44 protein-coding genes and 1 tRNA gene (1 of these 45 cut by a window edge) are annotated in these 57406 nt (G+C 70.8%); 25 read left to right on the top strand and 20 right to left on the bottom strand.

What is annotated here, in order from left to right:
• From G3A44_RS10800 to G3A44_RS10785, 4 genes are all read left to right on the top strand, one after another.
• Positions 1-676, top strand: partial view of an efflux transporter outer membrane subunit gene (locus tag G3A44_RS10800; protein WP_163457532.1) — the final stretch only. Its footprint begins 866 nt before the window's first position; the window shows 676 of its 1542 coding nt (coding positions 867-1542); its start codon lies beyond the left edge, outside the window; its stop codon occupies positions 674-676.
• 101 nt (positions 677-777) lie between these two features.
• A complete protein-coding gene (locus tag G3A44_RS10795) occupies positions 778-2109 on the top strand; it encodes an efflux RND transporter periplasmic adaptor subunit (protein ID WP_163457531.1) in 1332 nt (443 codons plus the stop codon).
• On the top strand, positions 2106-2864 hold the full coding sequence (locus tag G3A44_RS10790) for an ABC transporter ATP-binding protein (protein ID WP_163457530.1): 759 nt from the start codon (positions 2106-2108) through the stop codon (positions 2862-2864). The genes G3A44_RS10795 and G3A44_RS10790 overlap by 4 nt, the downstream gene beginning before the upstream one ends.
• A gap of 3 nt (positions 2865-2867) precedes the next feature.
• Entirely contained in the window at positions 2868-4079 is a 1212-nt protein-coding gene (locus G3A44_RS10785) for an ABC transporter permease (protein WP_163457529.1), read from the top strand.
• A 121-nt stretch (positions 4080-4200) separates the two neighbouring features.
• Here the strand turns inward: G3A44_RS10785 and G3A44_RS10780 are convergent, their stop codons facing one another.
• From G3A44_RS10780 to G3A44_RS10770, 3 genes are all read right to left on the bottom strand, one after another.
• Entirely contained in the window at positions 4201-4971 is a 771-nt protein-coding gene (locus G3A44_RS10780) for a ferredoxin--NADP reductase (protein ID WP_163457528.1), read from the bottom strand.
• A 165-nt stretch (positions 4972-5136) separates the two neighbouring features.
• The gene (locus G3A44_RS10775; RefSeq protein ID WP_163457527.1) at positions 5137-6339 is read right to left on the bottom strand and encodes a CaiB/BaiF CoA transferase family protein; all 1203 of its coding nucleotides are present in this window, start codon (positions 6337-6339) and stop codon (positions 5137-5139) included.
• A 2-nt stretch (positions 6340-6341) separates the two neighbouring features.
• Positions 6342-7526 (bottom strand): acyl-CoA dehydrogenase, encoded by a 1185-nt coding sequence (locus tag G3A44_RS10770; RefSeq protein ID WP_163457526.1) that lies wholly within the window; start codon positions 7524-7526, stop codon positions 6342-6344.
• Between the two features lie 184 nt (positions 7527-7710).
• Here G3A44_RS10770 and G3A44_RS10765 point away from each other — a divergent pair, with 184 nt between their 5' ends.
• Positions 7711-8625 (top strand): LysR substrate-binding domain-containing protein, encoded by a 915-nt coding sequence (locus G3A44_RS10765; protein WP_163457525.1) that lies wholly within the window; start codon positions 7711-7713, stop codon positions 8623-8625.
• 44 nt (positions 8626-8669) lie between these two features.
• On the opposite strand, the gene G3A44_RS10760 is transcribed toward G3A44_RS10765, so the two are convergent.
• Positions 8670-9698, bottom strand: a complete 1029-nt coding sequence (locus G3A44_RS10760; protein WP_163457524.1) for a CDP-6-deoxy-delta-3,4-glucoseen reductase — start codon at positions 9696-9698, stop codon at positions 8670-8672.
• A 199-nt stretch (positions 9699-9897) separates the two neighbouring features.
• Between G3A44_RS10760 and G3A44_RS10755 the strand changes: the two genes are divergently transcribed.
• Positions 9898-10794, top strand: a complete 897-nt coding sequence (locus tag G3A44_RS10755; RefSeq protein WP_239061806.1) for an SDR family oxidoreductase — start codon at positions 9898-9900, stop codon at positions 10792-10794.
• 13 nt (positions 10795-10807) lie between these two features.
• Here the strand turns inward: G3A44_RS10755 and G3A44_RS10750 are convergent, their stop codons facing one another.
• The 3 genes from G3A44_RS10750 to G3A44_RS10740 form a co-directional block, all read right to left on the bottom strand.
• Positions 10808-11476 (bottom strand): rhomboid family intramembrane serine protease, encoded by a 669-nt coding sequence (locus tag G3A44_RS10750; RefSeq protein ID WP_163457522.1) that lies wholly within the window; start codon positions 11474-11476, stop codon positions 10808-10810.
• A gap of 46 nt (positions 11477-11522) precedes the next feature.
• Positions 11523-12101, bottom strand: coding sequence for a rhomboid family intramembrane serine protease (locus tag G3A44_RS10745; RefSeq protein ID WP_163457521.1), 579 nt, complete (start codon positions 12099-12101; stop codon positions 11523-11525).
• Between the two features lie 220 nt (positions 12102-12321).
• A tRNA-Leu gene (locus G3A44_RS10740) sits at positions 12322-12406 on the bottom strand.
• A 255-nt stretch (positions 12407-12661) separates the two neighbouring features.
• Here G3A44_RS10740 and cysM point away from each other — a divergent pair.
• Genes cysM through G3A44_RS10725 form a run of 3 tightly spaced genes read left to right on the top strand, consistent with a single transcriptional unit; the run spans position 12662 to position 14437 of the window.
• A complete protein-coding gene (gene cysM / locus G3A44_RS10735) occupies positions 12662-13570 on the top strand; it encodes a cysteine synthase CysM (protein ID WP_163457520.1) in 909 nt (302 codons plus the stop codon).
• Between the two features lie 13 nt (positions 13571-13583).
• Positions 13584-14162 (top strand): NUDIX domain-containing protein, encoded by a 579-nt coding sequence (locus G3A44_RS10730; RefSeq protein ID WP_163457519.1) that lies wholly within the window; start codon positions 13584-13586, stop codon positions 14160-14162.
• Positions 14163-14203: 41 nt separating this feature from the next.
• Positions 14204-14437 carry a sulfurtransferase TusA family protein gene (locus tag G3A44_RS10725; RefSeq protein WP_163457518.1) on the top strand — a complete coding sequence of 78 codons (234 nt, stop codon included), beginning with the start codon at positions 14204-14206 and terminating at the stop codon, positions 14435-14437.
• A 69-nt stretch (positions 14438-14506) separates the two neighbouring features.
• Here the strand turns inward: G3A44_RS10725 and galU are convergent, their stop codons facing one another.
• Both galU and G3A44_RS10715 read right to left on the bottom strand, forming a co-directional pair.
• Positions 14507-15373: a UTP--glucose-1-phosphate uridylyltransferase GalU gene (gene galU / locus G3A44_RS10720; RefSeq protein WP_163457517.1), complete on the bottom strand. Its 867-nt coding sequence runs from the start codon at positions 15371-15373 to the stop codon at positions 14507-14509.
• A 156-nt stretch (positions 15374-15529) separates the two neighbouring features.
• Positions 15530-18370: a valine--tRNA ligase gene (locus tag G3A44_RS10715; protein ID WP_163457516.1), complete on the bottom strand. Its 2841-nt coding sequence runs from the start codon at positions 18368-18370 to the stop codon at positions 15530-15532.
• A 231-nt stretch (positions 18371-18601) separates the two neighbouring features.
• Here G3A44_RS10715 and G3A44_RS10710 point away from each other — a divergent pair, with 231 nt between their 5' ends.
• Positions 18602-19936, top strand: a complete 1335-nt coding sequence (locus G3A44_RS10710) for a S41 family peptidase (protein WP_163457515.1) — start codon at positions 18602-18604, stop codon at positions 19934-19936.
• A 36-nt stretch (positions 19937-19972) separates the two neighbouring features.
• Here G3A44_RS10710 and G3A44_RS10705 read toward each other — a convergent pair whose 3' ends face one another.
• Complete coding sequence (locus tag G3A44_RS10705) at positions 19973-20950, bottom strand: GMP reductase (RefSeq protein WP_163457514.1); 978 nt, start codon at positions 20948-20950, stop codon at positions 19973-19975.
• Positions 20951-21171: 221 nt separating this feature from the next.
• On the opposite strand from G3A44_RS10705, the gene G3A44_RS10700 reads away from it, so the two are divergent.
• From G3A44_RS10700 to G3A44_RS10690, 3 genes are read left to right on the top strand one after another with little or no spacing between them, the layout of a single operon-like run.
• On the top strand, positions 21172-23574 hold the full coding sequence (locus G3A44_RS10700; RefSeq protein ID WP_163457513.1) for a UvrD-helicase domain-containing protein: 2403 nt from the start codon (positions 21172-21174) through the stop codon (positions 23572-23574).
• 38 nt (positions 23575-23612) lie between these two features.
• The gene (locus G3A44_RS10695) at positions 23613-25787 is read left to right on the top strand and encodes a GGDEF domain-containing protein (protein ID WP_163457512.1); all 2175 of its coding nucleotides are present in this window, start codon (positions 23613-23615) and stop codon (positions 25785-25787) included.
• Positions 25784-28015 (top strand): GGDEF domain-containing protein, encoded by a 2232-nt coding sequence (locus G3A44_RS10690; RefSeq protein WP_163457511.1) that lies wholly within the window; start codon positions 25784-25786, stop codon positions 28013-28015. The genes G3A44_RS10695 and G3A44_RS10690 overlap by 4 nt, the downstream gene beginning before the upstream one ends.
• A 58-nt stretch (positions 28016-28073) precedes the next feature.
• Here the strand turns inward: G3A44_RS10690 and G3A44_RS10685 are convergent, their stop codons facing one another.
• Both G3A44_RS10685 and G3A44_RS10680 read right to left on the bottom strand, forming a co-directional pair.
• The gene (locus G3A44_RS10685; protein WP_163457510.1) at positions 28074-28874 is read right to left on the bottom strand and encodes a BPSS1780 family membrane protein; all 801 of its coding nucleotides are present in this window, start codon (positions 28872-28874) and stop codon (positions 28074-28076) included.
• Positions 28875-28879: 5 nt separating this feature from the next.
• On the bottom strand, positions 28880-29842 hold the full coding sequence (locus tag G3A44_RS10680; protein ID WP_163457509.1) for a homoserine kinase: 963 nt from the start codon (positions 29840-29842) through the stop codon (positions 28880-28882).
• 78 nt (positions 29843-29920) lie between these two features.
• Between G3A44_RS10680 and polA the strand changes: the two genes are divergently transcribed.
• Positions 29921-32782 carry a DNA polymerase I gene (polA, locus tag G3A44_RS10675; RefSeq protein ID WP_163457508.1) on the top strand — a complete coding sequence of 954 codons (2862 nt, stop codon included), beginning with the start codon at positions 29921-29923 and terminating at the stop codon, positions 32780-32782.
• A 68-nt stretch (positions 32783-32850) separates the two neighbouring features.
• Here the strand turns inward: polA and ubiM are convergent, their stop codons facing one another.
• The 3 genes from ubiM to G3A44_RS10660 form a co-directional block, all read right to left on the bottom strand.
• On the bottom strand, positions 32851-34212 hold the full coding sequence (ubiM, locus tag G3A44_RS10670; protein WP_310734359.1) for a 5-demethoxyubiquinol-8 5-hydroxylase UbiM: 1362 nt from the start codon (positions 34210-34212) through the stop codon (positions 32851-32853).
• Positions 34213-34358: 146 nt separating this feature from the next.
• A complete protein-coding gene (locus tag G3A44_RS10665) occupies positions 34359-34850 on the bottom strand; it encodes a disulfide bond formation protein B (RefSeq protein WP_163457506.1) in 492 nt (163 codons plus the stop codon).
• Between the two features lie 5 nt (positions 34851-34855).
• Positions 34856-35320, bottom strand: coding sequence for a RidA family protein (locus G3A44_RS10660; protein ID WP_163457505.1), 465 nt, complete (start codon positions 35318-35320; stop codon positions 34856-34858).
• 107 nt (positions 35321-35427) lie between these two features.
• Here G3A44_RS10660 and G3A44_RS10655 point away from each other — a divergent pair, with 107 nt between their 5' ends.
• The 6 genes from G3A44_RS10655 (at position 35428) to G3A44_RS10630 (ending at position 48341) form a co-directional block, all read left to right on the top strand.
• Positions 35428-38025 (top strand): DNA internalization-related competence protein ComEC/Rec2, encoded by a 2598-nt coding sequence (locus G3A44_RS10655; protein WP_163457504.1) that lies wholly within the window; start codon positions 35428-35430, stop codon positions 38023-38025.
• Between the two features lie 311 nt (positions 38026-38336).
• Positions 38337-39773, top strand: a complete 1437-nt coding sequence (locus G3A44_RS10650) for a circularly permuted type 2 ATP-grasp protein (protein ID WP_163457503.1) — start codon at positions 38337-38339, stop codon at positions 39771-39773.
• 26 nt (positions 39774-39799) lie between these two features.
• A complete protein-coding gene (locus G3A44_RS10645; protein WP_163457502.1) occupies positions 39800-40753 on the top strand; it encodes an alpha-E domain-containing protein in 954 nt (317 codons plus the stop codon).
• Between the two features lie 104 nt (positions 40754-40857).
• On the top strand, positions 40858-44457 hold the full coding sequence (locus tag G3A44_RS10640; protein ID WP_163457501.1) for a transglutaminase family protein: 3600 nt from the start codon (positions 40858-40860) through the stop codon (positions 44455-44457).
• 132 nt (positions 44458-44589) lie between these two features.
• Complete coding sequence (locus G3A44_RS10635; protein WP_163457500.1) at positions 44590-47268, top strand: circularly permuted type 2 ATP-grasp protein; 2679 nt, start codon at positions 44590-44592, stop codon at positions 47266-47268.
• A complete protein-coding gene (locus G3A44_RS10630; protein ID WP_163457499.1) occupies positions 47265-48341 on the top strand; it encodes a transglutaminase family protein in 1077 nt (358 codons plus the stop codon). Before G3A44_RS10635 ends, G3A44_RS10630 begins: the two co-directional genes overlap by 4 nt.
• Before the next feature lie 44 nt (positions 48342-48385).
• Here the strand turns inward: G3A44_RS10630 and G3A44_RS10625 are convergent, their stop codons facing one another.
• Both G3A44_RS10625 and G3A44_RS10620 read right to left on the bottom strand, forming a co-directional pair.
• The gene (locus G3A44_RS10625) at positions 48386-50533 is read right to left on the bottom strand and encodes a S9 family peptidase (protein ID WP_163457498.1); all 2148 of its coding nucleotides are present in this window, start codon (positions 50531-50533) and stop codon (positions 48386-48388) included.
• A 51-nt stretch (positions 50534-50584) separates the two neighbouring features.
• Complete coding sequence (locus G3A44_RS10620; RefSeq protein ID WP_163457497.1) at positions 50585-51166, bottom strand: lysophospholipid acyltransferase family protein; 582 nt, start codon at positions 51164-51166, stop codon at positions 50585-50587.
• Between the two features lie 175 nt (positions 51167-51341).
• On the opposite strand from G3A44_RS10620, the gene G3A44_RS10615 reads away from it, so the two are divergent.
• The 4 genes from G3A44_RS10615 to minE are packed head-to-tail and all read left to right on the top strand — an operon-like array spanning position 51342 to position 54348.
• Positions 51342-52343: a tRNA dihydrouridine synthase gene (locus G3A44_RS10615; protein ID WP_163457496.1), complete on the top strand. Its 1002-nt coding sequence runs from the start codon at positions 51342-51344 to the stop codon at positions 52341-52343.
• A gap of 40 nt (positions 52344-52383) precedes the next feature.
• Positions 52384-53208 carry a septum site-determining protein MinC gene (gene minC / locus G3A44_RS10610; RefSeq protein ID WP_163457495.1) on the top strand — a complete coding sequence of 275 codons (825 nt, stop codon included), beginning with the start codon at positions 52384-52386 and terminating at the stop codon, positions 53206-53208.
• A gap of 52 nt (positions 53209-53260) precedes the next feature.
• Complete coding sequence (gene minD, locus G3A44_RS10605; protein ID WP_163457494.1) at positions 53261-54076, top strand: septum site-determining protein MinD; 816 nt, start codon at positions 53261-53263, stop codon at positions 54074-54076.
• 5 nt (positions 54077-54081) lie between these two features.
• Positions 54082-54348 (top strand): cell division topological specificity factor MinE, encoded by a 267-nt coding sequence (gene minE / locus G3A44_RS10600; protein ID WP_163457493.1) that lies wholly within the window; start codon positions 54082-54084, stop codon positions 54346-54348.
• A 42-nt stretch (positions 54349-54390) separates the two neighbouring features.
• On the opposite strand, the gene G3A44_RS10595 is transcribed toward minE, so the two are convergent.
• Positions 54391-55284, bottom strand: a complete 894-nt coding sequence (locus tag G3A44_RS10595) for an HDOD domain-containing protein (protein ID WP_163457492.1) — start codon at positions 55282-55284, stop codon at positions 54391-54393.
• 98 nt (positions 55285-55382) lie between these two features.
• Positions 55383-56153: a ParA family protein gene (locus G3A44_RS10590; protein WP_163457491.1), complete on the bottom strand. Its 771-nt coding sequence runs from the start codon at positions 56151-56153 to the stop codon at positions 55383-55385.
• Between the two features lie 98 nt (positions 56154-56251).
• On the opposite strand from G3A44_RS10590, the gene G3A44_RS10585 reads away from it, so the two are divergent.
• Positions 56252-56902 (top strand): DUF1415 domain-containing protein, encoded by a 651-nt coding sequence (locus G3A44_RS10585; protein WP_163457490.1) that lies wholly within the window; start codon positions 56252-56254, stop codon positions 56900-56902.
• 113 nt (positions 56903-57015) lie between these two features.
• Here the strand turns inward: G3A44_RS10585 and pal are convergent.
• On the bottom strand, positions 57016-57406 hold a 391-nt coding region (pal, locus tag G3A44_RS10580), incomplete at its 5' end, for a peptidoglycan-associated lipoprotein Pal (RefSeq protein ID WP_239061805.1).

The following is a 57406-nucleotide window of genomic DNA, read 5'->3' as shown; positions in this document are numbered from 1 at the left end:
GCTGCAGGGCCTGGCCACCGGCGTGCCGGCCGACCTGCTGCGCCGCCGGCCCGACCTGCGGGCGGCCGAGGCCGCGGTGCAGGCCCAGTGGGCACGCCGCGACCAGACCCGACGCGAGGGCTGGCCCGGCCTGAGCCTGAGCGGCTCCCTGGGTTTTCAGGCGCTGAGCCTGGGGGCTTTGGGAGGGGCTGGCACGGGCGTGGCGGCCCTGGCCGCCACCATCTCCGGCCCCCTTTGGGACCACGGGCAGCGCGACGCGCTGGTGGCCCAGCAGGATGCCGCGCTGGACCTGAGCCGCCTGCAGTACGAGGCTGCGGTGCGTACCGCCTTGCAGGAGGTGGAGGACGCGCTGGTGGCCCTGCGCGGGCACAGCGTGCGGCTGGAGCCCCTGGCCCGGGCGGCCGATGCCGCCGAGGCCCTGGCCCAGACCACCCGCCAGCAGCGCGAGGCGGGGCTGGTCGCCCTGACCGACCAGCTCAGTGCCGAGCGCAGCCTGCAGTCGGCCCTGCTGAACCTGCAAGCCGGGCGCGCGCTGCGCACCCAGGCCCTGGTCACGCTCTACCAGGTCCTGGGCGGTGGCTGGGCGCCCGACGTGGCGGCCCCGGGCGCCCCGCCGGCTTCCGCCCCGGCGTCCTCACCGGCCACCGCGGTTCAGGACCACGCCACGCGGTCCTGAGCCGCTGCCGCCGACCGGCCCCTGCCGGTCCCGGCGTGTGCCGGTGCCCCCTGTCCCCGCCCGCCTGAGCCCCCTTTTGCGGTCCTCCGCCGTCTTCCGCCATGAACGATCCCACCTCCGATTCCTCCTCCTCCCGTGATGCTGCCGGCGGCCTGCCCGACTGGCTGCGAACCGAAGGCCGGCCCCTCTGGCGCCGTCCGGTCGCCTGGGCGGCCGGTCTGGTCTTGTGGGGTGGGGTCGCCGCCCTGTTCGGGCTGGGCAGCGAACCGCCGGCCGCCGTGCGCTACCTGACCGAGCCCGTCACCCAAGGGGACCTGGCGGTCACCGTCACCGCCAACGGCACCCTCCAGCCCACCCGCTCGGTGAGCATTGGCAGCGAGCTCTCGGGCACCGTCTCCCGCGTGCTGGTGGACGTGAACGACCGGGTGCGCCAGGGGCAGGTGCTGGTGGAGCTGGACACCGCCAAGCTCGGGGACCAGATCACCCAGTCCCAGGCGGCGGTGACCAGCGCCGAGGCCAGCCTGCAGCAGGCGCAGGCCAGCACCCTGGAGGCGCGCCAGAGCCTGGCCCGGCTGCAGGAGGTGCAACGCCTGTCGGCCGGCCGGCTGCCCGCCGCCACCGAGCTGGAAGCCGCCCAGGCCACCCTGGCCAAGGCGCTGGCCGCCGAGGCCGTGGCGCGGGCCGCCGTGACCCAGGCCCAGGCCACCCTGAGCACCAACCGCACCAACCTGGCCAAGGCCTCGATCCGCGCGCCCATGGACGGGGTCATCCTCACCCGCAACGTCGAGCCTGGCTATGCGGTGGCCGCCTCGCTGCAGGCGGTGACCTTGTTCACCCTGGCGGCCGACCTGCGTCAGCTCAAGCTCTCGGTCAACGTGGACGAGGCCGACGTGGCCCAGGTGCAGACCGGGCAGACGGCGCGCTTCTCGGTGAGCGCCTGGCCCGGCCGCCAGTACCCGGCCACCATCACCCGGGTGGCCTATGGCTCCACCACCACCGACAACGTGGTGACCTACACCACCCAGCTCGACGTGGCCAACGCCGACCTGAGCCTGCGCCCCGGCATGACGGCCACCGCCCTGATCGCCGCCACCGAGCACCGCGGCGTGCTGCTCGTGCCCAATGCGGCGCTGGGTTTCACCCCCGCGACGGGCACGCCCGCCGCCGCGGCCCAGGGCGGTGGCGTGATCGACAAGCTCATGCCCAAGCCGCCCGGCATGGGCAGCGGTGGCAAGCGCAGCGGCACCGCCGCGGGTGCCGGCCGCCAGGTCTGGGTGCTGCGTGACGGGGCGCCGCAGGCGGTGCCGGTCACTGTGGGCCTGAGCAACGGCCGGCAGACCGAAGTCCGTGGCGAAGGCCTGGCCCCGGGCGTGCGGGTCATCGTGGCCCGGCAGACCGGCCCTGCCGCCCCGGCCGCCGGGAGCGCGCCGTGAGCGCGCCGCTCATCCGCCTGCGCGGGGTGGATAAGACCTATGGCCGCGGCGCGGTGGCCTTCCGGGCGCTGCGCCAGGTGGACCTGGACATCAAGGCCGGGGACTTCGTGGCCATCATGGGCCCCAGCGGCTCGGGCAAGTCCACCGCCATGAACACCCTGGGCTGCCTGGACACGCCCAGTGCCGGCGAGTACTGGCTGGACGGTATCCCCGTGCACCGCCTGCAGCGCGACCAGCGTGCGCTGCTGCGCCGCCGGCTGCTGGGCTTCGTCTTCCAGGGCTTCAACCTGCTGGCCCGCACCTCGGCGGTGGAGAACGTGGAGCTGCCGCTGCTCTACCGCGGTGAGCCCGCCCGCACCCGCCGGGCCGCCGCCCAGGCCGCGCTGGCCCAGGTGGGCCTGGCCGGCTGGGGCCACCACACCCCGGGCGAGCTCTCGGGTGGGCAGCAGCAGCGCGTGGCCATCGCGCGCGCCCTGGTCACCCAGCCGCGCGTGCTGCTGGCCGACGAGCCCACCGGCAACCTGGACTCCGCCCGCAGCCACGAGATCATGGCCTTGCTGCAGACCCTCAACGAGCGCCAGGGCATCACCGTGCTCATGGTGACCCACGAACCCGACATGGCCGCCTATGCGCGGCGCATCGTCCACTTCCGGGACGGCCGTGTCGACCACGACGAGGTGCTGGACGAAGCGGCCCGCACCCGCGCACCGGTGGCCGGTGCCACCCCGGCCGAGCCGGCTGCCCAGGAGGCCTGAACCATGCTGGGCAACACCCTGCTGCTGGCGCTGCGCGCCATCCGCCGCAACCTGCTGCGCTCCTTCCTCACGGTGCTGGGCATCGTGATCGGGGTGGCCGCGGTCATCACCATGGTCACCCTGGGCCAGGGTGCCACCCAGGCGGTGCGCGACCAGATCAGCAGCTTGGGCAGCAACCTGCTGCAGATCCGACCCGGCCAGCGCCTGGGGCCGGGCATGGGCGGCGCGGGCGCGCCGTCCTTCAAGGAGGCCGATGCCGAGGCCATCGCCAGCCGCATTGGCGGGCTCAAGGCGGTGGCGCCGGAGGTGCGCGCCTCGGTCACCGTCATCGCCAACGGCCGCAACTGGCAGACCACCGTGACCGGCAGCACCAATGCCTACTTCGTGGCGGGCAACTGGACGGTGGCCGACGGCCGCACCTTCAGTGACGAGGAGCTGGCCGCCGGCGCGGCCGTCTGCCTGCTGGGGGCCACGGTGCAGCGCGAGCTGTTCGGGGCCGACACCGAGGTCATCGGCCAGCAGGTGCGGGTCAAGGGTTTCTCCTGCGAGGTCATCGGCCGGCTGGGCAGCAAGGGCCAGGCGGCCATGGGCATGGACCAGGACGACACCATCGTCGTGCCGGTGCGCACCGCCATGCGACGGGTGACGGGCAGCACCCGGGTCAACACCCTGCTGGTGTCCATGGCCGACGGCACCGAGGCGGCCAGCACCATCCAGGCGGTGTCCGCGCTGCTGCGCGAGCGCCGGCGCATCGCCGACGGGGCGGACGACAACTTCAATGTGCTGGACACCGCACAGATTGCCAACACCCTCTCGGGCACCACGCAGCTCATGACTTCGCTGCTGGGCGCGGTGGCCGCGGTGAGCCTGCTGGTGGGCGGCATCGGCATCATGAACATCATGCTGGTGAGCGTGACCGAGCGCACCCGCGAGATCGGCATCCGCCTGGCCATCGGCGCCTTGGAGCGTGATGTGCTGCTGCAGTTCCTGATCGAGGCGGTGGTGCTTTCCAGCCTGGGCGGCCTGGTGGGCATCGTCTTGGCGCTGGGCGCCACGGTGGGGCTGGCCGGGCTGATGGGCCTGCCCTTCCTGTTCAACCCCGGCATCAACCTGCTGGCTTTCGGCTTCTCGGCCGCCATCGGGGTGGTGTTCGGCTACTTTCCGGCGCGCCGTGCCGCGCGTCTGGACCCGATCGACGCCCTGCGCCACGAGTGAAGGGCGGCCCTGGCCGCCCTGGCCACAGCGCCCAGAAACGGCAAAGCCCCGCCGAGGCGGGGCTTTGCTGTGCGGCGGCCACAGGCCGCAGGGCCCGGGACCGGATCGCCGGCGACCTGGATCAGCCGACGAAGGCGCGTTCGATGACGAAGTCGCCCGGGGTGGTGGTGTTGCCTTCAGCCAGGCCGCGGGCTTCCATCATTTCCTTCAGGTCACGCAGCATGGCCGAGCTGCCGCAGATCATCACGCGGTCTTCCTCGCGGTTCAGGGCGGGCACGCCCAGGTCGGCGAAGAGCTTGCCGTTCTCGATCAGGTCGGTGACGCGGCCCTGGTTCTTGAACGGCTCACGGGTGACCGTGGGGTAGTACTTCAGCTGCTTGCTGACCATCTCGCCCAGGAACTCGTGCTGGGGCAGCTCCTGCGTGAGGTAGTCGTGGTAAGCCAGTTCCTTCACTTCGCGCACGCCGTGCACCAGGATGACTTCCTCGAACTTCTCGTAGGTCTCCGGGTCGCGGATGATCGACAGGAAGGGGGCCATGCCGGTGCCGGTAGACAGCAGGTACAGGCGCTTGCCCGGCACCAGGTAGTCGATCAGCAGGGTGCCGGTGGGCTTCTTGCCCACGATGACGGAGTCGCCCACCTGGATGTGCTGCAGCCGGCTGGTCAGCGGGCCGTCCTGCACCTTGATGGACAGGAACTCCAGCGTCTCCTCGTAGTTGGGGCTGACGATGGAGTAGGCGCGCAGCAGCGGCTTGCCGTCGACGCGCAGGCCGATCATCGTGAAGTGGCCGTTGGAGAAGCGCAGGCCGGCGTCACGGGTGGTGGTGAAGCTGAACAGGCGGTCGGTCCAGTGATGCACGCTCAGCACGCGCTCTTCGTGGAAGGCACTCATGGTCGGAGGGCTGGGAATTTGACAGGTTGTGGGGAGCGCCTGACCCGCGCCGCATCCCGCAGCACCTCCCAGGCGAACTCCGTATTATCCCTGAAGGGTGGGACGAACCGCGAAAGCCCCTGTCCGCGACCGCTTGAGGCGGCGCAAACCCGGGCTTGATTCAGGTCATGCCTGCCGCGTTGAGCCGTGGCCCAGCCAGTCTGCCAGCACCTGGGCCTGGTGCTCGCCCAGGGTGGGCGGGGCCTGCCGGTAGGCCACCGGGCTGGCCGACAGGCGCATGGGGTTGGCCACGCCGGGCACGCTGCCAAAGGCCGGGTGTGGCAGGTCGATTCGCAGCCCGCGTGCCAGGACCTGCGGGTCGGCGAAGACCTCGGCCAGGCGGTTGATCGGGCCGCAGGGCACGGCCAGGGTCTCGAGCAGCGCGATCCAGTTGGCCGTGGTGCGCATGACCGTGGCCTGGCGCATCAGCGGGATCAGCACCTCGCGGTGGGCCACCCGCGCCGGGTTGGTGGCAAAGCGGTCGTCGGTGGCCCATTCCGGGTGGCCCGCGGCGCTGCAGAAGCGGCTGAACTGTCCGTCGTTGCCGATGGCCAGGATCATGTCGCCGTCAGCGGTGGGAAAGTCCTGGTACGGGACGATGGTGGGGTGGGCGTTGCCCATGCGCCGGGGCGAGGTGCCGGTGGTGAGGAAGCTGGCCGCTTGGTTGGCCAGGGCGGCCACCTGGACGTCCAGCAGGGCCAGGTCGATGTGCTGGCCTTCGCCGCTGGCGTGGCGGTGGTTCAGGGCCGCCAGCACGGCGATGGTGGCATACAGCCCGGTCATGATGTCCACCAGGGCCACGCCGACCTTCTGCGGCCCGGCGCCGTCCTCGCCGTCGGGGCGCCCGGTCAGGCTCATGAGCCCACCGAGGCCCTGGATGAGGAAGTCGTAGCCGGCTCGCTCGGCGTAGGGCCCGGTCTGGCCGAAGCCGGTGATGGAGCAGTAGATGAGCCGGGGGTTGAGGGCCTTGAGGCTGTCGTAATCCAGGCCGTAGGCGGCCAGGCCGCCGACCTTGAAGTTCTCCACCACCACGTCGGCCCGGGTGGCCAGTTCGTGCAGCAGGGCCTGCCCTTCGGGGGTGGCCATGTCCACGGCGATGGAGCGCTTGTTGCGGTTGGCGCACTGGAAGTAGGCGGCCTGGCGGCTGTCGGCGCCCTCGGCATCCTTCACCCAGGGCGGGCCCCAGGCGCGGGTGTCGTCGCCGGCGCCGGGACGCTCCACCTTCACCACGTCGGCGCCTAGGTCGCCCAGCAGCTGGGTGGCCCAGGGGCCGGCCAGCACGCGCGACAGGTCCAGGACCTTCAGGCCCTGCAGTGCCCCGGCCGCCATGGTCAGAACGCGGCGATGCCGGTCATGGCACGGCCCAGGATCAGGGCGTGGATGTCGTGCGTGCCTTCGTAGGTGTTGACCACTTCCAGGTTCACCAGGTGGCGGGCCACACCGAACTCGTCGCTGATGCCGTTGCCGCCCAGCATGTCGCGGGCGGTGCGGGCAATGTCCAGTGCCTTGCCGCAGCTGTTGCGCTTCATGATGGAGGTGATCTCCACCGCGGCGGTGCCCTCGTCCTTCATGCGGCCCAGGCGCAGGCAGCCTTGCAGGCCCAGCGTGATCTCGGTCTGCATGTCGGCCAGCTTCTTCTGGACCAGCTGGTTGGCGGCCAGGGGCTTGCCGAACTGCTTGCGGTCCAGCGTGTACTGGCGGGCGGTGTGCCAGCAGGCCTCAGCCGCGCCCAGCGCGCCCCAGGCGATGCCGTAGCGCGCACTGTTCAGGCAGGTGAACGGGCCCTTCAGGCCGCGCACCTCGGGGAAGGCGTTCTCCTCGGGGCAGAACACCTCCTCCATCACGATCTCGCCGGTGATGCTGGCGCGCAGGCCCACCTTGCCGTGGATGGCCGGGGCGGACAGGCCCTTCCAGCCCTTCTCCAGCACAAAGCCGCGGATCTGGCCTTCGTCGTCCTTGGCCCAGACCACAAACACGTCGGCCACCGGCGAGTTGGTGATCCACATCTTGGAGCCGGTCAGGCTGTAGCCGCCCGGCACCTTGCGGGCGCGGGTGACCATGCTGCCGGGGTCGGAGCCGTGGTTGGGCTCGGTCAGGCCGAAGCAGCCGATCCACTCGCCGCGCGCCAGCTTGGGCAGGTACTTCTGCTTGGTGGCCTCGTTGCCGAAGGCGTGGATCGGCACCATCACCAGCGAGGACTGCACGCTCATCATCGAGCGGTAGCCCGAGTCCACCCGCTCCACCTCGCGCGCCACCAGGCCGTAGCAGACGTAGTTCAGGCCGGCGCCGCCGTAGGCCTCGGGGATGGTGGGGCCCAGCAGGCCCAGCTCGCCCATCTCCGGGAAGATGCTCACGTCCATGCGCTCATGCCGGAAGGCCTCCAGCACGCGCGGGGCCAGGCGTTCTTGGCAGTAGGCGTGCGCAGCGTCACGCACCTGGCGCTCGTCGTCGCTCAGCTGCTGGTCCAGCAGCAGTGGATCGTCCCATTGGAAGGCGGCTTTGCGAGGGGTGGACATGGCGGTTGTCTCCGGGAAGAAATGAGGCTGAAGTGCTTAGGGCTCATCTTATGCAGCCGTCACTCCCCGAATCAAACGAGAATTTGGCACGCTGGTGTGCGCTTTATGCACACCGGAGGGCGGCCAGGCCGATGTCTGCCCCGTATCCGGGCCCGGCCGGGTCGTGACGCCACAGGAGACGTGCATGCGCCGCAAACTGCCTTCCACCGCCGCCCTGGCGGCTTTCGAGTCTGCCGCCCGCCACCAGAGCTTCACGCGGGCGGCCACCGAGCTCTCGGTGACCCAGAGTGCCATCTGCCGGCAGGTGGCCACCCTGGAGGAGTTCCTGGGGGTCAAGCTGTTCAGGCGCGGCCAGCGTGGCATAGCCCTGACCGAGGCCGGCCAGCGCTATGCCCGCAGCGTGGCCCAGCGTCTGGACGCGGTGGAGCGCGATGCGCTGGACCTGATGGCCCAGGGAGATGCGGCCACCGGCGGCTCCCTGGAGTTGGCGGTGGTGCCCAGCTTTGCCACCGAGTGGCTGCTGCCCCGGCTGGCGGATTTCCAGGCCCGGCATCCGGGCATCACGGTGCACCTGGGTGCCCGCACCCGTCCTTTCCTGTTTGAGGACACGGCCTTTGACGCGGCCATCCACCCCGGGCATGGGCTCTGGCCCGGCACCCAGGGCGTGGCCCTGCTGCCCGAGCCCTTGATCGTGGTGGCCAGCCCGACCCGCATGGCCGGACGCCGCGCCCTGACGCTGGAGGAGATGCGGGCCGAGCCCCTGCTGCAGGCCAGCACCCGGCCCGAAGCCTGGCGGCAGTGGTTCGCCGCGCAGGGCCTGGACTGGCCACAGGCGGTGGCGGGGCCGCGGATGGAGCTGTTCTCGATGCTGGTGGAAGCGGCGGCCCTGGGCTTGGGCCTGGCCCTGGTGCCGCGCCTGCTGGTGGAGCGGCACCTGGCCGCCGGGCGTCTGGTGCAGGCCTGCCCGGCCATCATGCCCAGCGGGCGCAGCTACCACCTGGTCCATCCGCCCGCCCGGGCCGGCCTGCCGGCGCTGCAGTGCTTCAGCCAGTGGCTGCAGGCGCAGGCCCGCGACTACCTGGAGGCCGGGATCCGCTGAGCGTGTGGCCGCCCGCGGACACCTGCGGTGGCGCGGCGTCCGGCTCAGCCGGCCTTGTCGGCTGCGCTGGTGAAGCTGTCGGCGAAGAACTCGTCTTCAGGCAGGCCGCAGCGCGTGGTGAAGTCGCGGCGCGCGGACGCCACCATCACCGGCGCGCCGCAGGCATAGACCTGATGGCCGCTCAGGTCAGGCAGGTCGGCCATGACGGCCTCATGGACCAGCCCGGTGCGACCGCTCCAGCCGGCCTCGGGCTCGGAGAGGACCGGCACATAGCGCAGCGACGGCAAGCTGGCGGCCTGCGCCTGCGCCCAGTCGTGCAGGTACAGGTCTGCCTGGCGGCGGCAGCCCCAATAGAGCACCACCGGCCGGGCAATGCCCTGGGCCTGCAGGCGCTCCAGCAGCGCCTTGATCGGCGCCAGCCCGGTGCCCGAGGCCAGCATCACGATGGGCTTGTCCGATTCCTCACGCAGGTAGAAGGTGCCGAACGGACCCTCCATGCGCACGATCTCCTTTTCCTTCATGGTGCTGAACACCACGTCGGTGAACTGGCCGCCGGGCATGTGGCGGATATGCAGTTCGATGGCCGCCGGCGTGCCCAGGTTGTGCGGCGCATTGGCCATCGAGTAGCTGCGGCGCTCGCCATTGCGCAGGATGAAGTCCACATATTGCCCGGCCTTGAACTGGAAGTTCTGGTTGGCCGGGAGCTGCACCCGCATCCGCATGACGTCTGCGGCCAGGCGCTCCAGCTGCAGGATGCGCCCGGGCATCTTCAGCACCGGGTACTCGCCGTCGCCGGTGACACCGCGGGCTTCCACCACGCAGTCGCTGCGCGGGTGGGCCACGCAGCTCAGGATCAGGCCATTGGCGGCCTCGGCCGCGCTCAGGGCCTTTTCCTGGTGGGGGCCGTGGGACACCTCGCCCTGCAGCAGACGGCATTTGCACGAGCCACAGGCGCCGTCCTTGCAGCCATAGGGCAGGCCGATGCCCGCACGGATGGCGGCGTTGAGCAGGGGTTCGTCGGCCTCGGCGTCGAAGGCTCGTGACGAGGGCTGGAGGGTGATGCGGAAGCTCATGATCGCGGGAGGGGGATGGGGGGCCGGCGTGGGCGGGCCGGGCGCCTACACTGCGGCCGCCAGCCGCAGGCTGGCGGCGGCCGGGCAGCCCCGGATTGTCCCCCAATGGCCAATGGCCCCTGTCCCACCCCACCTTGCGCCGATGAAGCCGCTCCGCCCCCGCCGTCCCACCGTTCCCGCCCACCGTGCGGTCCATGCCATGGCCCGACGCCGCACCTTGCTGGTGGTGGGCTGCGGGGATGTCGGGCTGCGGGTGCTCCAGCAGCTGCAGGCCGGCCCGGCCCGGGCCAAGGCCTGGCGCGTGCTGGCCCTCACCTCCAGCCCGGGCCGGATGGCGGCGCTGCGGCAGGCAGGCGCCCAACCCGTGCCCGGCAACCTGGACCGTCCCGAGAGCCTGCGGCGCCTGGCCGGCCTGGCGCAGGCTGTGCTGCACCTGGCGCCACCGCCGGCGGTTGGGGCCCAGGACCCGCGCACCCGCCACCTGCTGCAGGCCCTGCGCCGCGGCACTGCGCCGCAGGCTGCGGTGTACGGCAGCACCACCGGGGTGTATGGCGATGCCGCCGGCGCCTGGCTGGACGAGACCCGAACGCTGGCCCCGGCCACCGACCGAGCCCGTCGCCGCGTGGCTGCCGAGTCGCTGTGGCGCAGCGCGGCCCATCGCCGGCCCGGGTGCGTGCTGCGCATCCCGGGCATCTATGCGCTGGACCGCGAAGGGGGTGACCCGCGCGACCGCGTGCGTCGCGGAGCGCCGGTGCTGGCACCGCAGGAGGACGTCTACACCAACCATATCCATGCCGAGGACCTGGCGCAGGCCTGCCTGGCGGCGCTCTGGCGTGGCCGACCCGGTCGGGTCTACCACGTCTGCGACGACAGCCAGCGCCGCATGGGCGAACACTTCGAAGTGGTGGCCCAGGCGTGTGGCCTGCCGCCACCGCCGCGGCTGACCCGGGCCCAGGCCCGCGAGCGGCTCTCGCCGGTGCAGCTGAGTTTCTGGGCCGAATCCCGCCGCCTGCGCAACCGGCGACTGGTGCAGGAACTGGGCGTGCGCCTGCGCTATCCGGATGTGCTGGACGCGCTGCGAGAGGCGCAGGACTGAGCGCCCTGACGCCTCAGCGCGTGGCCGGTGGTGGCCAGCCCGTGGCCGGCGGCCGTCCCAGCATCAGCCCACCCAGCATGCCCCCCAAGTGGGCCAGGTGCGCCACATGGCCCAGCTGCTGGTCCAGCCAGGCGGCGCCGGGCAGCACCGGAAACAGCAGGTACAGCTCCAGTCCCCCGTACACCAGGGCCAGGGTTCGGGCCTTGACCTCCAGTCCAGGCAGCAAGGGCAGTCGCTCTTCGGGGAAGTGCAGCGCAAAGGCCACCATCAGGCCATAGAGTCCGCCCGAGGCGCCGATGAGCACGGCGCTCTCCTGCAGCCAAGGGGCCAGCAGCACATGGACGATGCCCGCCCACAGCACGCTGGCCAGGAAAGTCTCGAGCAGCCACTGCCGGCCCCGTACCTCCTCCAGCGGCGGCGCGAACAACCACAAGCCCAGCACATTGAACAGCAGGTGGATCCAGCCGCCGTGGATGAAGGCATAGGTCAGCGGCTGCCAGAGATGGAAGTCCGGCGAGCTCGGGCGCGGCAGGGCCAGCAGGGCATGCAGCCGCTGCGTCCATGCCGGCGAGCCGCCCAGCAGCCACAGCAGCAGCGGGCCCAGGAACAGCAGCAGGCACACGCCGACCAGGCCACGGCTGACCAGATCGGGCGGGCGGGCAGGGGAGGGAGGACGGCTCAAGGCGTGACCTCAGGTGCCGGCGGCGCCGCCGGGGCGGCGCCGGCACTCAACGGCGCCGGGACTGCGAGCGCCAGTACTTGAACATCAGCCAGCCGCCGCCCATGCCGGCCAGCACGGCGAAGTGCGCCAGCCCGTCGCCGCTGAACAGGCCCATGAGCAGCTCCAGGCCGCCGAACAGCATGACGAAGTGCTTCTGCTTCATCGGGATCGGCGGGAACAGGGGCATGATCACCCGGTCGGGGAAATGCCGCGCCGAAGCGAACAGCAGGCCGAACAGCGCCCCGGACATGCCGCGCACCGGGCCCACGTAGGGCACGACCAGGCCCAGGAAGATGGTGGCCAGCGCGGTGGCCAGCAGGCAGGCGGCCAGGTACTGCAGGTAGCGGCGCTGACCCCAGAACATCTCCAGCTCGCCGCCGAACATCCACAGCGCCAGGGCGTTGAAGAACAGCGCCAGCATGTCGGCATGCAGGAAGGCAAAGGTGAAGGGCTGCCACGGCATGAACTGCCCCGAGCCCAGCGGCCACAGGGCGAACCACAGGCTCAAGGGCGCCAGCAGGCTCAGGCAGAAGACGGCGGTGCAGATCAGCAACAGCGCCTTGGTGATGGGTGGGATGTGGGGCATGGACGCTCGCGAACGGACAGGATCGTCGGGGCGCCGCGGTGCGGGTTGCCGCAGGCGCGGGCAGGACAGCGCGCAGTATCCGCCAAGGTGGGGCCGGTCTCGAGCCCTGGGGTGGGCCGACAGGTGCGGGCTGAGGTCTTGTGCACGCCTGCCGAAGGACAGGTGGCAGGCGCAGCGTGCGCCGGGGGAGCTGGACGGCCTGACCATCCCGCGCCGGGGATGGTGCCCGGGGCCGGACTCGAACCGGCACACCTTGCGGCGGGGGATTTTGAATCCCCTGCGTCTACCGATTTCGCCACCCGGGCGGGGTGGACACCGGGAGACACGCTCCCGGGTCGGCAGTCCAGCAGAACCCGGGGTGCGGGTTCGTGCAATCCACAGATTATGGCATGCCGCTCGCGTGTGGTCACTGCGTACCGGCCAGGAACCCTTGGGCGTGCAGTTCCGCGCCGGCCCTGGATAATGCGCGCCGGCCGGCCGCGTCTCGCTTTTCCGTGGAGGCGCCGGCATCCCCTGCCGTCCGGTGGCCAGCCGACCCGGCGCATTCCTGAAGAGGCGACATGCCCCCCTCCTACCTCACCCTCGAAGATGCCATCGGCCGCACGCCGCTGGTGCGACTGCAGCGCTTGCCCGGCGCCTTGGCCCAGGAGCGCGGCAACGTCGTGCTGGGCAAGCTGGAGGGCCACAACCCGGCCGGCTCGGTCAAGGACCGTCCGGCCATCCACATGATCCGGCAGGCCGAGGCACGCGGCGACATCCGGCCGGGCGACACGCTGATCGAGGCCACTTCGGGCAACACGGGTATTGCCCTGGCCATGGCGGCGGCCATCAAGGGCTACCGCATGGTGCTGATCATGCCGGAGGACCTCTCCATCGAGCGGGCGCAGACCATGAAGGCCTTTGGCGCCGAGCTCATCCTGACCCCGAAGTCCGGGGGCATGGAGCTGGCCCGTGACCTGGCCGAGCAGATGCAGCGCGACGGCAAGGGGCGGGTGCTGGACCAGTTCGCCAACCCGGACAACCCGGCCGTGCACTACGCCACCACCGGGCCGGAACTCTGGACGGACACCGCCGGGCGCATCACCCATTTCGTCAGCGCCATGGGCACCACCGGCACCATCACCGGGGTGTCGCGGTACCTCAAGGAACAGAATCCTGCCGTGCGCATCATCGGTGCCCAGCCCTCGGAGGGTTCTCGCATTCCGGGCATCCGCAAGTGGCCGCAAGCCTACCTGCCCAAGATCTACGACCCCTCCGGCGTGGACGAGCTGGTGTACGTGAGCCAGGCCGATGCCGAGGACATGGCCCGTCGGATGGCTGCCGAGGAGGGGCTGTTCGCCGGCATCTCCGCGGCGGGCGCCTGTTGGGTGGCCCTGCAGCTGGCCCAGCGGGTGGAGAACGCCACCATCGCCTTCATCGTCTGCGACCGGGGCGACCGCTACCTGTCCACCGGCGTGTTCCCCGCCTGATCACGGAGCGCCCGTGGCCGCCGACTACCGCTTCTGCCCGCAGTGCGCCACGCCCCTGGCCTGGATCGAAGCCCAGGAGGATGGGGGGCCACGCCAGCGCCTGCGCTGCACCGCCTGCGACTTCACCCACTGGAACAACCCCACGCCCGTGCTGGCGGCCGTGGTGGAGTGCTCTGACCAGGGCGGCCGCCTGCTGCTGGCGCGCAACGCCGCCTGGTCGGGCCGCATGTTCGCGCTGATCACCGGTTTCATGGAGGCTGGTGAGACCGCCGAGGCGGGCATTGCCCGTGAGGTCAAGGAAGAGACCAACCTCGAGGTGGAGCAGGTGTCGCTGATCGGGGTGTACGACTTCCAGCGCATGAACCAGGTGATCATCGCCTTCCATGTGGTGGCGCATGGCCAGGTCCAGCTCTCGCCCGAACTGGTGGAATACCGGCTGTTTGCCCCCGATGAGGTGTTGTGCTGGCCCGCCGGCACGGGCTTCGCGCTGGCCCAATGGCTGCGGGACCGGGGCCAGGCCGTGCGTTTCATCGACTGGCCCCAGCGGCCCGAGCCTGAACCCGCCGGCGGCGCCGGCACCGCTGAGGCCTGAGCTGCTTGGCCCCGTTTCCCACCCTTCCACCCGCCGCGCCCATGCAAGCCGACAAGGACCTCGACACCTCCGGGCTGAACTGCCCCCTGCCCATCCTCAAGGCCAAGAAGGCCCTGGCTGAACTGCAAGGCGGGCAGGTGCTCAAGGTCATCGCCACCGATCCCGGGTCCGAGCGCGACTTCCAGGCCTTTTGCCGGCAGACCGGCCACACCCTGCTGCAACAGGAGGTCAGCGCGGAGTGCATCGTTCACTGGCTGCGCAAACGACCCGGCTGAGACACCGGGCGGCCCGCCCATGAAAAAGGCCCGCGCTGGGCGGGCCTTTCTTGGCGGTGAGGCTGGCGCTCAGAGCGACAGGCCCTTGAGGTACTCGCGGAAGCCGGCGCCCAGTTGCGGGTGCGCCAGGGCCAGTTCCACATTGGCCTCCAGGAAGCCTTCCTTGCTGCCGCAGTCGTAGCGCTTGCCGTCGTAGCGGTAGGCGAAGACCTTTTCGCGGCGCATCAGCGAGGCGATGCCGTCGGTGAGCTGGATCTCGCCGCCCACACCGCGCGGCAGGTTGGCGATCTCGCGGAAGATGCCGGGGTTCAGGATGTAGCGGCCGGCCACGCCCAGCAGCGAGGGGGCGTCGGCGGGGGCCGGCTTCTCGACGATGTGGGTCAGGTCCATCATGCGGTCGTTGACCGGGGTGCCGGCCACGATGCCGTAGCGCTTGGTGTGCTCCGGCGGCACTTCCTGCACGGCCAGGATGGAGGCGCGCCACTCGGCATACTGGTCCACCATCTGCTTGAGGATGGGCGGCTTGCCGACCATCAGGTCGTCGGCCAGCAGCACGGCGAAGGGCTCGTTGACCACCACGCACTGGGCGCACAACACCGCATGGCCCAGGCCCAGGGCCTTGGGCTGGCGGATGTAGATGCACTCCATGTCGTCGGGCTTGATGGAGTGCACGGTCTCCAGCAGCTCGCGCTTGTTGGCGGCGGCCAGCTCAGCCTCCAGCTCATAAGCGGTGTCGAAGTGGTCGGGAATGGCCCGCTTGTTGCGGCCGTTCACAAAGATCATCTGGCGGATGCCGGCCGCGTAGGCCTCTTCCACGGCGTACTGGATCAGTGGCTTGTCCACCACCGGCAGCATTTCCTTGGGCTGCGCCTTGGTGGCGGGCAGGAAGCGTGTGCCCAGGCCGGCGACGGGAAAGATCGCCTTGTTGATCTTCATGGAGTCTGTCCTTCCGATGCGTGTTGAATCTGATCTCAAAGATTCTGTCATGTGGTCGTGACATTTCACGCCGGCCAGGTCCCCCACTCGGGGGGGAACACCCCGCTGGTGCGGCCTGCAGGCCACAGCGGCGGGGCGGTGGGCGGCCGGTGGGGCTCAGGCCGGCAGGCGCACCAGCTGCTGGCGCAGGCGCTCCAGGGTCTGGCCGAAATCGGCCACCCGCTGCTGCTCCTGGGCCACCACGGCCGCCGGCGCCCGGGCCACAAAGCTCTCATTGCCCAGCTTGGCCTGGGCCTTGGCCACTTCCTTCTCCAGGCGGTCGATTTCCTTGCCCAGGCGCAGGCGCTCGGCGGCCACGTCAATCTCCACCTTCAGGGCCAGACGGGCGTCACCCTGCACCAGCACCGGCGAGCTGGCCGAAGCGGTCTCGAAGAGCGCCTCGTCGGTCATCACCTGCACCTCGCTGAGCTTGGCCAGGGCCTTGAGCAGCCGGGCGGCGGCATGGAGGAATTCAGTGTCACCCAGCGTGAGCAGCGGCACGCGCTCGGCCGGCGACAGGCCCATCTCACCGCGCAGGGCGCGGCAGGTGCCCACCAGCGCCTTGAGCTTGGCCACCCAGGCGTCGGCGGCCGGGTCGATCTTGGCCAGGTTGGCTTCCGGGTAGGCGGCGGTGACGATGCTCAGACCATCGCCTTCGGTCTTGCGGCCGGCCACCACCGCCACGGTTTCCCACAGCTCGGCGGTGATGAAGGGGGCGATGGGGTGCAGCAGGCGCAGCACCGTCTCCAGCGTGCGGATCAGCGTGCGGCGGGTGGCGCGCTGCTGCGCCGGCGTGCCGGTCTGGATCTGCACCTTGGCGATCTCCAGGTACCAGTCACAGTACTCGTCCCACACGAACTGGTAGATGGCGTTGGCCACGTTGTCCAGGCGGAACTCGGCAAAGCCCTGGGCCACGGCGGCCTCCAGGCGCTGCAGTTCGCCGGCGATCCAGCGGTCGGCGGGCGAGAAGTCCAGGTAGCCGCCCGGGGTGCAGGCGTCGGAGCCGTGCTCGTTCAAGCCGCAGTCCTGCCCCTGGCAGTTCATCAGCGCGAACTTGGTGGCGTTCCAGAGCTTGTTGCAGAAGTTGCGGTAGCCCTCGCAGCGCTTGCTGTCGAAATTGATGCCCCGACCCAGCGTGGCCAGCGCCGCAAAGGTGAAGCGCAGCGCATCGGCGCCGTAGGCCGGGATGCCTTCCGGGAACTCCTTCTCGGTCTGCTTACGCACCCGCGGCGCCGTCTCGGGCTTGCGCAGGCCCAGCACGCGCTTGTCCAGCAGCTCGGGCAGGGCGATACCGTCGATCAGGTCCACCGGGTCCAGCACATTGCCCTCGGACTTGCTCATCTTGTGGCCCTGGGCATCCAGCACCAGGCCATGGATGTACACGTGCTTGAAGGGCACCTTGCCGGTGAAGTGCTTGGTCATCATGATCATCCGGGCCACCCAGAAGAAGATGATGTCGTAGCCGGTCACCAGCACGCTGCTGGGCAGGAAGAGGTCCTGCTCGATTGTCTTTTCGGGCCAGCCCAGGGTGGAGAAGGGCACCAAAGCCGAGCTGTACCAGGTGTCCAGCACATCCTCGTCGCGGGTGAGCGGGCCATTCACGCCGGCGGCGGCGGCGCGGGCCAGCGCCTCTTCCTCGCTGCGGGCCACGAAGACCTGACCGTCGGCCGAATACCAGGCCGGGATCTGGTGGCCCCACCACAGCTGGCGGCTGATGCACCAGTCCTGGATGTTCTTCATCCACTGGTTGTAGGTGTTCACCCACTGCTCGGGCACGAACTTGACGTCGCCCGAATCCACCGCCTCAATGGCTTCTTCGGCAATGCTCTTGCCGTTGGCGCCGGCCTTGCTCATGGCCACAAACCATTGGTCCGTCAGCATGGGCTCGATGACCTGGCCAGTTCGGGCGCAGCGCGGCACCATCAGCTTGTGCTTCTTGACCTCCACCAGCAGGCCTTCGGCCTCAAAGCGAGCCACCAGTTGCTTGCGGGCGACGAAGCGGTCGAGGCCCACGTATTCCGCCGGGATGTCGGTGGCCTCGTGGGCGCTGACCTTGGCTTCCAGGTCGAAGATGGTCAGCATCGGCAGGCCGTGGCGCAGGCCCACCTGGTAGTCGTTCTGGTCGTGGGCGGGCGTGACCTTGACCACGCCGGTGCCGAAGTCCTTGTCCACGTAGGCATCGGCGATCACCGGCACCAGGCGACCGGTGATGGGCAGCTTGACCTGCTTGCCGATCAAGTGGGCGTAGCGCTCGTCCTCAGGATGCACCATGACGGCGGTGTCGCCCAGCATGGTCTCGGGCCGGGTGGTGGCCACCACCAGGGTTTCATCGCTGCCGTCGATGGGGTAGCGGATGTGCCAGAGGCTGCCGTCCTCTTCTGCGCTCTCCACCTCCAGGTCCGACACGGCGGACTTCAAGATCGGGTCCCAGCTCACCAGGCGCTTGCCGCGGTAGATCAGGCCTTCCTCATACAGGCGCACAAAGGTCTCGGTCACCACCTTGGAGAGCTTGTCGTCCATGGTGAAGTATTCGTGCTCCCAGCTCACCGAATCGCCCATGCGGCGCATCTGGCGGGTGATGGTCGAGCCGCTCTGTTCCTTCCACTCCCACACCTTGGCCACAAAGTTCTTGCGGCCCAGGTCGTGGCGGCTGACCTTCTGCTCCTGGAGCTGGCGCTCCACCACGATCTGCGTGGCGATGCCGGCATGGTCGGTGCCCGGCACCCACAGGGTGTTGAAACCCTTCATGCGGTGGTAACGCGTCAGCGAGTCCATGATGGTCTGGTTGAACGCGTGACCCATGTGCAGCGTGCCGGTCACATTGGGCGGCGGCAGCTGGATGCAGAAGGAGGGCTTGGCCGGGTCCAGCGTGGGCTGGTAGTCGCCCGACGCCTCCCACAGCGGGGCCCAGCGGGCTTCGATGTCTTTGGGTTCAAAGGACTTGGCGAGGTCGGTCATGGCGTGGTGGGGGTGGGCCGGCGCCCACACGGGACGGACGGAGGGAAAACGGGGACCGGATTGTAGGAGGGCCCGTCCGGGCCTAGGCCCGCTTGACAGGCCCGACGGCCTGCGCGGCAATCGCAGGCCATGCAGGATCTCCAAGCGCATGTGTCCGGCCCGGTGGGGCACGGCCCCGCTCCTTCACAGCCGCCGGGGTGGTCGCTTGTGTCCCCCGGCCTGCGTGGGTGGATGGCCCTGGGCTGCGCTGCCCTGATGGCCGCCTGCGGCGGGTCGGACGAGCCCGTTCGCAGCACGCCGCTGCCCGCCAGCTGCAGCCTGGCCGACCGCCAGACCTGGTTGCGCGGCTATATGAATGACCGCTACTTTTGGGCGCAGAGCCATCCCGATCCCGCGCCAGCGGGCTACGCTGGGCTGGAGCCGTATTTCTCGGCGCTGCTGTCCACCGGCAGCGGGGCCTTCCCCGCGGACCGCTGGAGTTACGTCAGCACCCAGTCCGCGTTCGACCTGACCTGGGGCGATGGACAGACGCTGGGCTTCGGTGCGATGGTGGCAGGCTTGGAAGTGGCTGGGCAGACGGGCCAGCGCCTGTACGTGCGCTATGTGGAGCCGGGCTCGCCAGCTGAGCGCGCCGGCCTGCTGCGGGGGGACGAACTGCTCAGCCTCAATGGCACCGCGGCCGCCAGCCTGATCGAACAGGACGACTTCTCTGCCTTGAACGCGAGCAGCCTGGCCAGCACCCTGGCGCTTGTGGTGCAGCGCGGCGAACTGCGCCTGAACCTGAACTTGACCGCCGCCGTCTACGACCTGGCGCCAGTGCGCGGGGCGCAGGTGCTCACCACCGCCAGGGGGCGCCGCCTGGGGTATGTGCTGGTCAAGGACATGGTGTCGCAGGCCGCCAGCCCCTGGGCGGCGGCCATGGCGCAGTTCAAGGCCGCCGGGGTGCAGGACCTGGTGATCGACCTGCGCTACAACGGTGGTGGCCTGGTGGCCATCGGGGCGGCGCTGGCCTCCTATGTGGCGGGTGCCGCCACGGCCGGCCAGACCTACGCCGAGCTGCGCCACAACCCCGCCAACGCCAGCCGCAATGCGGTGCACCGCTTTGGACTGCCGGCCCAGGCGCTGGGGCTGGGACGGGTGTTCATCCTGGCCGGGCCTCGCACCTGCTCGGCCAGCGAGCAACTCATCCAGGGCCTACGGCCGTTTGTGGACGTGGTGGTGGTGGGCGATACCACCTGCGGCAAACCGGTAGGTTTTGTGCCGCAGTCCGACGGCTGCGGCACGGTCTTCAGCGCGGTGAACTTTGAGTCGGTCAACGCGCTGGGGCAGGGCCGCTATGTGGATGGCCTCGCCCCGAGCTGCGCGGTGGCTGAGGACTGGACACAGCCGCTGGGCCAATTGCAAGAGCCATTGCTGGCACAGGCGGCAGCGCTGGCCGAGGGGGGCGCGTGTGCGGTGGGGTTTGAGACGACGCGGGCGCTGTCCCGCCAGCGGTCCGCGCGTGTCAGCCGGGTCTTGCACGTCGAGCCAGGCGACCGCCCGGGGGCCATGTGGGTCAGGCCTTGAGCTGGGCGCGCAGCGGGCGGCGGCGCGCCACGGCCCTCACATCAACAAATGCTCCCCGGCGTTCTCTCCGCCCAGGATGACGTAGTTCACCTTGCGCAGGTCGGCCAGTTGGCGGCCACCGGCATAGCTGATCGAGCTTTGCAGGTCTTCGCGCATTTCGCGCAGGGTGTCGGCGAGCTTGCCTTTCACGGGCTCCAGGATGCGCTTGCCTTCCACGTGCTTGTACTCGCCCTTGTTGAAGTCACTGGCCGAGCCGTAGTACTCCTTGAAGAGCTGGCCGTCCACTTCCACCGTCTTGCCGGGTGACTCTTCATGGCCGGCGAACAGGCTGCCCACCATCACCATGGCGGCGCCAAAACGCACGCTCTTGGCGATGTCGCCGTGGTGGCGGATGCCGCCGTCGGCAATGATGGGTTTGCTGGCCACCCGTGCACACCATTTCAGCGCGCTGAGCTGCCAGCCGCCGGTGCCAAAACCGGTCTTCAGGCGGGTGATGCACACCTTGCCCGGGCCGATGCCGACCTTGGTGGCGTCGGCGCCCCAGTTTTCCAGGTCGATCACGGCTTCGGGCGTGCCCACGTTGCCGGCGATGATGAAGGCGCCGGGCAGGCGGGTCTTGATGTATTCGATCATGCTGCGCACGCTCTCAGCGTGGCCATGGGCGATGTCGATGGTGATGTAGTCGGCGCCCACACCCTCGGCCACCAGGCGGTCGATGACTTCACGGTCGGCGGGCTTGACGCCCGAACTGATCGACACGAACAGGCCCTTGTCGCGCATGGACTTGGCAAACGTCACGTTGTCCAGGTCAAAGCGGTGCATCACGTAGAAGTGGCCGCTGGTGGCCAGGGTCTCGGCGATGCGCTCGTCGAGCACGGTCTTCATGTTGGCCGGCACCACGGGCAGCTTGAAGCGGCGGCCGCCGAACTCCACGCTGGTGTCACATTCCGAGCGGCTTTCCACGCGGCACTTGCGCGGCAGCAGCAGGATGTTGTCGTAGTCAAAGATTTCCATCTCGAAGCTCCAGTTCAAAGGCCGGCTGCGTTGGTGGCAGTGCGCCGGCAAAGGGCTGCGAGCGCTTGACCTGGAACCCCGGAGCTTCACCCGCGAAGACCGTCTGGCAGGAGACGGGGCGGGCAAAAAAGCCGGGCGCCAGAATTTGGGCCCGGTGATCGATTCTAGCCACGTGCCTTCCTGCGCGTGCGGGGGCCGACCCCATTCCTACAATGGCTGCCATGCATGTCACGAACTCGCCTGCCGGCCATCCGGCGCCGGACCTCAGCAGCCCGTTGCTGCGCGGCCTGAACCCGGAGCAACTGGCCGCCGTCACTCTGCCGCCAGAGCCGGCGCTCATCTTGGCTGGCGCAGGCTCGGGCAAGACACGGGTGCTGACCACCCGCATCGCGTGGCTGTTGCAGACCGGGCAAATCTCACCGGGTGGGGTGATGGCCGTGACCTTCACGAACAAGGCCGCCAAGGAGATGCTCACCCGCCTGACGGCCATGCTGCCGGTCAATGTGCGTGGCATGTGGATCGGCACTTTCCATGGCCTGTGCAACCGCTTCCTGCGGGCGCACTGGAAGCAGGCGGGTCTGCCGCAGAGTTTTCAGATTCTGGACAGCGGCGACACGCTCAGCGCCGTCAAGCGGGTCATCAAGGCGAAGAATCTGGACGAGGAACGCTTTGTGCCCAAGCAAGTGGCCTGGTTCATCGCCGCCAGCAAAGAGGACGGCCTGCGCCCGCACGACGTGCCGGTGCATGACCCCCAGACCCGCACCCTGGTGGAGATCTACCAGGCCTACGAGGACCAGTGCGAGCGCGAGGGGGTGGTGGACTTTGCCGAGCTGCTGCTGCGCACCTACGAGATGCTGCGGGACGACCCGCTGCTGCGCGAGCACTACCGCCGCCGCTTCGGGCATGTGCTGGTCGATGAGTTCCAGGACACCAACCGCCTGCAGTACCTCTGGCTCAAGATGTTTGCCGGCCCTGAGACGGCGGTGCTGGCCGTGGGCGATGACGACCAGAGCATCTACGCCTTCCGCGGCGCGCAGGTGGGCAACATGCGCGACTTCGAGCGCGAGTTCCGGGTGCGCCACCTCATCAAGCTGGAGCGCAACTACCGCAGCCACGGTCACATCCTGGACGCGGCCAACCACCTCATCAGCCACAACGCCCGGCGCATGGGCAAGACCCTGCGCACCGAGGCTGGGGCCGGCGAGCCGGTGCGCGTGCAGGAGCATGGCAGCGACTTTCTGGAGGCGCAGTGGGTCGTGGAGGAGCTCAAGGCCCTGCACCGCGCGGGCCTGCCCCGCCGCGAGACGGCATTGCTGTACCGCAGCAACGCGCAGTCGCGGGTGCTGGAGTCGGCGCTGTTCAACGCCGGCATGCCCTACAAGGTCTACGGCGGCCTGCGCTTTTTCGAGCGCGCCGAGGTCAAGCATGCCCTGGCCTACCTGCGGCTGATCGAGAACTGCAACGACGACACCAGCTACCTGCGGGTGGTCAATTTTCCGGCCCGCGGCATTGGCGCCCGCACGCTGGAGCAGCTGGCAGACGCTGCGCGCCAGACCGGGCGCAGCCTGTGGCAGAGTGTGGGGGCGGTGCCGGGCCGTGGCGGGGCCTCGCTGGCGGCCTTCAACGCCCTGGTTGAGGGCCTGCGCCACGAGACGCGCGGCGCCACCCTGCGCGAGATCATCGAGAAGATGCTGCAGCGCTCGGGCCTGCTGGACTTCTACCGCACCGAGAAGGACGGCGCCGACCGCATCGAAAACCTGGAGGAACTGGTCAATGCCGCCGAGGCCTTTGTCACCCAGGAGGGCTTTGGCAAGGACGCGGTGGCCCTGCCGGTGGACGAACTGGCCCCGGGCCTGATTGCTGAGGGCTTTCCGCAGGCCGTGGCCGCGGTGGACCTGACCCCGGACGCCGAGACCGGCGAGATCGTCAGTCCGCTGGCCGCCTTCCTCACCCATGCTTCGCTGGAGGCCGGCGACAACCAGGCCCAGGCCGGCGAGGACGCGGTGCAGATGATGACCGTGCACGCTGCCAAGGGGCTGGAATTTGACGCCGTCTTCGTCACCGGGCTGGAGGACGGCCTGTTCCCCAACGAGAAGGCGATGAATGATGCCGACGGCCTCGAGGAGGAGCGGCGTCTGATGTACGTGGCCATCACCCGGGCCCGCCAGCGCCTGTACCTGAGCTTCAGCCAGACGCGCATGCTGCACGGCCAGACCAAGTACAGCATGAAGAGCCGCTTCTTTGACGAGCTGCCCGACGGTGCGCTCAAGTGGCTGAGCCCCCGCACCCAGGGCTTTGGCTCGGGGTTCGAGAAGCCATACCAGCAGGCCTGGCAGCGCGGCAGCGGCCTGGGCTCCATGGTGGGGGCAGGCCGCACCGCAGGCTGGCAGCCGCCGGCGCCACCCTCGCTGCCGCCGGTGCCCAAGGCCCTGGTCGACAGCGCCGCCAAGTCGGCCGGTCATGGCCTGCGGGTGGGGCAAGCGGTCTTCCACAACAAGTTCGGCGAAGGCCTGGTGATCACGCTGGAGGGGAAGGGGCCCGATGCGCGGGCCCAGATCCAGTTCGGCCGCCACGGCGCCAAGTGGCTGGCGCTCAACATCGCCAAGCTCACGCCCATTGACTGAAGCCGCTCGGGGATAAGCCCGCCGTCGCTGCCTGTTTCATGCCCCCTCGCCAAAGCCCGCCACCCGCGTCGCCGCCTCGCCGTTCCTGTCGTTCGCGCCGCGGCACCGGCCTGCGCGCACGGCTGGTGGGCGCCTGGCTGGCGGCGGTGCTGCCTGTTCAGGGGCTGGCCTTGCCCGCCCCCGAGGCCCCCGGGGCGGTGCCCGCCGCGCTGACCTCCTCCGGTGGCGCACCCGCGCCGGCGCCGCAGGCGTCGGTCCAGCCGGCGCTGCGGGCGCAGGAAGTGGAGCAGCTGTGGCTGTCCTCGCGCGCCCGGCCCGAGGAGGCCGCCGCCGCGCTGGAACAGGCCCTGGCCGACCACCGTGCCGCCAACCCCGCCCAGGAGCTGGACCTGCTGCACCTGCTGGGCATCAGCCGCTGGCGTGCCGACCATGCCGCCGGCACCGAAGACGTGGCCGTGCAGCTGGAGCAGTGGGCCTTGCGCCACCCCGCGCTGGCGGTGCGCGCGCGGGCCTCGGCCCAGTGCCTGCGGGCCAGCCTGCTGTACCACACCGGTCCGCTGGCGCGGGCCGACGCCTGGCTGGAGGAGGCCCTGGGCCTGCTCAAAGCCGACCCCGGTTCGGACACCCTGCTGTTCTGCCTCATGCGCCAGGCCAGCGTGAAGGAGGGGCGCCTGCAGTTTGACCAGGCGGTGGCCTTGTACCAGCGGGCCCTGCGGCTGCTGGCCCAGGGCCCGGCCTGGCGCCAGGCGGGCGTCCAGAGCAGCCTGGCCTACACCCTGCTGCGCGCGGGGGAGACGGCCACGGCCCGCCAGGCGCTGGACGAAGCCCGGCGGCTGGCCGAGCAGGCCGGCGACCCGATGGTGCTCTCCGAGGTCGAGTCCATCGACTCCATGCTCTGGAGCCTGGAGGGGGACAAGGGCCGAGCGCTGGCCGCCTTGCAGGCGGCCCTGTCCCTGGCCCGGCGTGCCGGTGCTGAGCGGGATGTGGCCCTGGGCCTGGCCAACCTCTCCGACCACTTCCTGCAGGAGCGCGACTTTCGTCAGGCCCTGCGCCTGGCTGAGGAGGCCGAGCAGCTCGCGCAGCGCCACCAGGACCTGGCCACCCTGGAGTTGGCGCAGACCAACCGCGGCCTGGCACTGATCGGTCTGCGCCAGACCCAGGAGGGTCTGCGCCTGTTGCACGGCGTGCTGGCGCGCCAGCAGGCCGCCCAGGAGCTCACCAGCGTGGCGGAGACCTTGCTGGAGATGGGCCAGGCCCTGGAAAACGCGGGTGAGTGGCGGCTGGCGCTGGAGGCCTACGAACAGGAGCGGCTGATCGCCATCCGTGCCACCCAGCAGCTGCAGCAGCGTCAGATCCTGGAGCTGCAGGCTGCGGCCGAGGCCGACACCCGCCGTCAGGAGCGTGCCCTGCTGGAGCGCGACATCCAGCTCAAGGAAGAGGCCGCCCGCAACCAGACCCTGCGGGCACGGCAGTGGGCGCTCTCGGGCACCGTGGTGCTGCTGGTGCTGGTGGTGGTCACGCTGGCCTACCTGCGCCTGCGCCGCAAGCGCCAGCAACTGATGCGCCACACCCAGGACCTGCGCGCCCTCAGCGAAACCGATGCCCTGACCGGCCTGCACAACCGCCGCATGCTGCTGCGCCGCCTGGCCGCCGAGCCGGTGGCCGACGGCGGGCTCTACCTGCTGGACCTGGACCATTTCAAGGCCATCAACGACCGACATGGCCATGCCGCGGGCGATGCGGTGCTGGTCGAGGCCGCCCACCGCATCCGCTCGGTGCTGCGTCAGGACGACACCATCGTGCGCTGGGGGGGCGAGGAGTTCCTGGTCTGGGTGGCGGAAGTCCAGCCCCCCCGCGACGAGCAGCTGGCCCAGCGCCTGGTGGATGTGCTGGCCGAGCGGCCGGTGATGCATGACGGCCAGGCCATCCGCGTGACCGCCTCGGTGGGACATGCGGTGTTCCCGCTGGGGGTCGACGCCCTGGACCTGGCCTGGCCGGCCGCCCTGGACCTGGTGGACCATCTCATGTACCTGGCCAAGCACCGTGGCCGCCACCGCGCGGTAGGCATCCGGCATGCCCGCGTCTGCGGGCCGGTGGAGCTGCGCAGCTGCCTGGACGATCCGGAGCAGGCGGCCGCCCGCGGCCTGGTCGAGCTGGCCGAGTATGCGGGGCAGGCGGACGCGGCCACGCCGGCCGGGGAGGGCGTTCGATGAGGGGGCCGCGCTTCTGGCCCGGCTTGCGCCTGGTGGGGACGGCCCTGCTGGGGCTGGCCGTGGGGGCCGCGGCCGGGGCGGTGGACACCGGCCCGGGCGAGCCGGCACTGGGCGACTCCGTGCCGGTGGTCGCCGTGGCCGAATCCGCCTCCGTCGGCCGTGGCCCGTCGCGTGCGGCTGAACAGGCCAAACGCGTGGCGCAGGCCGCGCAGGCCGAGCTGGCCCAGGCGCTGTCCAAACAGACCGCCGCCTGGCTCGCCCAGGGCGATGCCGATCCCCAGGCCCTGGAGGCCCGTCTGGCCACCTGGCAGCCCCCGGGGGCGGCCGCGGCCTGGACCCGTGCCACCTGGCGGGTGCGCGGCCTGTTGGCCGCCCGTACCGGCCGCAAGGACGCCTGGCAGCAAGCCCTGGCCGCCCTGGCCCCGGCGCCGGCGCACACCGCCGGCCGCCCGCCGGCGCGTGAGGCCCTGCAGGACGCCGACGTCCAGCTGCTGCAGGCGCAGTGGGAGGACCATGCCGGCCGCGTGGAGGCCGCCTTGAGCTTGGCGCTGGCGGCTGACCAGTCCTACCAGCGCCACTGCGAGGCCGTGGCCGTGCGGGTGGCCAGCTGGCCTTGTGATCCCCGCCTGCGGCTGCTGGCCCTTGGCCTGGCCGCCGAGGCTGCGCAGCGCCTGGGCCGCCCCGCCCAGGCCCTGGCCCTGTGGGACCAGGTGCTGACCCAGGCCGGCAGCTTGGATGACACCGCCCAGGAGGCCCTGGCGCAGGCGTCCCGCGCGCCGCTGCTGCAGGCCCAGGGCGAGAGCGCTGGCGCCCGCCAGGCGCTGCTGAGCGCCCACCGCGCTGCCCGTCGCGAGGGCTCGGCCCTGGTGCGCCTGCAGGTGCGGCGGCTGGAGGCCCAGAGCCAGGCCCTGGCCGGCGATCAAGGCGCCGCCCTGCAGACCTTGCAGGAAGCCGTGGCCGAGGCGGGCCAGCAATCCTTGCCGCGGCAGCAGGCCGCCCTGCTGGTGGACCTGGCCGGCCAGCTGCGGCGTGCCGGCCGCACCGCGCATGCGCTGGAGGCGCTGGAGTTGGCCCGACCCCTGCTGGAGCGGGAGGGCGACCTGCGCCTGCTGCCCCGGGCCTTGCACCTCACCGGCCTGCTGCACCTGCAGTCGGGTCAGGTGCAGCAGGGCCGGCAATCGCTGGAGGCCGCACTGCTGCATTGGGAGCGCTCGGGCGCCCAGGCCGACATGGCCCGCGCCCTGGAGGAGCAATCGCAGCTGTTGGCCCGCCTGGGCGACCTGCAGGGCGCCTTGCAGGTCTACCACCGCGAGCAGGCCCTGCGTGCCGAGATGGCCCGCCTCAACCGTGAGACGCTGGCCAGCCAGCTGCGCCGCCGCTATGCCGCCGACGAGGAACAGAGCGGCCTGGCCTTGCTGGCGGCCGAGGCCCGGCTGCGCGACAGCCGGCTGGACAACCAGTCCACCGCCCTGCGCATCGCCGCCCTGGCGGTGGTGGTGCTGGTGCTGCTGCTGGTGGTCGTGGTGCTGCTGTTCCTGCGGGCGCGCGACACCACGCGGCTGCTGCACCGCCGTGAGGCCCGCCTGCGCCTGCAGACCGAGCGCGACGCGCTGACCGGTCTGTCCAATCGCCGCCACCTGCAGGGCCTGGTGCAGGCCGAGGGCCGCGAGGGCTTCCGCGGCAGCCTGATCCTGCTGGACCTGGACCACTTCAAGCAGGTCAACGACCAGTGGGGCCACCGGGCCGGCGATGAGGTGCTGGTGCAGATGGCCCGGCGTCTGGCCGGCAGCCTGCGCCATGGGGACGTGGCCTGCCGCTGGGGGGGCGAGGAGTTCCTGGTCTACTCCACGGTCTCCAGCCCCGAGGCGCTGGCCGGGCTGGCCCACCGCGTGGCCCGCGCGCTGTGCGACCGGCCGGTGCGGCTCTCAGGCGGGCAGGAGCTGCCGGTCACCGTCTCCCTGGGCTGGGGCTGCTTCCCGCTGCCCGAGCACCACCTGCCGGTGGATTGGGTGCGGGCGGTGCAGCTGGTGGATCGGGCGCTGTATGCCGCCAAGTCCATGGGCCGCGACCGGGCCGTCGGCCTGATCGCCCTGCAGGCCACCGACGACGATGCGCTGGACGCGTTGGAGCGCGAGTTCGAGGTGGCGCGCGTCGATGGCCGTGTGCGGCTGGACGTGTGGCTGCGTCAGGCCCCGCCTTCGGCCCCGCCGCCGTCCCCGGCGCCTTGAGGGCGGGGCCGCTGCCGGCTGCCGGGCCGGCAGGCCTCGGCCACCGGTCGGCGGCGGCTCATTCCTGCTCGCGCACCACGAAACAGCCCACGAAGGTGTGGTACTGCGACACGTAGTAGGCACTGACCATCAGCGTCATCAGCGGCAGCAGCACCAGCACGCCCAGGCTGCCCAGCTGCAGCAGGCCCGTCAGCGCCGAGATCAGGCTGCCAGCCACCCCGAGCACCACCACCCAGCCCAGCCCGTAGAGGGTGAAGGCCGGCCAGGCCCGGGCCATGGCCAGGGTGCTGGAGAACAGCGACTGGGCCACGCCCTGGTCGGCCCAGACGATGAGGGCCGGCGCATGCCAGAAGGGCACGCTGACCAGCACCGTCAGGCCCAGTCGCACCAGCAGGCCGGCCAGCAGGCCGGGGGCCTGCATCAGGCTGTCCACCGTTTCGGGCGACGCGTCGTCGCTGGCCATGGCGTCCATCAACCGCGCCATGGCGCCCCCGTCCACCCAGGAGCCCAGCAGCACCGCCACCATGGAGGCCGCCATGTAGGCGCCACACAGGGCCAGCAGGCGCTGGCGGCGTTCGGTGCCCGGCGCCACCCAAGGGGCCAGGAACACGCCCGCCCCGGGCTTGTGGCCTTGGCGGCTGGCGTGCACCGCCATCATGAAGGCCAGGTTGAGCAGCGGCACGCTGGCCAGCATCATCGGCGGGCCGATCACCGGCAGGCTGCCCAGCACCATCAGCAGCGCGAAGGCCACCGCCATGATGCCGCCGTAGGCCAGCGGGTGGCGGCGCATCTCCTGCAGGCCCGCCAGCACCCATTGCAGCCCGGCGCCAGCCGGCACGGTCAGAAGCTTGAATCCCATGGCGGTCAGACGGTTGGCGGCTGGAGGGCGGCCTGCCGCAGCACGCGCTCGAAATGCTGTGGCGGCTTGGGCGTGAGCAGGCTGGCCGGCCGCGGCAGGTGCCAGTCGGCCAGGCGCGAGAGCCAGAAGCGCAGGGCGGCACCCCGGCGCAGCACCGGCAGGGCCGCCTGCTCGGCGGGGCTCAGTGGCCGCTCGGCCTGGTAGGCCTGCAGCAGGGCCTGGGCCAGCTCGGGCTGCAGCGCGCCACTGTCCAGGTCCACGCACCAGTCATTGATCACCACCGCCAGGTCGTAGGTCAGCAGCTCATCGCCGGCAAAGTAGAAGTCCAGCACCCCGCTCAGTCGGGCCTGCTCGCCGGCGCCGTCGAACAGGGTGTTGTCGCGGAACAGGTCGGCGTGCACCGCGCCGACCGGCAGCCCCAGGGCTTGGTCACGGCGGAAGGCCTCCTGCAGCGCCAGCTCCTGGGCCAGCAGGGCGGCACTGGCCGTGTCCAGGTAGGGCGCCACCTGCCGGGCTGCCTGGCGCTGCCAGTCCAGTCCCCGCAAATTGGGTTGGCGCAGGGGGAAGCCCTCCACCGCCCGGTGCATGCCGGCCAGGGTGGTGCCCAACTGGGCCAGCTGGGCGGGGCCAGGGCGATCCAGGCTGCGTCCGCTCAGGCGGCTGACCAGGCCGGCAGGCTTGCCGGCCAGGGCATGCACCAAGGCACCGGTCTGCGGGTGCGCCACCGGCATGGGCACCGGCAGGCCCTGTCCGGCCAGGTGCCGCATCAGTTCCAGGTAGTAGGGCAGCTGGTCCGCCTGCAGGCGCTCGAACAGGGTGAGCACCCAGCGGCCCTGGCCGGTGGTGACGAAATAGTTGGTGTTCTCGATGCCTGAGGCGATGGGCTCCAGAAGCTCCAGAGTGCCCAGGCCCAGCGCGTGCAGCAGGGGCTGCACCTCGGCGGGGGTGACATGGGTGTAGACGGCCATGGGGCGATTGTCGCGGCTGTGGCGACCCGCTTGCCCGTGCCGGGCCTTGCCAGGCCCGGCGGCGCGACAATCCGAGCGATGAACGAGACCCCCGCCGCGCCGGCTGGCGCCGACGCCGCCGCTTCCCCCGCCGCCCCCTTGCTGCTGCTGGTGGACGGCTCCAGCTACCTCTACCGTGCTTTCCACGCCATGCCCGACCTGCGCGGGCCCGAGGGGGTGCCCACGGGCGCCATCCACGGCATGGTCAACATGATGAACTGGCTGCGCGACCACCTGGGGGCGCAGCACGCGGTGTGCGTGTTCGACGCCAAGGGCCCCACCTTCCGCGACGCCTGGTACCCCGACTACAAGGCCCAGCGCGCGCCCATGCCCGACGACCTGCGCGCCCAGATCGAGCCCATCCATGAGGTGGTGCGCCTGCTGGGCTGGCCCGTGCTGGAGGTGCCCGGCATCGAGGCCGACGACGCCATCGGCACCCTGGCGAGGCTGGGCGAGGCCTGTGGCCACCGGGTGGTGATCTCCACCGGTGACAAGGACATGGCCCAGCTGGTCACGGCGCAGGTGACGCTGATCAACACCATGGCCAAGCCGCCCGAGGAGCTGGACATTGCCGGCGTGACCGCCAAGTTCGGGGTGCCGCCCGATCGCATCATCGATTACCTCACCCTCATCGGTGACACGGTGGATAACGTGCCGGGCGTGGAGAAGGTGGGCCCCAAGACCGCGGTGAAGTGGCTGGCCGAGCACGGCAGTCTGGACGCCATCGTCGCTGCCGCCGCCAGCTTCAAGGGCGTCACGGGTGAGAACTTGCGCAAGGCGCTGGATTGGCTGCCGATGGGCCGGCGCCTCATCACCATCCAGACCGACTGTGACCTGGCGGCCCACATCCCCGGCTGGCCTGGCGAGGGGGCGCTGGACGCCCTGGCCCTGCGCCCGCAGGACGACGAGGGTCTGCTCGACTTCTTCGCCCGCTATGGCTTTCGCAGCGGCAAGCGCGAGCTGGAGGCCAAGCTCGGCCGCCCGGCTTCAGAGGCCGTGCCCGCCCCGGTGCCCCTGGGCGCCACGCCGGGCCTGTTTGACGTGCCCTCGGCGGCCAGTGGTGCGGTGGCGGCGCCGGCGGCCTCGTCGGCCTTGGCCCGCGAATATGAAACCGTCACCACCTGGGAGCAGCTGGAGGCCTGGCTGGCCCGGCTGCAGGCCGCGCCCCTGGTGGCGCTGGACACCGAGACCGATTCGCTGGACGCTTTGCGCGCCCGCATCGTGGGCCTGAGCGTTGCTGTGGAGCCGGGCCGCGCGGCCTACGTGCCGCTGGCGCACGACTACGCCGGCGCGCCCGAGCAGCTGCCGCTGGACGCCGTGCTGGCGCGCTTGAAGCCCTGGCTGGAAGACCCCGCCGCGGCCAAGCTGGGCCAGCACATCAAATACGACGTGCATGTGTTCGCCAACCACGGCATCACCGTGCGCGGCTACCGCCACGACACCCTGCTGCAGAGCTATGTGCTGGAGGCCCACCTCAAGCACAGCCTGGAGAGCCTGGCCGAGCGCCACCTGGGCCGTAAGGGCCTGAGCTATGAGGAACTGTGCGGCAAGGGGGCCAACCAGATCCCCTTCTCGCAGGTGGATGTGGAGCGGGCCACCACCTACAGCGGCGAAGACAGCGAGATGTGCCTGCAGGTCCACCAGACCCTGCTGCCCCAGTTGCAGGCCGAGCCCGGCTTGAACTTCGTCTACGAGGCCATTGAAATGCCGGCCTCGGCCATCCTGGCCCGCATCGAGCGCCACGGCGTGCTGATCGACCCGGCCCGCTTGCAGGCCCAGAGCCAGCAACTGGCCGAGCGCATGGTGGCGCTGGAACAGGAGGCCTACACCTTGGCCGGCCAGCCCTTCAACATGGCCAGCCCCAAGCAGATTGGCGAGATCCTGTTCGGCCGCCTGGGCCTGCCGGTCAAGAAGAAGACCGCCACCGGCGCGCCCAGCACCGACGAGGAGGTGCTGCTGGAGCTGGCGGCCGACTACCCGCTGCCCGCCCGCCTGCTGGAGCACCGCAGCCTGGCCAAGCTCAAGGGCACCTACACCGACAAGCTGCCCGGCCTGATCCACCCCGGCACCGGCCGCCTGCACACCCATTACGCGCAGGCCGTGGCCGTGACCGGCCGCCTGTCCAGCAACGACCCCAACCTGCAGAACATCCCCATCCGCACCGCCGAAGGCCGCCGGGTGCGCGAGGCCTTCATCGCCCCGCCCGGCCATGTGCTGGTGAGCGCGGACTACTCGCAAATTGAGCTGCGCATCATGGCCCACATCAGCGGCGACCCGGGCCTGACCCGCGCCTTTGCGCAGGGGCTGGACGTGCACCGCGCCACGGCGGCCGAAGTCTTTGGCATCGCCACCGAGGCGGTCACCGCCGAACAGCGCCGCTACGCCAAGACCATCAATTTCGGGCTGATCTACGGCATGGGTGCCTTCGGCCTGGCGCAGAGCCTGGGCATCGACCAGAAGGCCGCCAAGACCTACATCGACCGCTACTTCGACCGCTTTGCCGGCGTGCTGCGCTACATGGAGGCCACCAAGGCCAGTGCCCGCGACAAGGGCTATGTCGAGACCCTGTTCGGCCGGCGCATCGTGCTGCCGGAGATCAAGGGCGGCAGCGGCCCGCGCCGTGCCGGTGCCGAGCGCCAGGCCATCAACGCCCCCATGCAGGGCACGGCGGCCGACCTGATCAAGCTGGCCATGATCGCTGTGCAGCAGGCCTTGGATGCGGGCGGCCTGGCCACCCGCATGGTGATGCAGGTGCACGATGAACTGGTGTTCGAGGTGCCCGAGGCCGAGCTGGACTGGGTCAAGGCCCAGGTGCCCGCCCTGATGGCCGGCGTGGCCCAGTGGAGCGTGCCGCTGCTGGCCGAGGTGGGCGTGGGCGCCAATTGGGATGAGGCGCACTGAAGGGGCTGGCGACATCACGCGGCACCCTGCCGCACCATGCGTGCGTGGCGGGCGCCGCGGACGCGGCCTCAGCGTCGCGGCGGCAGGGGCAGGCGCTCCAGCAGGCCGGGCAGGCTCGGCAGTGGCGGCCAGCCCGGCCGCGGTGGCGGGGGCAGGTCCCGCAGACGCTCGCGCAGCCAGCCCGGTGCCAGCGCACCCAGGGGCGAACCCAGGCGGTCACCGGTGAGCTGGCGCGTCACCGCGGCCTTGATGGGCGGCAGCAGGTTGGTGGCCCGCACGATGGCCTCGCGGGCCAGCTTGGCGGCCGGCTGGTCGTTGGTGAACAGCTTGACCACCACGTTCGTGCCCAGATAAATCGGCAGCGTGACTCGCTGGTGCTCCCGGGCGTAGGCCTGCAGCGGGCTGTGCGGGCTGCTGGCGTCGCCCAGGTCCCGGCCGGCGGCATGCGCCCGGGCCAGCTCGGCGGCCAGCACCTCCACCCCGTAGAGCCCGAAGTTGTAGCCATGGGCGGTCACCGGGTGCATGCCCACCGCCGAGTCGCCCACCAGCACGAAGCGCGGTCCGCAGAAGCGCTCGGCATACACCGCCACCAAGGGGTAGGCATGGCGCTGGCCGCTCTGGGTCAGCGTGCCCAGCTTGTGGCCAAAGGCCTCGTCCACCGCCTGGGCAAAGCCTTCAGGGCTGAGCCCCAGGATGGCTGCGGCCCCATCGCTCTTGACCGTCCACACCGCCGAGGACTGGTGGCCCGCCATGGGCAGCATGGCCAGGGTGTGGCCGTGTAAGAAGCACTCATGCGCCGTGCCGTCGTGCGGCAGGCTGTGGGCCATGCGGCAGACGATGGCCGTGCGGCCGAAGTCCAGCATGCGGGCCCCGATGCCGGCCATGCGCCGCACGGTGGAGAAGCGGCTGTCGGCGGCCACCACCAGCGGCGCCGACAGGGTCTGGCCATCGGCCAGGGTGAGCGTGGCGCGGTCGGCGTCGCGGCTCAGGCCGGTGACTCGGGCGTCGCCGGTGAGCGTGATGTGCGTGGCACGCGCCCGGGCGCCGGCGTGGCAGGCGGCACGGATGCGGTGGTTGGGCACCAGCCAGCCCAGTTGAGGGTGGCCATCGTCCTCGGCGCTGAAGGGCAGCACATGGGGCGAGTCGCCGTTGGTCACCTGGGCACGCAGCAGCGGGGCGATCTCCTCCTGCGGCAGGCGCTCCCACAGGCCCAGCTGGGTGAAGATGCGCCGGGCGCGGTGGGTCAGGGCGATGTCCCGTCCGTCTTCCGGCGGGTCGACCAGGGCGTCCAGCGGCTGTTGCTCCAGCACATGGCTGCGCAGGCCGGCGTCGGCCAGCGCACAGGCCAGGGCCAGGCCCGCCGGACCCGCCCCCACGATGAGCACGTCGGGGCCGGGAGAGGAAGGGGAGGGGGCGTCGGAGGCGTTCACGGGGTCATCCTTGGGGCATCGGGCCCGGCCACGGCGGCGGCCGGGCAGCCAACTGCGCATGATGGCGCGGCCCGGCAGTGGCGGCCTTGCGCTGCCTTAAGCCCCCAGCACGGACAGGGGGAGGCCGGCAGGCCGCGCCGGCGCGCTCAGCGGGTCAGCCGGGTGACCTGCACGCAGACCGCGCCGCAGATCAGGAACAGCGCCAGGCTCCAGTAGGCATAGGGCACGCCCAGCAGGTTCACGGCGGCCTCGGCGCAGCTGGCCATGGGCGCAAAGACCGAGGGCGCCAGCTCGAACAGGCCCAGCGCATCCAGGATCTTGTCGGCCAGTGTCAGGTTGCACGAAGCACTGGCCGCGGCCACCAGGTGCTGCCATAAGGCGGCGGCCATGCCGCACAGGGCCAGCACCGCACCGGCGCCGGCCAGCACGCGACGTGGCGTGATCCAGGGCATCAGCGCGCCCACCAGGGCCAGCAGGCCGATCACCAGGAAGATCAGCCGCTGCAGCGTGCACCAGGGGCAGGGCGGCATGTCAAACATGTACTGGGAGACCAGCGCACCACCCACGCCGCCCCAGCAGGCCACGGTGACGAAGCCGAGCAGGGCACCGGCCCGGCTGAGGAGTCCACCCTGGGCCATGACCATCAGTCCTTGAGCTCGGCGATCAGTTCGATCTCGACGCAGGCGCCCAGCGGAATCTGGGCCACGCCGAAGGCGCTGCGGGCATGGGCGCCGGCGGCGCCGAAGACCTGGCCCAGCAGCTCGGAACAGCCGTTGGTCACCAGGTGCTGCTCGGTGTAGGTGGGGGCGGAGTTCACCAGGCTCATCACCTTGACGATGCGGGCCACGCGGTCCAGGTCACCGCCACAGGCGGCCTGCAGGGTGCCCATCAGGTCGATGGCGATGGCCCGCGCCGCGGCCTGGCCCTCGGCGGTCTCCATGTTCACGCCCAGCTGGCCCACCCACGGCTTGCCGTCCTTCTTGGCGATGTGGCCCGAGAGGAACACCAGCTTGCCGGTCTGCACAAAAGGCACGTAAGCGGCGGCGGGAACGGCCACGGCGGGCAGGGTGATGCCCAGTTCTTGCAGGCGTGCGGTGATGGCGGACATGGTCGGCTCGGCTCCAGATCAGGGAAAGCCCGGGATGCTACACCGCGGCCCTTGCCGCCCCCAACGGGGGATGCGCGCCGTGCCGGGTGCCCCCCACACTGCCGCGCATGACCGGCCCCGTTCCGTCCTTGTCGCCCCCTGCCACTGCCGCGGAGCCGGACGGCGCGGCGCCACCCCAAGGCGTGCTGGCCGGCCTGCTGCTGCTGACCCTGGCGCCGCTGGCGGCCACCTGGGCGGCGCTGCAGTGGGTGGAGCTGCCCGGGCCGGGCGTGCGCGGCGCCTGGGCGGGCCTGGCCGTGGCGGCGCTGCTGGGCCTGGGGGCCTGGTGCCGGTGGCGCGGCGGCCCTCCGGCGCCACCCCGGGCCCCACGTGCCTGGGCGGTACCAGGGCCCGGCTGGTGGCTGGCCGCCACAGCTGCTGGGGCCCTGCAGACCCTGGCAGTGGCCCAACGCTCGGCCGAGCGCCTGGCCCAGCGGCTGCCAGCGGCCCAGGTCCAGGCGCCCTTGTGGCTCACCGGCCGCGTCAGCGGCCTGCCCCAATGGGATGCCCAGGGCCTGCGCTTTGAGGTGGAGGTGGAGGAACTGCGCGATGCGGCCGCCCGGGTTGTGCTTGGGGTGGATGGCCGCAGCCCGCCTGGCCGGGTGCGGCTGAGCTGGTCGGCCCAGGCGGCGGGCCTGGCGCCGCCGGGTGGCCAGGCGGGTCCGCAGAGTGGCACCGCGGCGGGGGCGCTGCAGGCCGGCAGCCGTTGGGGCTGGCCGGTGCGACTGCACCCGCCGCACGGTCTGCGCAACCCGGGGGGTGGCGACGCCGAGCGGCGCGACTTCGAGGCCGGGATCATGGCGGTCGGCACCGTCTGGACCGGCGCACCGGTGGCTCCGCAGTGGCTGGGGCCTGCCCGACCCTGGCACCCGCTGGAGCAACTCGACGCCGCCCGCCAGCGCTGGCGCGACGCCATCCTGCTGCGGGTGCCCGATCCGGCCACGGCGGGTTTGTTGGCAGCGCTGGCGGTGGGCGACCAGGCGGCGGTGGATCCCCAGGCCTGGGCCTGGTACCGCGACACCGGCATCGCCCACCTGGTCAGCATCAGCGGGTTGCACATCACCTTGTTCGCCTGGGGGGCGATGGCGGTGGCCGGCCGGTGGTGCCGTCTGCTGCCCGGTCTGCCGCACCGGGTGCCGGCGGTGGTGGCCGGACGCTGGGCCGGCTGGGCCTTGGCGGCGCTGTATGCGCTGCTGGCCGGCTGGGGCGTGCCGGCGCAGCGCACCGTGGGCATGCTGGGCCTGGCGGTGGCCCTGCGCCAGGGCGGGCGGGGCTGGCCGGGGCTGCTGCAGTGCGCGGTGGTGGCGGCGGCCCTGGCGGTGGCCGACCCCTGGGCACTCCTGGCGCCGGGCTTCTGGCTGTCCTTCGGGGCCGTGGCGCTGCTGATGCTGGGTGGGCAGACGCCGCCGGCCACCGGCGAGGCGGACGCACCGGCCCCCGGCCGCTGGCAGCGCCTGGGCCGGGCCTTGCGGGCGGGCTTGCGCACCCAGTGGGTGGCGGGCTGGGGCCTGGCGCCGCTGTCGGCCCTGTGTTTCGGGCAGGTGTCCCTGGCTGGTCTGCTGGTCAACCTGGTGGCGGTGCCGTGGGTGAGCTTCGGCATCCTTCCGCTGGCCCTGGCCGGTTTGTTGTGGCCCACCGCCTGGGACTTGGCCCACGCCCTGGTGGCCCCGTTGCACCAGGGACTGGCCTGGGCGGCCGACTGGCCGGCGGCCACCTGGCCGGTGCCGGCGCTGACGCCTGCCGCCTGGGCCCTGCTGCTGCTGGGTGGCGTGCTGGCGGTCGTGCCGGGACCGCTGCTGTGGCGGTGGGCGGCCCTGGCCTGCTGGCTGCCCGCCCTGTGGCCGGTGGTGCTGGTGCCGGCCCCGGGGCGGCTGGAGCTGTGGGCCTTTGAGGTGGGGCAGGGCGCCGCCCTGCTGGTGCGCACCGGCGCCGGGGCGGTGCTGGTGGACGCCGGGCCGGCCTGGCCCGGTGGGCAGGATGCGGGCGCCCGGGTGCTGCTGCCGGCGCTGCAGGCCTTGGGCCTGGGGCGCACCGGGCTGCACACCCTGGTGGTCACCCACCAGGATCAGGACCACGCCGGCGGAGCCGCGGCGGTGCTGGCGGCTTGGCCCGAGGCCCGCCTGTTGGCCACCCTGCCGCCTGCGCATCCGTTATGGCGGGGCCGTGCGCCGGGCAGTGCCGCCTGTCAAGCCGGGCAGCGCTGGACCCTGGCGGGGGTGCAGTTCGAGATGCTGCATCCCGAGGCCCCGCCCCGGGCCGGGCAGGACCATGGCAATGCCGCCAGCTGCGTGCTGCGGGTGGCGTCCGACGCCGGCGAGGTGCTGCTGGTCACGGGTGACCTGGACCAGGCGGGCGAGCTGGCGCTGCTGCAGCGCCACGGGGCCGCCGGTCTGCATGCCACCGTGCTGATCCTGGGCCACCACGGCAGCCGCACTTCCAGCCATCCCGATTTCCTGGCGGCGGTGGCGCCCCGCTGGACCGTGGCGCAGGCGGGCCACCTCAACCGTTTCGGGCATCCGGCCCCCGAGGTGGTGGCCCGGGTGCAGGCGCTGGGTGCCAAGCTGGTGCGCACGGACCAATGTGGTGCCTGGCAGTGGCGGGCAGGCCACATGTCGTGCGAGCGTGACCGCCAAGGTCGCGTCTGGACCGACCGCCATGCACCATGAGCGGGCCTGGTGCCGTGCATCCTGGCCCATGCGCCTGTATGTGCACTTAAGTGGTGCGTTCGGGATGACGCGGTGCGCCGTGTGGGGGGGGGAGGCCCCGCCCACAGGCCGGTGCGGTGCTGGCGGCAGGCGGCGGGTCGCGGCGGGGGGCGGTCCCTTCGGGATTCCATGACCCCCGCTGAACAAGCTTGTCCTGGATCAAGCTTCCATCCGGATTCTCCCCGGGGTCTGTTGCAGCTGTGCCGCAGCGCGTCGGCGCATGCCGCAGCTGGTGCGGCTATTGCTAGAGTGAGCTACGCAGGAGAGCGTGAATGAGACCCAGCTTCGACGAAATGCATGCCCAGGGTGCCGCGGTCCGCGAGCACTACACCACTTATGACCGTTGGCTGGCAGCCCAGCCGCGGGAGACGATGAAGGCGAGGCGGGATGAGGCGGAAATGATCTTCCGCCGTGTCGGCATCACCTTCGCGGTCTACGGGGACAAGGATTCGGGCGAAGGCACCGAGCGCCTGATCCCGTTTGACCTGATCCCCCGCATCATCCCGGCTGCCGAGTGGCGACAGATGGAGAAGGGGCTGGCGCAGCGGGTGACCGCGCTCAACCGCTTCATCCACGACATCTACCACGGCCAGGAGATCCTCAAGGCGGGACTGATCCCGGCCGAGCAGATCCTGCAGAACGCCCAGTTCCGCCCTGAAATGATGGGCGTGGACGTGCCCGGTGGCCTGTACTCGCAGATCGCAGGCATCGACATCGTGCGGGCGGCCAACGCCGACGGCTCGGGCAGCTACTACGTGCTGGAGGACAACCTGCGGGTGCCCAGCGGCGTGAGCTACATGCTCGAGAACCGCAAGATGATGATGCGGCTTTTCCCCGAGCTGTTCTCCGAGCACCGGGTGGCGCCGGTGGCCCATTACCCGGACCTGCTGCTGGATACCCTGCGCAGCGTCGCCCCGGCCGGCGTGAACGACCCCACCGTGGTGGTCATGACACCCGGCATGTACAACTCCGCCTATTTCGAGCACGCCTTCCTGGCGCAGCAGATGGGGGTGGAGCTGGTCGAGGGCCAGGACCTGTTCGTCAAGGACAACTACGTGTTCATGCGCACCACGCGCGGCCCGCGCCGGGTGGACGTGATCTACCGCCGCCTGGACGACGACTTTCTGGACCCGCAGGTCTTCCGCAAGGACTCCACCCTGGGCTGCCCCGGCCTGGTGGCGGCGTACAAGGCCGGCAACGTGACCTTGTCCAACGCCATCGGCACCGGCATTGCGGACGACAAGTCCATCTACCCCTATGTGCCCAAGATGGTGGAGTTCTACCTGGGCGAGAAGCCCATCCTGAACAACGTGCCCACCTACCTGTGCCGCGAGAAGGGCGACCTGCAATACGTGCTGGACCACCTGGGCGAGTTGGTGGTCAAGGAAGTGCATGGTGCCGGCGGCTACGGCATGCTGGTGGGCCCGGCGGCCACCAAGGCCGAGATCGCGGCCTTCCGTGAGCACCTGCTGGCCAACCCCAGCAACTACATCGCCCAGCCCACGCTGAGCCTGTCCACCTGCCCGACCTTCGTGGAGTCGGGCATCGCCCCGCGGCACATCGACCTGCGCCCCTTCGTGCTCTCGGGCACCAAGAGCGTGCAGATGGTGCCCGGTGGCCTGACCCGGGTGGCGCTCAAGGAGGGCTCCCTGGTGGTCAACTCCAGCCAGGGCGGCGGCACCAAGGACACCTGGGTGCTGGAAGACTGACACCGAGACGACGAAAGACACCGAGCATGTTGTCAAGAACCGCCGACCATCTGTTCTGGATGGCCCGCTACATGGAGCGTGCGGAAAACACCGCCCGCCTGCTGGACGTCAACTACCAGACCTCGCTGCTGCCACAGTCGGCCGCCGTGGCCGAGCAGGGTTGGCGTTCGCTGCTCTCGCTGTCGGAGCTGAGCGCCGATTACCACAGCCGCTACCAGGGCATCACCGCGCGCCAGGTGATCGAGTTCATGGTCAGGGACGAGCGCAACCCCTCGTCCATCCTGTGCTGCCTGCGTGCCGCCCGGGAAAACGCCCGCGCTGTGCGCGGTGCCGTGACCACCGAGGTCTGGGAAACCACCAACCAGACCTGGCTGGAGTTCAACCGGCTGCTGGCCACCGGTGTGCTGGCCAAGGATCCGGCCAGCGTGTTCGAGTGGGTGAAGTTCCGCTCCCACCTCAGCCGCGGCGTGACCGTGGGCACCATGCTGCAGGATGAGGCCTTCTACTTCATCCGCATCGGCTCCTTCCTGGAGCGGGCGGACAACACCGCGCGCCTGCTGGACGTGAAGTTTCACGCCGTGGAGAGCGACTTCTACGGGGCGGCCAGCGAGAAGGACGCCGAGCTGGACTTCTACCACTGGTCGGCCATCCTGCGCTCGGTCTCCGGCTTCGAGATCTACCGCAAGGTCTACCGCAACGTGATCCAGCCCGAGAAGGTGGCCGAGTTGCTGATCCTGCGCCACGACATGCCGCGCTCGCTGGCACACTGCATCAGCAAGGTGGAGGGCAACCTCAAGCTGGTGGCCAACGAGCAGTCGGGCGACACCCTGCGCCGCGCTGGTCGCCTGCGCGCCGATCTGGACTACGGCCGCATCGACGAGATCCTGCACACCGGTCTGCACGCCTACCTCACCCAGTTCCTGGACCGGGTGGGCGACCTGGGAGCCGGCATCAGCCGCGACTTCCTCGTGCCGGCCTGAGCCGGCGCCACGCTGCCACGCCCATGTCATCCGGGGCGGCCACGCTGAAGGCAAGCCAGCCTTCGCCGGGCCGCCCCCCGCATTTCTGATTCCGAGGTACCACCTTGTCCATCCACGTCGCGCTCAAGCACGTCACCCACTACCGCTACGACCGGCCGGTCACGCTCTCGCCCCAGGTGGTGCGCCTGCGGCCTGCGCCGCACTGCCGCACGCCCATCCTGTCGTACTCGATGCGGGTGGAGCCCCAGCAGCACTTCATCAACTGGCAGCAGGACCCGTTTGCCAACTACCTGGCGCGCCTGGTGTTCCCAGAGAAGACCACCGAGTTCAAGGTCACCATCGACCTGGTGGCCGAGATGGCGGTCTACAACCCCTTCGACTTCTTCCTGGAGCCCAGCGCCGAGAAAATCCCCTTTGCCTACAGCGAAGCGTCGGCCGCTGAACTGGCGCCCTACCTGGTGACCGAGGCGCCCACGCCCGAGTTCGCCAAGTTCCTGGCCAGCATCGACCGCACCCCCACGCCCACCATCAACTTCCTGGTGGACATCAACCAGCGCCTGCAGCGCGAGATCAGCTACCTGATCCGCCTGGAGCCGGGTGTGCAGACCCCCGAAGAGACGCTCACCAAGAAGAGCGGTTCCTGCCGCGACAGCGGCTGGCTGCTGGTGAACACGCTGCGCCATCTGGGCCTGGCCGCGCGCTTTGCCTCGGGCTACCTCATCCAGCTCAAGTCCGACGTCAAGGCGCTGGACGGCCCCAGCGGCACCGAGGTGGATTTCACCGACCTGCACGCCTGGTGCGAGGTCTTCCTGCCCGGCGCCGGCTGGATCGGCCTGGACCCGACCTCCGGCCTGCTGGCCGGCGAGGGCCACATCCCGCTGGCCTGCACGCCGCAGCCCAGCAGCGCCGCGCCCATCGCCGGTGCGGTGGACAAGTGCGAAGTGACCTTCGGTCACGAGATGGCCATCACCCGCATCTGGGAATCCCCCCGCGTCACCAAGCCCTACACCGAGGCACAGTGGGACCAGGTGCTCGCCCTGGGTGAGCAGGTGGATGTGGCGCTGCAGGCGGGCGACGTGCGCCTGACCATGGGTGGTGAGCCCACCTTCGTCTCGGTGGACGACCGCGACGGCGCCGAGTGGAACACCGACGCCCTGGGGCCCACCAAGCGCCTGTTTGCCACCGACCTGACCCACCGCCTGCGCGACGAGTACGGGCAAGGCGGCTTCCTGCACTTCGGGCAGGGCAAGTGGTACCCGGGCGAGCAGCTGCCGCGCTGGGCCCTGTCCATCTACTGGCGTGCCGACGGCCAGCCTTGCTGGCACGACCCCAGCCTGTTTGCCGACGAGCGCGACGCCCACCAGTACACCAGTGCCGACGCCCGCCGCTTCCTGGAGACCCTCTCCGGCAAGCTGGGTCTGCCCTCCAAGTTCATCCAGACCGGCTACGAGGACACCTGGTACTACCTGTGGCGCGAACGCCGCTTGCCGGTCAATGTCGACCCCTTTGACACCAAGCTCGACGATGAGTTGGAACGCACCCGCTTGCGCCGCATCTTCGACCAGGGGCTGGAGCATGAGGTGGGCTATGTGCTGCCGATCGAGCGCGAGCACGGGCCCGGCATGGCCAGCGGCCGCTGGTCCACCGGCCCGTGGTTCTTCCGCGATGAGCGCATGTACCTCATCCCGGGCGATTCGCCCATGGGCTACCGCCTGCCGCTGGACTCCCTGCCCTGGGTGGCCAAGCAGGACTATCCCTATCTGCATGAGCATGACCCCTTTGCGCCGCGTGACGCACTGCCCGGTGCCGCGCGCCTGAAGGCCCAGTACGCCGGTCAGCCGGAGCAAGGCGGCTACGCCGGCCACCTGCCGGGTGGCGGCTTTGCCGAGGGCGGTGTGGTGGGCGTGCAGGCGGCTGACCTGGACGCCGGCCCGGCGGGACTGCAGGCGCTGGACGCAGGCGGCTGGCCGCTGGACAGCCTGCAGGGCGGTGCCGGGGCCGATGGCCTGGGTGGCGGCCACGCCCCGGGCGCTGCGGGCCGCGGCGCCGCCTTGCGCGGCAGCCCGGCGGGTGTGGCGGGCACGGCGGTCGACCCGCTGGCCCCGCCGCAGCGCGGCGAGTCGGCCCACTGGATCACCCGCACCGCGCTGTGCGTGGAGGTGCGGGACCCGCGTCGCGCCAATGGCCCCAAGGCCGAGGCCGTGGGCTCGCCCACCGGCGTGCTCTACGTCTTCATGCCGCCGCTGCAGCGTCTGGAGGACTACCTGGAACTGGTCGCCGCCGTGGAAGCCACGGCGGCCGAGACCGGCCTGAAGGTGATGCTGGAAGGCTACCCGCCGCCGCGCGACCCGCGCCTGAAGCTGCTGCAGGTCACGCCCGACCCCGGCGTGATCGAGGTGAACATCCACCCGGCGCACAACTGGAAGGAATTGGTGCAGCACACCGAGTTCCTCTACGACGCGGCCTGGCAGTCGCGCCTGTCCACCGAGAAGTTCATGCTCGACGGCCGCCACACCGGCACCGGGGGGGGCAACCACTTTGTGCTGGGCGGTGCCACGCCGGCCGACTCGCCCTTCCTGCGCCGGCCGGACCTGCTGGCCTCGCTGCTCACGTACTGGCACAACCACCCCAGCCTGAGCTATTTGTTCAGCGGCCTGTTCATCGGCCCGACCAGCCAGGCCCCGCGGGTGGACGAGGCCCGCAACGACCAGTTGCGCGAGCTGGAGATCGCCCTGGGCGAGATCGAGCGCAACAAGGCCGTTTACGGCAACGACATGCCGCCCTGGCTGGTGGACCGCACGCTGCGCAACGTGCTGGTGGACGTGACCGGCAACACCCACCGCAGCGAGTTCTGCATCGACAAGCTCTACTCGCCAGACAGCAGCACCGGCCGCCTGGGCCTGCTGGAGCTGCGCGCCTTCGAGATGCCGCCGCATGCCCGCATGAGCATCGTGCAGCAGCTGCTGCTGCGGGCGCTCATCGCCCGCTTCTGGGCCACGCCGTACAAGGCGCCGCTGGTGCGCTGGGGCACCGAGCTGCACGACCGCTTCCTGCTGCCCACCTTCGTGCAGATGGACCTGGACGATGTGATGGCCGAGATGCGGCAGGCCGGCTATGCCTTTGACGCCGGCTGGTTTGCACCACACTTCGAGTTCCGCTTCCCCAAGATCGGCGAGTACGCCAGCCGGGGCGTGCACCTGGTGCTGCGCAACGCGCTGGAACCCTGGCATGTGATGGGCGAAGAGGGCGCGGCCGGCGGCACGGTGCGCTATGTGGACTCGTCATTGGAGCGGCTGGAGATCCGTGTCAGCGGCCTGGTGGACCCCCGCCACCGCATCACGGTCAACGGCATCACCGTCCCGCTGCAGCCCACCGGGCGGGCCGGCGAGTACGTGGCCGGCGTGCGCTACCGGGCCTGGCAGCCGTCCTCGGCGTTGCACCCCACCATCGGCGTGCACGCCCCACTGACCATCGACCTGGTGGACACCTGGATGAAGCGCTCGCTGGGCGGCTGCCAGTACCACGTGGCCCATCCCGGCGGACGCAACTACGCCACCTTCCCGATCAACTCCTATGAGGCCGAGAGCCGCCGCCTGGCGCGCTTCTTCCCCATGGGCCACAGCATCGGGACCGTGGACGCGGGTGAACCGCAGCGCAGCCTGGAGTTCCCGTTCACCCTGGACCTGCGTCGCGCCGGGCGCTGAGTCTCGGGAACAGCGGCCATGAGCACGCCCAGCCCGCCGGCCCCTGTGCCGGCTGCCCCGTCCAAGGGGGGCGCGGCCGGTTCGGGGGAGACCCCGCACGACAGCCGGTCGCGGGCAAGGCATGATCGGGGGATGTCCCTGAGCAGTCCCCTGCCCTGGCCGGGGCGTCGCGAGCCTTCGGGCCACGGCGCCGCGGACGGGGGTCCCCACGATTCCCAGCCCTCCCTCCTGCCCCCCGAGGACGGGCCGGATCCCGCCGCCTTGGCCGCGGCCGCCGCCTTGCGCGGCGGTGACGGCCATGTCGACGAACTGCTGGGCCGGCTCAACGAGCCCGCCAGCCCGCGTGCTGGCCTGGCCCCGCTGTGGGAGCGCTTCTTCCGCGCCAACGGCGCTGCCGGCTGGCGCGACATGGCCCATCGCGCCGCCCGGGTGCAGCGCCGGGTGCAGGAGGATGGCGCCACCTACAACGTCTACGACGAGGGCGGGCAGTCCTCGCGGCCCTGGCCGCTGGAACTGCTGCCCATGCTCATCGACGCCGACGAGTGGACAGCCATCGACCAGGGGCTGCAGCAGCGCGCCCGCCTGCTCAATGCCGCCATGGCCGATGTCTACGGCCCCCGTCGCTTGCTGGAGGAGGGCCTGCTGCCGCCCTCGCTGGTGCTGGCCCACCCCCAGTACCTGCGGCCGCTGCACGGCTGCCAGCCCGCCGGTGGTGTCTACCTGCATGTGGCCGCCTTCGACCTGGCCCGCGGTCCTGATGGCCACTGGTGGGTCCTGGCCCAGCGCACCCAGGCCCCTTCCGGCCTGGGGTACGTGCTGGAGAACCGCATCATCATCGCCCAGCAGTTCCCCGAGGCCTTCCGCGACCTGCGGGTGCAGCGCCTGGCGGCCAGCTTCCAGAGCCTGCTGCAGGGCCTGATCAAGCTCAGCCCGGCGGGCGAGCGCTCGCGCGTGGTGCTGCTCACCCCCGGGCCCAACCACGAAACCTATTTCGAGCAGGTCTTCCTGGCCCGCTACCTGGGCATCACCCTGGTGGAGGGCGGCGACCTGACCGTGCGCGCCAACCGCGTCTACCTCAAGACCCTCACCGGGCTGGAGCGGGTGCACGTCATCCTGCGCCGGGTCGACGACGACTACCTTGACCCGCTGGAGCTGCGCTCCGACTCCATCCTGGGTGTGCCCGGCCTGGTGCAGGCTCTGCGTGCCGGCGAGGTGGTGGTGGCCAATTCCCCTGGCGCCGGCTGGCTGGAGAGCCCGGGCCTGTCGGCCTTCTGGCCCGCCGTCTCACGCCGTCTGCTGGGCGAAGACCTGCTGCTGCCGGGCTTCACCAGCTGGTGGTGCGGCGAGGAGGCCGTCTGGCGCCACCACCGCCCGCGGCTGGAGGACTTCGTCGTGGCGCCCACCTTCCCGGGCAGCGCCACCACCCCCGGCTTTCCCCCCGTGGTGGTCTCCACCCAGTCCACCAGCAGCCGGCAGGCCCTGCTGGCGCGCATCGAGGCCCAGCCGGCCGCCCACACCCTGCAGGCCCGGGTGCGCCCCTCGGAGACCCCGGTCTGGACCCAGGGCGTGCTGGAGCCGCGCACCGCGGTGGTCCGCGTCTATGCGCTGGCCGACGGCGAGGGCGGCTGGCGGGTGCTGCCGGGCGGGCTCACCCGGGTGGCCAGCCGCCGCGAGGCGGCCCACGACCCGCTGCAGTCCATGCAGCGTGGCAGCGCCAGCGCCGACACCTGGGTCATCGCCCGCGGCGAGGTGGACAACACCAGCCTGCTGCCGCGCCCGCTCTCGGCCGAAGACCTGGAACGCGCCCAATGGAGCGTGACCAGCCGCTCGGCTGAAAACCTGTTTTGGCTGGGCCGCTACACCGAGCGTGCCGAGAACTCCATCCGCCTGGCCCGTCTGACCCTGGAAGCCTTGACCGGCTCGGTCTTCAGTGCCACCTCGCTGCCGGTGCTGCGGGTGCTGGATACCCTGGCCCGGCGCCATGGCCTGGTGGGCGCGGGGGTGCCGGCCCCCGACAAGTCGCTGCGCCTGTTTGAGCGCTCGCTGGTCAGCAGCCTGGGGGACACCGTGGGCGCCACCAGCGTGGCCTTCAACCTGCAAGCCCTGCGCGGCTGCGCCCAGGCCCTGCGCGAGCGGCTGTCTCCCGAGCACTGGAAGCTCATCCAGGAAGCGGGTGACCATTTCCACCACCACCTTGATGCGGTGTTGGCCGATGGCCAGGCCGAGCCGCTGTCCGACGTGCTGGGTGTGCTGGGCCGTGCGGCCTTCCACCTCTCGGCGATCACCGGCGCCCAGACCGACCGCATGACCCGGGACAACGGCTGGCGTCTGCTCAGCGTGGGTCGGCAGATCGAGCGCCTGGACTTCCTGTCAAGCGTGCTGGCGCTGGGCTTCGAGCAGGACCTGCACACGCTGGACGACGGATTCGCCCTGCTGCTGGGGCTGTTCGATTCCACCATCACCTACCGCGCGCAGTTCCAGGGCCGGCGCGAGGTGGCCCCGTTGCTGCACCTGCTGGTGATGGACACGGACAACCCCCGGGCCCTGGCCTGGGTGGCCCGCACCCTGCGCGAGCGCTTCCTCAAGCTGGCCCGCCACGAGCCGGTCTGGGCCGGTGAGTCCGCCGCGCTGCTGCCGCGGCCGGAGACCTGGTCCCTGGCCACCCTCAGCCGTCCGCAGGCCGATGGCGGCTGGTCCCACCTCATCGAGGCGCTGCAGTCCTGCAGCGCCCAGGCGCTGGCGCTGTCGGATGCCCTCTCGCGCCAGCTTTTCTCCCACGTCGGCGTGGCCGACCGCATGGTGTGGCAATGACTTCCGTCCCCTCCGCCGCTCCCCTGCGCTGGCTGCAGGTCACCCACGAGACCACCTACCTCTACGACGCCCCCGCCGAGTTGGCACATCACGTGGCCTTCCTGGCGCCCCGCGCTACGCCCTGGCAGGCGGTGCGCCAGTGGCGGCTCCAGGTCGACCCCGCCCCCGACGAATGGGTGGACCTGGACCCCATGGCGTCGGGGGCCGCAGTGGCCGGCCCGGCGGCCGTGCCGGCCAGGCAGTGCAGCCATGATCCCTTTGGCAACCTGCGGCTGAGCTTCAGCCATGCCCGGGTGCACGACCGGCTGCGGGTGGTCTCCAGCTTTGAGGCCGGCCTCGCCCCACCACCGACCCTCGACCTGGCGGCCAGCCCCGCCTGGGAGGATGTGGCCGCCAGCCTGCGCTATCACGCCGGTGCCGTGCACTCCGAGGCGGTGGAGTTCAGCCTGCCATCGGTTTACGTCCCCCACGACCCGGCCCTGGCCGCCTTCGGGCGTGAGGCCTTTCTGCCCGGGCGCTCCGTGCTGGCCGGCGCGCTGGCCCTGATGGCCCAGGTCCACGCGCAGTTCACCTACAAGCCCCTGGCCACCTCGGTGAGCACCCGGGCCACCGACGCGCTGGCCGGCCGGGAGGGCGTTTGCCAGGACTTTGCCCACGTGATGATCGGGGCCTGCCGCTCGCTGGGCCTGTCGGCCCGCTATGTCAGTGGCTACCTGCTGACCCAGCCGCCCCCGGGCCAACCGCGTCTGGTCGGGGCCGATGCCTCCCACGCCTGGGTGGCCGTGTGGTGCCCGCTGCAGGGCTGGGTGGCGCTGGATCCCACCAACAACGTGCCCGCCGGCACCGACCACGTGACCCTGTCCTGGGGCCGTGACTATGCGGATGTGGCCCCACTGCGCGGAGTCATCCGCGGAGGCGGCCGTGCCGTGCCGCAGGTGGCCGTCACCGTCATGCCCCTGGAGGAACTGGCGGCCGCGTCCACGAGCCCCCCACCGCCGGGCGCAGCCGGTCCGGCGGCCAAGCCTGCGGCAGGTGTAGCCGCCCGGTCGGCGCCCGTGGCCGATCCGGCTTGAGGCACGATGCCGCGCCGCAACGGGCCGCACCGGCAGCAGGGGGCCTAGCGCTGGCTCTGGGCCAGGGCCTGCTGGATGAACAGCACCTTGGCCAGGAACTCGTAGTCGGCGTTCTCCTTGCGTGCGAAGCCGTGGCCCTCGTTCTCCGCCAGCAGGTAGCCCACCGGCACGCCCTGGGCGCGGGCCCGCTGCACGATCTGCTCGGCTTCGGTCCAGGGCACCCGCGGGTCGTTGCGGCCCTGGATGACCATCAAGGGCCGGCGCAGGCGGTGGGCCTGGGTCAGCGGAGAGATGCGGTCCAGGAACTCCCGCATCGCCGGGTCCCGCTCGTCGCCGTACTCCACCCGGCGCAGATCACGCCGGTAGCTCTCGGTGCGCTCCAGAAAGGTCACAAAGTGGGAGATGCCCACGCTGTCGATGGCGCCGGCGATGCGCGCCCCCTCGTGGATGGCCACCGCCAGGCTCATGTAGCCCCCGTAGCTGCCGCCGCTGACGACCACCTGGGCGGCGTCCAGACCAGCTTGTCCGGGCAGCCAGTCCAGCAGGGCGCTGATGTCGCGCACCGCGTCCTCCCGCAGGCGGCCGTTGTCCAGCTTCAGGAAGGTCTTGCCGAAGCCGGAGGAGCCCCGCACATTGGGCTGCAGCAGGGCGATGCCCAGCTCCTCGATCAGGTAGTGGTAGCGGCCCAGGAAGCCCTCGGTGGCCTGGCCCTCCGGCCCGCCGTGGATCAGCACCAGCACTGGACGCCGGCCGGGATGGCGTGCGGGATCCGGACGGTTGAGCAGGCCCGAGATACGCCTTCCGTCAAAGCTGGGCCAGTCCACCACCTCCTGGCGCGAGAAGCGGCGCGGGTCCAGGCCGGCCGGGGCCACCGGCTCGGTCCAGCGCTGCCAGCGCGCCCTGGCCGGGCCGTCCGACAGGTCCAGCACCTGCACCTGCAGCGGCGTGGCCGGTGCCACCAGGTTGACCGCCAGCCAGGGCCGCTGCGGATGGAAGCGCAGGGCGCTGATCGAGCCCTCCAGCGTGGCGCCCAGGGGCAGGGCCTGGCCGCTTTGCGCATCGAACAGGCGCAGTCGGCGGCGTCCCGCCTCGTTGAAGGTGGCGGCCAGCCAGCGGCCATCGGCGCTGAGGTCGGCGTCGCTGACGTCCCACGCCACCGCGCCCCCCAGGGCCTGCAGCCGCCCGTCTGCCAGGTGCAGCCGCCACAGGCGGCGGAACTCCCCTTCGTGGTCGCTCAACAGGTACAGGGTGTCCCCTGCGGGTGAGAAGCCCACTGGCACAAAGGCAGCGGGCCCGGCCATGTCCGAACGAGGCAGCAGGCGCTCGCGCTGGCCGCTGGCCAGGTCCAGGCGCCAGACTTCCGACTGGTTGGCCGAGAGGTAGTGCAGCAGGGCACCCTGGCGTCCGTCGGCACTGACTTGGCTCACCTGCCAGCCGCCGCCTGGCAGTTCTGCCAGCAGCTGCGGGGCCTGGCCGGCGCGGGGGTCCACCCGCCAGAGCCGCGTGTTCACCTGCGCCCGACCGCTGGCGCTGCCCGCCGTGCGATCCAGTGGCACCGAGCGGGCCAGCAGCCACGGGACCTGGCCGGCCACGTGCACCCAGGGACCCTGGTCAAAGCGCTCCGGCAGCGGGGTCAGCAGACGTTCCTGGCCGCTGGCGAGGTCCAGGTGGTACAGGCGTGTGGCTTCGTCGCCGCCGCTGGCGCGCTCGAACACCAGGCCATGGCCCTGCGCCGGCTCGTAGCTGCCGCTCCACACCGGCTCCGCGCCGTGGGTCAGCCGCTGCAGGGCGCCACCGGGCGCCGCCAGATGGTGCAGCTGCACCAGGTTCTGGCCGGCGCCACGGTGGGTCAGCAGCAGGCCTTCGCGCGGATGCCAGTCGAGAAATCCGTGACCGCGGAACTCGGTGTAGTCACGCACCCGTTCGGCCAGCGACAGCGGCACCGGAGGCAGGCCGTCGATCACCAGGGCAGGTGGCGGCTGCAGCCAAGGTCCGCGCGGCGACGGCAGGTCGAGGGGGGCCGCGGGAGGCAGGTGCCCGGCGCGCCCGGGCCAGGCGCAGCCACCCAGCAGGCTCCCGCCCAGGCTTCCCAGACCCCAGCCGAGCCAGCGCCGACGTGGGGCTTGCTCCCGGGTGCCCGTTGAGGAGGAGGGGGGGCGCTGGGGCACGGGCTGGGTCATGGGCTGGGTCATGGGCTGTGGAGCGTAGGCTGGCTCATCGGCATGCGGGCATCAGTCCAGCGTTCAGGCGATCGGGTGGCGCGCCTGGATGTTTGCGTAGAACTTGCGGATCGTCCGCATGTCGGCCTGGATGTCACCGCTCAGGTGGACCTGCGGGCCCAGCCCCACGCAACGGCGCCCGTAGTCGATGTAGGCCAGCACCACCGGCACCTGCGCGCTGCGTGCAATCCAGTAGAAGCCGGTGTGCCAGTCCTGCCCGCGGTGGTCCAGGGTGTGCGGGCTCAGCACCAGCTGCACCCGGCCGGGATGCTGCTTGAGCGACCGGGCAATGTGCGCCACCAGGAAGCCCGGGTGCTGGCCGGCCGGCACCACCATGCCCCCCAGGGCTTCGGTCAGGCGCTGGCGCAGTTTGCCCATCGGACCGCTGGCCACCCAGCGCAGATCCAGCCGCAGCACCAAAGCCCCCAGCAGCATGTACCAGAAGTCCCAGCGGCTGGTGTGTGGCGCCCCGATCAGCACGCAGCGCACCAGGTCCCGCGGCAACCGGCCCTCGACCCGCCAGCCGCCCAGGCGCAGCAGGCCCCGGGCCAGACGAGCCGGCCAGGTCCGGGCTTGGCGGTCGAAAAGGGTCTTTTGCGGCAACATCTGTTTCAGATTATGAATTCCACCGGTCGTGCCGGGCGCCGGCCCGAGGCGGGTCTCCGTTTCCGTTCTGGGGGCATCTTCGGGTCCGGCCGCAGGGGCTTTGGGGCCGGTGCCAGGTGCCGCTGCGCTATCGTCGCGCCCCCGCCTTACGACCCCCCGACCATTTCTGCCGCCCATGCGACTGCTGCTTGCCCCGATGGAGGGCCTGCTGGACCACACCCTGCGCGACGTGCTCACCCGTGCCGGGGGCATCGACCGCTGCGTGAGCGAGTTCATCCGCGTCACCGGCACCCTGCTGCCGGAGCGGGTGTTCCTGCGCATCGTGCCGGAGCTGCGCCATGGGGGCTGCACCCCGGCCGGGGTCCCGGTGCGTCCTCAGCTCATGGGTTCCGACCCGGCCTGTCTGGCGGACAACGCCGCGCGCGTGGCCGCGCTGCGGGCCCCGGGCGTGGACCTCAACTTCGGCTGTCCCGCCAAGGTCGTCAACCGCCATGGCGGTGGCGCGGCCCTGCTGGACGATCCGGAGCTGCTTTGGCGCATCGTGCGCGAGGTGCGGTCCGCCGTGCCGACGGGCTTTGCGGTCTCCGCCAAGATGCGCCTGGGCACGCGCGACGACAGCCGCGCGGAGGACTGCGCCCGCGCCTTGGCTGAGGGCGGCGCGCAGGAGCTGGTGGTCCATGCCCGCACCCGGGAGCAGGGCTACCGGCCACCGGCCTGGTGGCACCGCATTGCCGATGTGCGGGCGGCGGTGGCCATTCCGGTGGTGGCCAATGGGGAGATCTGGACCGCCCAGGATGCCCGGGCCGCCCGCGAGGCCTCGGGTTGCGAGGACCTGATGCTGGGCCGCGGCATGGTGGCCGACCCGGGTCTGGCCCACCAGATCAGGCAGGCGCTGCAGGTGAGCCTGACGCCGCAGGACATGGGGGGGGCTGCGCCTCTTGCGCAAGGATTGGACTGGTCCGGCCTGCAGCCCCTGCTGCTGCAGTTCTGGCTCAACGTCTGCGCCCACGTCACGCCGCCGCAACGCGCCGGACGCATGAAGCAGTGGCTCTTCTACCTCCGGCGCCGCCATCCGCAGGCCCAGGAGGCCTATGACACCCTGCGCACCGTGACCGATTCGCGGGAACTGGCCCGGCGGCTGCTGGGGTCGGCCGCCTGGCCGATGGAGAGCCCCTGAGTGCCCGCTACACTGAGGCATCTCCCGCCCCGACTCCTCCATGGCTGCCTACCGTCCGGTGTCGCGCAAGGCCGAAGCGACGGCCCTCTTCGACTTGAAGAGCACCTCCCTGCCGGTGCTGGCCCTGCTGCTCCGGACCGTCGACCTGGACGCACTGACTGCGCAGATGCAGCAGCGCTACGGCGATTCCCCCGGGCTCTTCGAGCACGAGCCGCTGTGCATCGACCTCGCCGGCCTGCGCGAGCTTGACGAGGCCCCGGCGCCAGACTTTGTCCGGCTTCTGGCCCTGCTGCGCGGCTTGGGCTTCAACCCGGTGGCGGTGCGGGGCGGCCTGCCCTTGCACATGGCGGCGGGTCTGGCTGCAGGGTTGGCTGAGGCGCCCGATGCCGCCGGCCCCAGCCCTGCACCAGAAGCGTCTGCGGCGCCCGCGGCAGTTCCGCAGGCCGACAACTCGAGCCTGCCCGCTTCGGCCGCACCCGCCCTGCCGCCCACAGAGGTGGCGCCGGCTGGTCCTGCGCCGAGTGCTTTGGGGGGTACCCTCATCATCGACCGGCCGGTAAGGTCCGGGCAGCGCATCTACGCCCGCGGCGGCGACCTGATTGTGCTGGGCATGGTCAACGCCGGCGCCGAGGTGGTGGCCGACGGCAGCGTCCATGTCTATGCCCCGCTGCGCGGCCGGGCGGTGGCTGGCGTGCTGGGTGACACCCGAGCCCGGGTCTTCTCCACCTGCATGCAGGCGCAGCTGATCTCGATTGCCGGGCTCTGGAAGACTGCCGAGGATGGCTGGCCGGCGGGGCTGCAGGGTCAACCGGCCCAGGCGCGCCTGGAGGGGGAGCGCCTGGTGCTGGAAGTGATCAAGGGATGAGCCGTCCGCAGGACGGCCGAGATACAGAGAGACGAGAAAGGACTGGTTCGCGATGAGCAAGATCGTGGTGGTGACCTCAGGCAAGGGGGGGGTGGGCAAGACCACCACCAGTGCCAGCTTTGCCTCGGGCCTGGCCCTGCGCGGCTTCAAGACGGCCGTGATCGACTTTGACGTCGGCCTGCGCAACCTGGACCTGATCATGGGCTGCGAGCGGCGGGTGGTCTATGACCTCATCAACGTCATCCAGCAGGAGGCCAAGCTGCAGCAGGCCCTGATCAAGGACAAGCAGTGCGACAACCTGTATGTCTTGGCCGCCTCCCAGACCCGTGACAAAGAGGCGCTGACCCAGGAGGGCGTCGAGCGCGTGCTCAAGGAGCTGGCGCAGATGGGTTTTGACTACATCGTCTGCGACTCGCCCGCCGGCATCGAGACCGGGGCGATGATGGCGATGCACTTTGCCGACGAGGCCCTGGTGGTGACCAACCCCGAGGTCTCCTCGGTCCGCGACTCCGACCGCATCCTGGGCATGCTGTCGTCCAAGACCAAGCGCGCCATCGACGGTGGCGAGCCCATCAAGGAGCATCTGCTCATCACCCGCTACAACCCGGGCCGGGTGGAGGGGGGACAGATGATGTCGATTGCGGATGTGGAGGAGATCCTGCGCATCCCGCTGATTGGCGTGATCCCGGAGTCCGAGATGGTCCTGGAAGCGTCCAACCAAGGCACGCCGGTGGTGCACCTCAAGGGCGCTGATGCCGCCGAGGCCTATGCCGATGTGGTGGCCCGCTTCCTGGGCGAGGAACGCCCGATGCGTTTCACCCAGGTGGAGGCCAAAGGCTTCTTCAAGCGACTCTTTGGCGGGAGGTGATCGCCATGTCCCTGTTGACCCGCATCCTCGGCGAGAAAAAGACGACGGCCAATGTGGCCAAGGAGCGGCTGCAGATCATCCTGGCCCATGAGCGGGCAGGTCGCAGCTCTTCGGCACCCGATTACCTGCCGGCCTTGCAGAACGAGCTGCTGGAAGTGATCCGCAAGTACGTGCAGGTCGGGCCCAACGACCTGAAGATCAACGTCGAGCGCCAGGAGAACCTGGAGGTGCTCGAGGTCAAGATCGAGCTGCCGGAGCAGGGCGGCCGCTGAGCCGCCTGGCCCTGCGCGCCGCCCCCGGCCGGCCGCGCGGCCTCAGACCGCATCCATCAACGGCCGCAGGTCCTCTTCCCAGGCCTGCAGTTCCTCGGGCGGCAGGGTCAGCCAGCCCAGGGCCCGTGCCGAGTGCTGGATCCAGTCGGCGTCCGGGTCCAGGCCTTCATGGCGGCGCATCAGGTGTTCGGCCACCAGGCCGGCGGCCACCAAGGTATGCACGTCAGGATCGGTGTCCTCGTCGCCGAGCATGTCCAGGTCATGGTGTCGCCGTATGGCCGCCATCACCGTGGGCGAGAGCCGCCACACCCGCGCCACCAGCGCCCCCACCACCGCGTGGTCGGTGCGGTGGTTGGCGTTCTCCGTGGCGATGAAGGGGCGGTCCAGACGGGCGCCAGCCTCCACCAGCGTGCCGCTGTAGCCCCGCACACTTTGCATCATCACCGGCATGCCCACGTGGCAGAACAGGCCGTAGGTGTGCGCCAGGTCGGCCGAGAGGCCCGGCAGGCGTTGCGCGATGCCGCCCAGGGCCACGGCGCGTTTGGTCGAGCGTTGCCAGAAGCGCTGCAGGTGGGGGCTGGAGCTGCGGATGGCGCGCTGCACCAGGCAGGCGCGCATCTCGGCCGCCGTCTGGTCCAGGCCCAGGCGGTTCATGGCCTGCCCGATGGTCTGCACCGGTTGGCCGCAGCTGTGCAGTGCGCTGTTGGCCGACTTGAGGAGTGCGGCGGCCATGGCCACATCGCTGCTGGCGATCCGGGCCACCTCCTCTAGGTCGGGCTCGGCCTGCTGCAGGGCTTGCTGCATGCGCGCCAGCAGTTCCGGACATGGCGGGATGACCAGGGCCTGCAGCGGACCGCTGCGTCGGGCCTGGTCCAGCTCGGTCTGGATCTTCTGGGTGCTGGGGCGCAGTGGGGCTTCGGCGAGGGTGGTGCTCATGGGCGCAGCTTGGCGAGGTCGGGGTTGACCTCCTTATCGACCGCCGGCGGCGGCAATCAAGCTGTGGGGCCTGCGGCCAGGCGCCGGAGGGGACCGGCTCAGCGGCGCTGCAGGGCCGCGTGCAGCGCCAGGAACTCCTGGGTCAACTTGTGGCGCGGATCCAGGTGCACCATGGGCAGGGCCCGCTCGTGCGACTCCTTGATCTTCACGCTGCTGCCCAGGTAGGGCTCCAACACGGGCAGGCCTTCCTCGCGCAGCGACTGCACCATGCGCTGGGGCAGGCTGGCCCGGGGCTGGAACTGGTTGACCACGATGCCCTCGACCTCCAGGTCGGCGTTGTGGTCGGCACGGATCTCCTGCACGTTCTCGATCAGGTTGAACAGCGCGCGGCGTGAGAAATCATCGCAATCAAACGGGATCAGGCAGCCTTGTGCGGCGATCAGCGCTGAACGTGTGTAAAAGTTCAGCGCCGGCGGCGTATCGATCCAGACCGTGTCGTAATCGTCTGCCAACTCCAGCAGCGCGTCGCGCAGCTTGTAGATCTTGTAGCGCGTCTCCAGCTTGGCTTGCAGGTCATCCAGCAGGGCCGAGGAGGGCATGAGGTGCAGGCGCTCGAATGGCGTCTGCACGATGAAATCGGTCAGTGGTTGCGCCCGGACGGTGAATTTCAGCTGCGCCTCGAAAAAGTCGGCCACGCCGGGTCCTGTCTCGGCGGAGGCCTCACCCAGCAGGTAGTGGGTGCTGTTGCCCTGCGGGTCCAGGTCCACCACCAGGGTGCGCTCGCCGGCCTGCGCGCCAATGGCGGCCAGGTTGCAGGTGATGGTGGATTTGCCCACCCCGCCTTTCTGGTTGAAGACGACATGACGCATGGCAGGACTCTCCGCGGTTCTGGTGTGGGCTGGACAACAGGGGGTGATTGTGCACTGCAGCATGCCGGGCCAGGGGGCGGCCGGCGGACAATGCGGCGATGACTGCTGAGCTGGACCCTGAATTCGTCGTGGCGCGCACCCGCTTGTGGCTGGAGCGTGCCGTCATCGGCCTGAACCTGTGCCCCTTCGCCAAGAGCGTTCATGTCAAGCGCCAGGTGCGCTATGTGGTGAGTTCCGCCCGCAGCCCCGCCGAGCTGCTGGCCCAGCTGGAGCAGGAGCTGCGCCATCTCGCCCAGGTGGACCCGGCCGAGACCGACACCACGCTGCTGATCCATCCGGGCGTGCTGGAGGATTTTCTGGACTTCAACGACTTTCTGGCCGAGGCCGAGGAGACGGTGGAGCGGCTGGACCTGGCCGGCGAACTGCAGGTGGCCAGCTTCCATCCCGAGTTCCAGTTTGGCGATGCCCGCGCCGACGACCCGTCCAACCTGACCAACCGCTCGCCCTGGCCGACCTTGCACCTCATCCGCGAGGCCAGCATTGACCGGGCGGTTGAAGCCTTCCCTGAAGCCGAGACCATTTACGAGCGCAATATTGAGCTGACCACCGCCCTGGGCCATGCCGGCTGGCAGTCGCTGTTTGCCGATGCCGACGCGCTGGCCCGCACCCAGGCGGCGGGCGGACAGGCCCGCGAACCGCAGGAGGCGCCTGCGCGCCACCAGCCGCCGTCGCCCGTGGTCGACGACTGATCCCTGTGGTGCTGCCGGTGTGGGCCGGCAGAGGGCTGGGCCATGAAAAAAGCCGCCCGAGGGGCGGCTTCTTCACTGTGGCGCGCGGGGGTGGATACCACCCCCTTGGGTCATCACTTGTAGACGACGTCGGCGCGACGGTTCTTGCCCCAGGCGGCTTCGTTGCCACCGGTGGCCACGGGCTTCTCTTCGCCCCAGGAGATGGCTTCCATCTGCTTGTCGCCGGCGCCGAAGGACTTCAGGGCGCGCACGACGGACTCGGCGCGCTTCTGGCCCAGGGCCAGGTTGTATTCCTTGGAGCCGCGCTCGTCGGCGTTGCCTTCGACCTTGATGGCCAGGCTGGGGTTGGAGGCCAGGTAACGGCCGTGCAGTTCCACCAGGCCGTTGAACTCGGGCTTGATGTCGAACTTGTCGAAGTCGAAGTACACGCTGCGCTCCACCGAGATGCGGCTGGCCGGATCCAGGTGGGCAGCCAGGGCGCGCGCGGTGGTGGCCGGGGCGGTG

The organism is Ideonella livida (genome assembly GCF_010499455.1).
Taxonomy (GTDB): domain Bacteria; phylum Pseudomonadota; class Gammaproteobacteria; order Burkholderiales; family Burkholderiaceae_C; genus Ideonella; species Ideonella livida.
This window is presented reverse-complemented; position numbering and strand designations above follow the sequence as displayed.

Excerpts from the sequence above, each read along its gene's own strand:
- galU (WP_163457517.1), bottom strand. The coding sequence starts at position 15,373 with ATGAAGATCAACAAGGCGATCTTTCCCGTCGCCGGCCTGGGCACACGC.
- polA (WP_163457508.1), top strand. The coding sequence starts at position 29,921 with ATGAACGAGACCCCCGCCGCGCCGGCTGGCGCCGACGCCGCCGCTTCC.
- G3A44_RS10660 (WP_163457505.1), bottom strand. The coding sequence starts at position 35,320 with ATGTCCGCCATCACCGCACGCCTGCAAGAACTGGGCATCACCCTGCCC.
- G3A44_RS10710 (WP_163457515.1), top strand. The coding sequence starts at position 18,602 with ATGGCCCTGGGCTGCGCTGCCCTGATGGCCGCCTGCGGCGGGTCGGAC.
- G3A44_RS10595 (WP_163457492.1), bottom strand. The coding sequence starts at position 55,284 with ATGAGCACCACCCTCGCCGAAGCCCCACTGCGCCCCAGCACCCAGAAG.
- G3A44_RS10760 (WP_163457524.1), bottom strand. The coding sequence starts at position 9,698 with ATGAGCTTCCGCATCACCCTCCAGCCCTCGTCACGAGCCTTCGACGCC.
- G3A44_RS10665 (WP_163457506.1), bottom strand. The coding sequence starts at position 34,850 with ATGGCCCAGGGTGGACTCCTCAGCCGGGCCGGTGCCCTGCTCGGCTTC.
- G3A44_RS10650 (WP_163457503.1), top strand. The coding sequence starts at position 38,337 with ATGAGACCCAGCTTCGACGAAATGCATGCCCAGGGTGCCGCGGTCCGC.
- G3A44_RS10635 (WP_163457500.1), top strand. The coding sequence starts at position 44,590 with ATGTCCCTGAGCAGTCCCCTGCCCTGGCCGGGGCGTCGCGAGCCTTCG.
- G3A44_RS10770 (WP_163457526.1), bottom strand. The coding sequence starts at position 7,526 with ATGTCCACCCCTCGCAAAGCCGCCTTCCAATGGGACGATCCACTGCTG.
- G3A44_RS10755 (WP_239061806.1), top strand. The coding sequence starts at position 9,898 with ATGGCCCGACGCCGCACCTTGCTGGTGGTGGGCTGCGGGGATGTCGGG.
- G3A44_RS10620 (WP_163457497.1), bottom strand. The coding sequence starts at position 51,166 with ATGTTGCCGCAAAAGACCCTTTTCGACCGCCAAGCCCGGACCTGGCCG.
- G3A44_RS10705 (WP_163457514.1), bottom strand. The coding sequence starts at position 20,950 with ATGGAAATCTTTGACTACGACAACATCCTGCTGCTGCCGCGCAAGTGC.
- G3A44_RS10645 (WP_163457502.1), top strand. The coding sequence starts at position 39,800 with ATGTTGTCAAGAACCGCCGACCATCTGTTCTGGATGGCCCGCTACATG.
- G3A44_RS10780 (WP_163457528.1), bottom strand. The coding sequence starts at position 4,971 with ATGAGTGCCTTCCACGAAGAGCGCGTGCTGAGCGTGCATCACTGGACC.
- cysM (WP_163457520.1), top strand. The coding sequence starts at position 12,662 with ATGCCCCCCTCCTACCTCACCCTCGAAGATGCCATCGGCCGCACGCCG.
- G3A44_RS10615 (WP_163457496.1), top strand. The coding sequence starts at position 51,342 with ATGCGACTGCTGCTTGCCCCGATGGAGGGCCTGCTGGACCACACCCTG.
- minD (WP_163457494.1), top strand. The coding sequence starts at position 53,261 with ATGAGCAAGATCGTGGTGGTGACCTCAGGCAAGGGGGGGGTGGGCAAG.
- G3A44_RS10695 (WP_163457512.1), top strand. The coding sequence starts at position 23,613 with ATGCCCCCTCGCCAAAGCCCGCCACCCGCGTCGCCGCCTCGCCGTTCC.
- G3A44_RS10715 (WP_163457516.1), bottom strand. The coding sequence starts at position 18,370 with ATGACCGACCTCGCCAAGTCCTTTGAACCCAAAGACATCGAAGCCCGC.
- G3A44_RS10700 (WP_163457513.1), top strand. The coding sequence starts at position 21,172 with ATGCATGTCACGAACTCGCCTGCCGGCCATCCGGCGCCGGACCTCAGC.
- G3A44_RS10680 (WP_163457509.1), bottom strand. The coding sequence starts at position 29,842 with ATGGCCGTCTACACCCATGTCACCCCCGCCGAGGTGCAGCCCCTGCTG.
- G3A44_RS10725 (WP_163457518.1), top strand. The coding sequence starts at position 14,204 with ATGCAAGCCGACAAGGACCTCGACACCTCCGGGCTGAACTGCCCCCTG.
- G3A44_RS10590 (WP_163457491.1), bottom strand. The coding sequence starts at position 56,153 with ATGCGTCATGTCGTCTTCAACCAGAAAGGCGGGGTGGGCAAATCCACC.
- G3A44_RS10655 (WP_163457504.1), top strand. The coding sequence starts at position 35,428 with ATGACCGGCCCCGTTCCGTCCTTGTCGCCCCCTGCCACTGCCGCGGAG.
- G3A44_RS10630 (WP_163457499.1), top strand. The coding sequence starts at position 47,265 with ATGACTTCCGTCCCCTCCGCCGCTCCCCTGCGCTGGCTGCAGGTCACC.
- minE (WP_163457493.1), top strand. The coding sequence starts at position 54,082 with ATGTCCCTGTTGACCCGCATCCTCGGCGAGAAAAAGACGACGGCCAAT.
- G3A44_RS10585 (WP_163457490.1), top strand. The coding sequence starts at position 56,252 with ATGACTGCTGAGCTGGACCCTGAATTCGTCGTGGCGCGCACCCGCTTG.
- minC (WP_163457495.1), top strand. The coding sequence starts at position 52,384 with ATGGCTGCCTACCGTCCGGTGTCGCGCAAGGCCGAAGCGACGGCCCTC.
- G3A44_RS10745 (WP_163457521.1), bottom strand. The coding sequence starts at position 12,101 with ATGCCCCACATCCCACCCATCACCAAGGCGCTGTTGCTGATCTGCACC.
- G3A44_RS10765 (WP_163457525.1), top strand. The coding sequence starts at position 7,711 with ATGCGCCGCAAACTGCCTTCCACCGCCGCCCTGGCGGCTTTCGAGTCT.
- G3A44_RS10690 (WP_163457511.1), top strand. The coding sequence starts at position 25,784 with ATGAGGGGGCCGCGCTTCTGGCCCGGCTTGCGCCTGGTGGGGACGGCC.
- G3A44_RS10795 (WP_163457531.1), top strand. The coding sequence starts at position 778 with ATGAACGATCCCACCTCCGATTCCTCCTCCTCCCGTGATGCTGCCGGC.
- G3A44_RS10785 (WP_163457529.1), top strand. The coding sequence starts at position 2,868 with ATGCTGGGCAACACCCTGCTGCTGGCGCTGCGCGCCATCCGCCGCAAC.
- G3A44_RS10775 (WP_163457527.1), bottom strand. The coding sequence starts at position 6,339 with ATGGCGGCCGGGGCACTGCAGGGCCTGAAGGTCCTGGACCTGTCGCGC.
- G3A44_RS10685 (WP_163457510.1), bottom strand. The coding sequence starts at position 28,874 with ATGGGATTCAAGCTTCTGACCGTGCCGGCTGGCGCCGGGCTGCAATGG.
- G3A44_RS10625 (WP_163457498.1), bottom strand. The coding sequence starts at position 50,533 with ATGACCCAGCCCATGACCCAGCCCGTGCCCCAGCGCCCCCCCTCCTCC.